We start from the raw sequence: 57,671 nt of genomic DNA, 5'->3' as shown, positions 1-57,671 counted from the left end.
TTATCGGTTTTGTTCTTTGTCTGATTATACAAATCCTCGGCATGCGCCATGGTATCGTCGTGCAGCTTCTGCGCCGCAGCCTTCGCTTCGCTCAGCTGCTGCTCGCATTTCACTGCCGTTTCCTTCTCCAGCAGCGCCGCCTTCTTTTCACTGGCGTTCTTCACCTCGTCAGCAGTTTCCTGCGCCACAGCCAGCGTGCTCTGCATGGTCGCCTCCATCTGCTGATAATATTCCAGCTTGGAGCTGACACGCTCGATAGTTTCCTTCTGCTCCAGGTTATCCAGATAAAGGTATTCGTATTCCTTAATCAGCTTGGCAAGAAACTTGTCTACCTCTTCTACCTCATAGCCACGAAAACCCTTGGTAAAAGTTTTTTTCTTTAAATCCTCCGGATTAAGCATGGTTTATCCTCCTAGATATAACGCTTCAGCGTTACGCTGATGCGTCCTTTTTTAGTAGTGCCGCGGATTTCCTCAATCTCTACCCTTCCACGGCCGCGGAAGGAAATTACATCGCCCTCGTTCACCGGCTGTGCCGCCTTCTTGGCCTCTTTCCAGTTTACCTTGACATTCAGGCTTTTGATTTCATCCGCCATACGGCTGCGGCTTACGCCATAGCCTGCCGCTGCCACGGCATCAAGGCGCAAATCAGCGACTGTCGCGTTAATCAGCTTAACCTTTTCTTCCTTCTGCAACAATTCCTCGCGGGGAATTTCCGTAAGCGTTACCGGCGCAGAACCGATCTGCGTCAAATTACCGGTAAGATAATTTACCAGCGATTTTTCTACTACGAACTGCGCTCCCTCGGGCACAAAAACGATATCGCCCAAGGCCTCGCGCTTGCAGCCCGTGCCCATAAACGCACCCAGGATATCGCGATGCGACAAATCATAATAGCGCTTATCCCAGGCCGCCAGAAAATAGGCCATACCGAAATCCGGCTGGCCGTAAAAATCATCGGCAACAAAGGCAGCCTTCACCCTTTCGGCATTACTGAAGCCGCCGTCGCTTTCCAGACGCACATTTTCATAGTTTGCCGCAATAATTTCCGCAACATTATAGGCATGAGGATCAAGAAACTCGCTCACACGAAACTTGCGTGATTTATTGGCGCCCTCGGCCAAGTCCAGCAGCTTGGCCGCCAGCTGTTCGTCACCGCCAGCTTTAAAGTAACGCAGAATTTTTTCTCTGTCTGCCATAAATTATTTCCCCTGTAATTCCTTATCTCTTTGCAGCACTGCCTGCACCGCATCATAAAAAGCACCGCGCACGCCATGGTTTTCCAAAGCATGGATGCCGGCAATAGTCGTGCCGCCGGGGCTTGTTACCTGGTCGCGCAGCTGTGCCGGATGCAGGCCGCTTTCTACGCACAGCTTGCCGCTGCCTGCCAATGTCTGTGCGGCCAGCTTAATAGCCAGCGCACGCGGCAGACCGGCACGCACGCCTGCGTCAGCCAGTGCATCGATAATCACAAAGCAATATCCCGGTCCGCAGCCGGAAATAGCGGTAATCGCCTGCAATGCTTTTTCATCTACAAATTCTATTTCGCCGCAGCTGCTGAAAATTGCTGCCGCAGTCTGCTTCATCGGCTCGGTTACCGCCTCATCGCAGCAGATGGCAGTCATGCCGGCGCCTGCTGCCAGCGGAGTGTTCGGCATCGTGCGAACTACCGGGAACCCCGGAGCATAGGCATGCAGCTGCTCTAGCGTAACACTGCCCATGATAGAAAGCACCCAGGCATCTTTTTTCATCGCAGCCATCAGCTCAGGCACCAGCGCCACCGGTGCCACCTGAGGCTTTACAGCAAAGATTACCAGGTCAGCATCCTTTACTGCCTCTTTATTATCCGTAGTGACATTTACGCCAAAGGCTTCATGCAGAGTGCGCGCATGTGCCTCAGTCGGCTCGCCTACGGTAATCATCTCCGGCGCAATCAGACCGCCGCCGATAATTCCCTTGATAATAGCTTTGGCCATAGCGCCGCCGCCGATAAATGCAATCTTCTTTACTGCTATTTGTCCCATGGATTATTTCCCCTCTCGTCAAGCTCGTGCTCTTCGCCCGCATCTATATCTACGTTTTTCGGGGCGCAGATAACAATATTGCGGCCCAGCTTTTTCATGCTGCCACCGATAGCATAAACAGTACCGCTGATAAAATCGGTCATACGCTTGGCAACAACATTATCTGTCTTATCGTAATTAACAACTACAGCCTGATTATCACGCAGATAATCGGCAATCTTAGGAGAATCATTGAAATCTACAGGCTCCAGCAGTACAACTGTCATAAGCTTGTCGGCAATAGGCAGGTTAATGGTTTTGCTGCCCATTTTTTCATTTTTAACCGGCTCCGGCTTTGCTGCCGAACCTTTGAAGTTCAAAATAGATTTGCGTTCACGCTTAGGCTCCTCTGCCGGTGCTGCAGCGGCAGGCTCCTTGCTGCCGAAGAAACGCTTCTTGGGTTTAGCCGGCTCCTGCTCGGTCTTGGCAGGCTTTTGCTCCACTTCTTCCTCGATGATTTCTTCCTCGTCATAAAGACTTAATGCATTCATGATTTTATCAATAATATTCATTACGTCACCAACCTTATCTATGTCTTAAAATTTCAGACTATAATCACGCTGTCCGAACAAGGCTGTGCCTACACGCACAATATTGGCACCTTCTTCTATTGCAACTGTGTAATCATTGCTCATACCCATAGACAGGATATCCGCCTGCGGATACTGCTGCTTTAAGCGTGCAAACGCACGGTAGCCTGCAGCAAATACAGGCCTTGTCTGCTCAATATCTTCGCATTTTTGGGCAATTACCATCAGCCCGCGCAGACGTACATGCTTATATTCCGGCAGCTTAGGCAGCAGCGCCAGATAATCCTCTTTATCTAAACCGGACTTCTGCTCCTCATGGGCAATGTTCAGCTGCAAAAGAATATCCTGCACCTTACCGATGCGTTCTGCCTCCTTATCAATCGTAGCCAGCAAATGCTCGCTGTCTACCGATTCAATAAGGTCAAACAAAGCAACTGCCTGACGTGCCTTATTTGTCTGCAGATGGCCGATAAGATGCCAGTAGCCGTGTTTGCCCAAGGCCTCCTGCTTATGCTTAGCCTCCTGCACGCGGTTTTCGCCTACGTTGGCAATGCCCAAGGCTTCAATATCCGTAATAATTTCGGGCGGATGGTTTTTCGTCACCGCCACCAGCATTACCTTATCTCCTGTGAGCAGGTCTTTATTTTTACGCTTGTCCAAAGCAGACGCTATCTGCTCCTGAACCTGCTTTAAATTATCAGCTAACAATGTATTTGCCCCCCAATTCTCAGCAAAATGATTTGTGGCAAAGATTCTGCTTTTTATTATGCTTTAAAAGCTCTTTATCTTTATATTTTAGCATACGTGTAAACCATTGTCACGAATAAAAACAACAAAGAGCTGCCGCACAAAAGTGCAGCAGCTCTCAATAAATTTATCTTTGTTATGATAGCTATTAGTATAACAGCTTGTTGGCAATAACCAGACGTTGAATTTGGTTGGTGCCTTCGTAGATTTGCATGATTTTAGCGTCACGCATCATCTTCTCTACAGGGTACTCTTTAGTGTAGCCGTAGCCGCCCATTACCTGAACAGCGTCGGTAGTTACCTGCATAGCGGTATCAGCAGCATAGCATTTAGCCATAGCAGCCTCTTTGGAGAATTCCATGCCCTGGTCACGCATCCAGCAAGCCTTTTGAACCATGAGGCGAGCGGTTTCAACCTTCATAGCCATGTCAGCCAGCATGCCTTGAACCATTTGGAAGGAAGCAATCGGTTGGCCGAACTGACGGCGCTCTTTAGCATATTTAACAGCGCAATCCAGAGCAGCCTGAGCGATACCTACGGAAACAGCGCCAACGAACGGACGAGCGCTGTCTAAGGTGTTCATAGCAATACGGAAGCCTTCGCCTTCGCGGCCTACGCGATAGGACTCAGGAATAACAACGTCTTGCAGAACCAGCTCGGTAGTATTGGAAGGACGGATGCCCATTTTGTTTTCTTTCTTGCCAACGGAGAAGCCCGGGGTGTCTTTCGGAACGATGAAAGCAGTCAAACCACGGATACCGCCGGTTTTACGGGTGTTAGCGAATACCAGGAAAATTTCTGCCAGGCCACCGTTGGTGATGAACATTTTGGTACCGTTCAGAGTGTAGGTACCCTCTTCCTTGTTGTGTACAGCACGGGTAGAAACACCGCCTGCATCACTGCCTGCACCGGGTTCGGTCAGAGCGAAAGCAGCCAGACCGCCGTTGTTCAGGATATCGCAATACATTTTCTTTTGCTCATCGGTGCCTGCCAGCAGAACAGGTACAGTTGCCAGGCTGTTGGCAGCCAGAGAGGTTGCAACACCTGCGCAGCCTTTGCCCAGCTCTTCATAAATGGTAGCAACAGAAATGCTGTCCAGGCCGGGGCCATCTAATTCTTCCGGAACAATAACGTTCAGCAAGCCCATTTCGTTAGCCTTGTCAATCAGGCCGTCACGCATATGGTTTTCTGCATCCATTTCAGCAGCATAAGGAGTAATTTCTTTTTCAACAAACTCCCTTACCATTTCCTGTAATTCTAATTGTTCCTCGTTTAATGCAAAATCCATCATATCCTCCTTGATATCAAGCGGTCTTCCGCGTCATTTCCCTTCCAAATAAACTCAGGTAAGCTCACCATTTGGCGGGTATCTCTTTAAATCTGTCGACGACAAACATTGTTGTTAAAATCGTCCCAATTAAATTCTTTTTGCTGTCAGTCATTTCAGCCTCAATAACCATCGTAGAATGTCCGGAATGCTTAATATGGCTTCGTACCGTTAAGGTTGTCGGCTCATGGACACCTTTGATAAAATTCATGCTGAAATTAAGAGTTGCCACTACAGCGCCCACGCTTGCACCGGTAACACCCAGAACGGAGTCTGCCAAGGCCAACATCACTCCGCCGTGACATATGTCACGATGATTAAAATGCTTCGCCGGATCAACGTCAATGCTGACTTCAGCACTGCCACACTTTATCTCACCAATATGCACACCGAATTGAGTCATAAAATTATTATCCGTGTACATCTGGCGAATATAGGCAGGAACATCCTTGACCTGCTCCACAGCTATCATCGCCTTTCTTCGGACAGCAGAAAATATTACTGTCAATATATCTTTGATATTTTACCACAAAACAGCACTTAACTCAACAGTTTCATGCAAAAAAATAAGCTGAAAGGAAAGTTTTAGGGATAATTTTTTCAATAATCGCACTTTGGTATAAGCGCGAAACAAAATGGCTGCCGCACTTTGAGTACAGCAGCCATGCAAGAAGCAGATAAATTAATCGATAATATTTTGCTTGTAATCGTGATACAGAGTCTTGAGCTCTTCCATAGTTGCTCCCATCTCAACTTTAAGCTTGGAAACAGTATCGTAATCGCCCTCGGCAACAGCTCTGCGGATAGCGGTGAAGATGCTCTTCTCTTCGAAGGAATCCTTAGCCAGCTTAGCACGCAGGTTCTGAATCTTACGCCACATTGCCAAGTCGCAGTCGGTGCAGGTTTCCTGGTTATGCAGGCGCTTCATATCGATAACAGCCTGATAGTTTTCCGGAATCAGACGAGTCAAAAGCTCGGTTTTCCAGCGAATCAGCGCACCCTGCATGAAGGAGTCGATATATTCCTTCTTCAGGATATTGCCTTGAGTGAGCACGGCAACTTTTTCCGGATATTTTTCGAAAGCGCAGAGATTTTCCCAAACGGTAGCAGGCGGTTCACCGAACAGCTTGCTGCGTTCTTCAGCACTGAAATCTTCAAACACATCTTCCTCAGTACGGTATTGACGGTCGGTATCCAAATAGAAGCCCTCTTCGCCGGCCTTCTTGGAAATCTCCTTTTCCAAAGCCTTCAGGTCCTTGCCGGATTCTACGCAAGCCTTGATACCGTCGAGGCAGGACAGGTAGAAGGCTGCAATGGCGATGTAGGTATTGGTGTACGGGTTCGGAGAACGCATTTCGATACGGGTAGCTTTATCGTTGTCCAGATCGCGGATCAGGCCTGCAAGAATGGTTCTGTTACGGGACGGGTTATCCGGGCTCAGGCCAAGGCTGGTAACGATGCAGACAGGAGCTTCAAAGCCGGGTTTCAGACGGTTCAGAGAGTCAATTGTGCAGGAGATAAACGGATTGGTTACCTCGTAGTTTTTCAAAAGGCCCATGAGAGCGCCGTAGCCGATAGCGGACAGGAAGTCCTCATGCATATCCTTCGGCGAGAACAGGTTGACAATCTTGCCGTTTTTCATTTTTGCGGCAATGCCCACATGCGTATGCTCACCGCTGCCTGCAACACCGGGAATCGGTTTAGCCTGGAAGGAAACCTCAAGACCGTTCATACGGAAAATCTCTTTAACGATGATACGCGCCAGCAGCTCGTTATCTGCAGTCTGTACGCCGCTGCTGAATTTCCAGTCAACCTCCAGCTGCTCCATAACGTGAGTCATATGGCCTGCGCCGTCAATCTGACCTTTAACGCCGCCACATTCCTTATGGCCCATTTCAGGCTCCAGGCCGTACAGCTCCAAAGTCTGAATAGTCTGCTCCAATGCAGTACGCACGTTGCCGCGGGTACGCTGCCAATATTGCTCCTGCATTACCTGAGAAGAGCTCAGAGCCTCCAGCGGTGCGTCTTCACGCGGAGTTTTTACCCAAAATTCCAGCTCGGTAGCACTGGTGAAGAGCAGCTTTTCAATCTCAGCAGGATTTACATGCTCCAGGCCGGCAATTACCGGATGCTTAGCAAACAAATCCATGATTTCTTTTTCTACATAAGCCAGAGTATCATTCAAAATAGAACGGGAATCAACATGATTGCCGTTGTGAATCAGATAGCAGGGAATGCGCAGAGTGCCGATCATGCGACCGCTTTCTGCGTCAAAATGCTCATAGTTATAATCAACAAACCAGTTAACGGTTTTATCAACCTTCATATCAACGCGGGCATCGTTCAGAGTAGCGATACCGGTCAGCACAACGGAGGAGCCGTCAGTCTGTGCTGCGCTGCCTGCCAAAAAGCCTTCGATATCCTCAAGGAAAATCTTCATCGGAATTTTTTCATCGGTATCATTGCCGGCAAAATCCACACCCATCAGAGATACGAACTGAATCTCCGGATGCAGAGTCAGAAGCTCACGCAGAGTGCTTTCGTTTTGTTCTTCAGGTTTAATTACATACAGTAAATCTTTGTTGTTCATGATCAGTGCAGCCATAAGGCTGCCTCCTTTCTCAATACTCCCTAATTATCATGCTGCAGAAAAATGCTCCCTACATATTTTCTGCAAGATAAACGAAAAAGGACCTTTTTAAGCATGGACACACTACTTCCTTACTCAAAAAAGTCCTCGTTGACTGTCTTACTATTATAGCAGATATTAAGTGCTTTTGTCCAGCTTTAATTTCTGAGGATAAGATATCATGCAAGCAGGCGGACAAGAATTTCCTCCAGCTTTTCGTAGCCACGTCCGCCCTGACGCAGTTTGATATTCATATCAGATAGTCCCAGCAAAGCTTCCGTCAGACGTTTTTCATCAAAGCGCCTGCTGTCGCGCTCCAAAAATCTGTAGGCGTATGGGCTGCGCATCCCCAGCTCATCCATAATGCCCTTCTGGTCGTAGCCTCTGCGCTTCAGCTCCAGATAATGCAGCACCTGACGCAGCTTGAATGCTACTGTTGCGCTCAAAGGCAGGATATAGGTTCCGTGCTTGCGTTCGCTCGCCAACAGCTCCAGACATTGCTTCAGCTTGCCTGCCATAATATAGTTGGTCAGTGCAAAAGATGAAGCGTTTGGCAGCAGTGCAAAAACATTCAGCACATCCTCTTCCGTCCATTCTCTGCGTCCTGCGGCATAAATCGCCAGCTTGCCGATTTCCTGCTGCAGTAAATCCAAAGGAATTTCTTCCTTCACGGGCTCAATATATTCGCTGATAGCCGCCAACGCATCTCTGGTGAAATGCGCGCCGTATACTGCTGCCTGCGCATACAGCCAGTCATCAAGATCTCTTTCCTTAATGCGCTCGCACGGACAAATCAGCGCACTTGCTTTAAGCTGCTTATACAGCTTGGTCCGCTTATCCATTTTCTTACTGCTGATTACAAGCAGGCAATAATCCGGTACGTCGCTGACAATCGCCGCCAGCTGCTCCATTTTCTTGGAATCGGTATCATCCTGCGCATCTGCAGCACTATTTGCTTTGGCAGGCTTTGCTGCCCAAAGTTTTTCGTCCTTCAGGAAAATCAGCGATTTGCCACAGAAGAAGGGATAGCTATTGACGGCTGCCTGCAATCCGGACAGGTTGGTGTCCTTGTCAAAAACCGTTATTTCGCGGTCAGCCTCCGGCGTATCGCCAAAAACATATTCCGGCAGCGCGGCAATAATGCTGTTACGGTAATAATCCTCTTCACCGCACAAAAGCAGTACCTGCGCCTGCGGCAGCGGCTTATGCTGTTGTAATTTGGCAAGCAATTCTTCTGCTTTAATGTCCATGAGTATATTCGCACTCCTAAAAAACATTTTTATGATATACATAACTATAGCATTTTATTCCCTCTGCGTCAAAAACAACTTTGATGCACCCCAGCTCATCCGTTCTGACAACATTGCTGCCTATGGCCTGCAAACGCTCCAGCGTTTCCTGATGCGGATGGCCGTAGCGGTTGCCGCGCCCGCAGGAAATCACCGTCAGCTTAGGCTGCACCTGCTCCAGAAATTCCATACTGCTGCTGTAATGCGAACCGTGGTGTCCTGCCTTCAGCACAGCGTACTGCTGCAGCTGCAGCCCTCGCTCGCGTTCTTCCCCCATGTCGCCTGTAAACAGCACGCTGCCTTGCGCGCTGTGCAGCGCCACCAGCGTGCTGGCTTCGTTTCCCGGCACAGCCTGCTGCGGCACATCAACCAAAACAAGCTCTGCAGCAGCGTCCAACGCATATCGTTCACCGCTCTGCACAACATGCGCCTGCGTCCTGCCGGCCTGCGCCAAAATTTCCTGCTGCACCCTTTGGCTTTCCTCTGTAAGTGCTTCATTGGGCAGGAGCAGCTTTTTTACCCGCAGCTGTCGCAATAAATCCGCCGCAGCACCCACATGGTCAAAATCATAATGGCTTAAAAGCAGGATATCCGCTTCACGCTTGCCAAGATAGCGCAGAAATGGTGTTATCACGCGCGTTGCTGTCGATATATTTTTCAAGCCGCCAGTATCAATAATTGCCACCCGCTGCGACGGCGTGACGATAACAGCGCAGTCCCCCTGCCCAACGTCCAGAAAATAGCAGGCTAACGGCAGCATGCAATACTGCTGATAAGCAAGCGTCCCGGCAAGCAGCAAGGCATGCAAAAGCAAGATGCAGCGACGCTCCCTATTACTCCAAAATTGCAGCCAGGGAAAATCTGCCCACACAAAGAGCGCTACATAATAGATTACAAAGCAATAAGCAGGCAGCTTGCCGATAATTACAGTGCTGTACGGCAGTTCGGCAAAAAAGTGTGCCTGCGTCAGCACCTGCGCCGTCAGCCAAGCAGCAAGCTGCAACAGATAATCACCGCAGGCAGGCAACAGTGCGCCCACGAGTGCCATCTGCGCGGCAATTTCCAACACCGGCACCAGCACGATATTGCTTACCAGGGCAATCAGCGAAATTTGGTGAAAATAATAAACCTCCAGCGGCAGTACAGCCAGCTGTGCTGCCAGTGAAACTGCTGCCGCCTCGCCTATCGGCGCAGGCAAAGCCTGCGGCAGCAGCCTTTGGCATGCAGGCAACAGCCACAAAAGACCGGCCGCCGCCCCGAAGGATAACTGAAAACCGATATCGGCCAGCCATAACGGCTGCAGGCACAACAGCAGTGCCGCCACCAGGCACAGCAAGCGCCCGCGCTCCGCACCGCTGCCGCCAAGCAGCAGAACACTGCTCATAGCCAGTGCTCGCAGCACCGGAGGACGCAAGCCGCAGAGCAAAGCATAGGCAGCCAGCAAAATGATAACTATAACCTTACGCCAGGGCAGCGGTACCCACTGCAGCAAAGCAAGCAGCAGGCCTGTGAGCAGCACAATATGCGTGCCCGAAACAGAAAGAAGATGTGCCAGCCCGTTATCCGTAAACAGCTCGCGTGTTTCTTCATCCAGCCTGCCGCTGCCGCCAAGCACCATGCCGCTCAGCAGTGCTCCATGTTCAGCGCCGGCTGCTGCCTCTATGCGCTCGCTCAGCTTTTTGTTCCACAAAGCAAAACGCTGCCACTACAAAACCTGCTGTTCTATCTTTAGCAGCTGCGCCTTGCGCAACCGTCCGCCCAGCTCCTGCACTCTGTTGTAGCTTGCAGCATCAAAGCCTCCGGGGTTACGCAGGCTGTCCAGCTGCTCCAGCGTCCCCTTAAGCACCACGCAGCCTACCTGCGGCAGCTCGCCCTTCACGCTCACGCGCAAACGACCGCTGTAAGCAAGCTCCGTATCGCTATAAACCTTTTGACAACGTAGAATCGCACTGCTAAAACCTTCCTGCCGGTGCACGCTCAAAGGTTCCACCGCACCCTGCACAACCAGCTGCCGCCCGAAGCAGGCAGCAAGCTGCTGCTCGGCGGACGGTAGCACGGTAAGCAGACGAAAGAATAATATACAAAGCAGCATGAACGGTAAAAATAATCGTAGATAACGTGTTTTCTGCAGCACTAATCTACCTCCACATAATTACGCAGCTTTGCCAGCTTGGCCTTGCCGATTCCCGGCACACGCAGCAAATCCTCCGCGCTGGTAAAACGCCCGCTGTTTCTTGTTTCCACAATACGTTGCGCCAACGCAGGACCAATACCCGGCAGCTGCTGCAGCTCACCGGCGCTCGCGCTGTTGATGCGCACGTTCTGCATCATGCTGTTGTTTCTGCCTGAGCCTGCTTTAGCACTGCCGTACTTTTTATACGCACTTTCACCTAAACCGGACTTTGCCTGAGCCTTTTTCCTCTGCGTTCTGCTTGTCCGTGTAGCCTTCTGCACCGGCACTCTTATCTGCATACCGTCGCGCACCTTACGCACCAGGTTTACGCGTTCACTGTCGGCATTTTCCGTCAGACCGCCGGCAGCAGCAATGGCCTCTTCCACTCTGCAGCTGGCAGGCACATCGTAAATTCCCGGCTCCAGCACGGCGCCGCTCACCTGTACGCGCACTGTTTTTGTCTGCGCAGATTTAGACACAGCCGCAGTCTGTGAGGACTGCAGCATGCTGCCCATGGGCAAAGACTTTTCCTTATTATCGGTACTGATAAAACCGGTGATAATACAGCCAACGATAAGGACGGCGATAAAGATGATTTTTTTTGCTTTTGCTTGCATTGGTATACCTCCGTATTTTTGAAAATTGTTTACTATACCTCTCTGTCGCCTTCGGCGACATCTCCCCTTACAGGGGAGACTTTTTCGAAATACTATCTATGCATTTCTCTAATCTTTCATTAATATTTTTTTCTATTTCGTTGCATACATAATCAAAATGATAATCAACGTCACTGTTCATAAACCGTAAAACATAAATGCCTTCCTGTTGCAAAGCCAAGGTTCTAACATTATCACAATACAAATTATTTTTTTGCAAGTGCTGTCCTCCATCTATTTCAATAACCAGTTTTAATTTACTACAATAAAAATCGACTATATAGCTACCTATAATCCTTTGCCTATACCACTTTAACCTATGCTTAGATAAAAAATCATACCACAAATGCTTTTCCTGCTTAGTCATATTCTTTCGTAGATATTTGGCATAAGGTAATAAATCTCGATTTTGTTCAATAAATCCCATAACAATCCTCCTAGAAATAAAGTAAAAATTGCACGTCGAATTCGCTCTCCCTATAAGGGAGAGGTGCCGAACGCAGTGAGGCGGAGAGGGTACTCCCCCAAAAACAAAAAGAGTCCCCAAGAATAACAATTACGTTATTCTCAGAGACTCTGAAAATGTAAGCGTTATTTAGTACTACTAAATAATGTCATTGCTGACATGCACTGCTTATTTTTTTGTCCGCGCTACAGTCTGCGGAAACTGCCTGCTGCAGGACAGCTGTAACTGCGGTGGTCGCGGTTAGTTATTAGTGGTTAGTGGCCAGTAATACTAAAGCTCGCGACAGATTTTATTTGGCTACGATGTTAACCAGACGGCCGGGTACGCAGATAACCTTGCGTACGGTTGCATCGCCGATGTGAGCCTGAACGTTAGCGTCAGCCATAGCAATCTTCTCCAGCTCTTCTTTGGTAGCTTCAGCCGGAACAGTCAGACGGCCGCGAACCTTGCCGTTAACCTGCAGAACGATTTCTACATTGTCAACCTTCAGTGCTTCTTCATCGCACTCAGGCCAGCTCTGTTCATGTACGCTGCTGTTGGCATCAATAGCACCGCGCCACAGCTCTTCGGTGATATGCGGAACAAACGGGCTCATCATCTTGATGAGGTCGGAAATTGCTTCGTAAATCAGACCTGCATTCGGCTCTTTGGCAGCTTCTTTATAAGCATACAGAGCGTTAACCAGTTCCATCATAGTGGAAATAGCGGTGTTGAAGTTGAAGCGGGTTTCGATATCGTTGGTAACCTTCTTAATGCTGCTATGCAGTACACGGCGCAGGTCCTTATCTGCTTCGCTCAGGTTGCTGTGATCGTATTCGGTAACCTTTTGTGCCAGAACAGCTTCAAATGCTTGTACGATACGCCAGATACGATTCAGGAAGCGGAAGGAGCCTTCAACGCCCTGGTCGCTCCACTCCAGCTCTCTTTCAGGTGGAGCAGCAAAGAGGATGAACAGACGCGCGGTATCTGCACCGTATTTGGAAAGGATTTCTTCAGGAGAAACAACGTTACCCAGAGATTTACTCATCTTAGCACCGTCTTTGATTACCATGCCCTGAGTCAGCAGGTTGCTGAACGGTTCATCATAATCAACCAGGCCTGCGTCACGCAGAACCTTTACAAAGAAGCGGGAATACAGCAGATGCAGAATAGCATGCTCAATACCGCCGATATATTGGTCTACAGGACCCCAATAGTTATTGAGTTCCTTGTCAAACGGCATCTTGTCGTTGTGTGCGTCGGTATAACGCAGATAGTACCAGGAGGAGCACAGGAAGGTGTCCATGGTATCGGTTTCACGGGTTGCGTCAGCACCGCATTTCGGGCATTTGCAGTGAACGAATTCTTCGGAGGTTGCCAGCGGAGATTTAGCACCGGCAGTAAAGCTTACGTCCTCAGGCAGGCGAACCGGCAGCTGGTCTTCCGGAACCAGAACCTCGCCGCAGTGCGGGCAGTAAACGATAGGAATCGGAGCGCCCCAATAACGCTGACGGCTGATCAGCCAATCGCGTAAACGATAGTTTACACGGCGTTTACCAAAGCCTTCAGCTTCAGCCTTGTCCATGATAGCGCTCATAGCCTTGTGCATTTCCATGCCGGTGAATTCGCCGGAGTTAACCAGCATGCCTTCTTTTTCTTCGTAAGCGCAGGTCATTTCTTCCAGCTTCAGCTCTTTGCCAACCGGGCAGATGGTAACAATCTTTTCAATACCGTATTTGTCGGCAAACATCCAGTCACGTTGGTCACCGGTAGGAACGCCCATAACAGCGCCGGTACCGTAATCATACAGTACATAGTTGGTTACCCAGATTTCTACCTTGCGGCCGGTGAACGGGTTAATGCAGTATACGCCGGTGAATACGCCCTCTTTTTCGGATTCGCTGGAGGTACGTTCAATTTCGGACTGATTACGAACACGCTCGCAGAAAGCGTTGATTTCGTCAGCCTTCGGATTGTTTTCGCAAATCTTTTTAATCAGTGGATGCTCAGCAGCCAGAGCCATGAAGGTTACGCCGTAAGCAGTATCCGGACGGGTGGTGTAAACAGCAACAGTATCGTTCAGTGCCGGGATTTCAAAGGAGAATTCCAAGCCTTCGCTGCGGCCGATCCAGTTGTGCTGCATGGTTTTTACGCGCTCGGGCCAGCCCGGCAGCAGGTCAAGATCCTTCAGCAGCTCATCAGCATAATCGGTGATTTTGAAGAACCATTGGCTCAAATCCTTTTTAACAACCTCATGGTCGCAGCGCCAGCATTTGCCGTCGATAACCTGCTCATTAGCCAATACGGTGTTACAGGTGTCACACCAGTTTACGGCAGATTCCTTTTTAACTGCCAGACCGCGTTTGTAGAACAGCTCAAAGAACCATTGAGTCCATTTGTAATAATCTTCCTTACAGGTGGTAACCTCGCGGTTCCAATCGTAGGACAGACCGAGAGCCTTCAGCTGACGAGTCATGTTGGCGATGTTTTCCAGAGTCCATTTTTTAGGCGGAATATTGTGTTTGATAGCAGCGTTTTCAGCAGGCATACCAAAGGAGTCCCAGCCCATCGGATGCAGAACATTAAAGCCTTTCATGGTGCGGAAACGTGCGATTACGTCGCCGATGGAGTAGTTACGAACGTGGCCCATGTGCAGGTTGCCGGACGGATAGGGGAACATTTCCAGAACGTAGGATTTAGGCTTATCCTTATCCATCTCTACTTTAAAGGTTTTGTTTTCTTCCCAGTATTTTTGCCATTTAGCTTCAATATCATGGGGAGCATACTTTTCTTGAATCATTTCATTACCTCCCAGGTATTATTGTTGGTCGAAAATAAAAAATCCCCGACCTTAAAGAAGGTCAGGGACGAAAAATTCGCGGTACCACCCTGATTGCGGCTACAGCCGCCACTCAATTAGCCTTAACGCAGCATCACGTCCGCACATTTCCTTGCGGCTTCTTCACGGTGAGTTCATCTGCCCTAACTGCCGGCTCGCATCAACCGCCGACTTTCTGAAAGATACTGCAGACTACTGCTCCGCTTCACAGAATTTGAATAAAAATATCTTGTATATTATATAACGCAAAGCAGGAAAAGTCAAACTTCTGCGTCAGCGTTTATTTTTTCTTTTTCTTCGGCACCAGCTTCTGTCCCATCTGTCCTTTGACAATAATCAGCTGGTCACGCAGCTCGGCCGCCGCCTCGAAATCCAGCGCCTTGGCCGCCTCCTGCATCCGTCTTTCCAGCTCGCGGGCCAGCGTGTTCAGCTCCTTAGTTGATTTCTGCTTCAGCTTCTTGCTGCTGCCATAGGATGTTGCCTCCTCGGTGTCTGCCACCTTCGTCAGCTTAATCAGCTGGCGCTGCTCCTTGTAAATCGTCTTAGGAGTAATGTGATGCTCCTCGTTGTACGCCTGCTGCTTTTCACGGCGGCGGTTTGTTTCATCAATCGCCCGCTGCATGCTGTCGGTGAGACGGTCGGCATACATAATAACGCGACCATGCGCATTACGCGCAGCACGTCCGATGGTCTGAATCATCGCCGTATCACTGCGCAAAAAGCCTTCCTTGTCCGCATCTAGAATCGCAATCAGCGATACCTCCGGCAAATCAAGGCCTTCGCGCAGCAGGTTGATGCCTACCAGCACATCAAACTTACCGGCACGCAAACTGTCGATGATCTCCGCTCTTTCAATCGTGGCGATTTCCGAATGCAAGTAGCGCACACGCACACCTGCCTGCTTCAGATATTCCGTCAGGTCCTCTGCCATGCGCTTCGTCAGCGTAGTGACCAATACACGCTCACCTGCGGCAGCAACCTTGTTGATTTCGCCCAGCAGATCGTCAATCTGTCCCTTAATCGGGCGGATTTCAATCTGCGGGTCCAGCAGTCCAGTCGGACGGATAATCTGCTCGACAACATTATCCGCCTGCTCCAGCTCATACTTCGCCGGCGTAGCCGAAACATAAATCGCCTGCTTAATCTGCGCCTGAAACTCGTCAAAGGTCAGCGGTCTGTTATCATAGGCCGACGGCAGACGGAAGCCATGCTCCACCAGCATCTCCTTACGCGAACGGTCACCGGCATACATAGCACGAATCTGCGGCAGCGTTACATGCGACTCATCCACAACCAGCAAAAAATCCTTGGGAAAATAATTTACCAGCGTAAACGGCGGCTCACCGGCCTTGCGTCCCGCCAGATGGCGCGAATAGTTTTCGATGCCGGAGCAGTAGCCCATCTCCTGCATCATCTCCAAATCGTAATTCGTGCGCTGCTCCAGACGCTGTGCCTCCAGCAGCCTGCCATGCTTATTCAGCTCATCAAGACGTTCGTCCAGCTCCTCGCGAATATCATTCATAGCGCGTTCAAGATTCTCACGACTCGTAACATAGTGGCTCGCCGGGAAAATTGCCACATGATTGCGCTGCGCCAGAATCTCACCCGTCAGCACATCAAATTCCACAATGCGATCAACCTCGTCATCGAACATTTCAATGCGCACAGCCTTCTCGCCGTACGCCGCCGGAATAACCTCAATCACATCACCGCGCACACGGAAGGTGCCACGCTTGAAATCAATATCATTACGATTATATTGAATCTCCACCAGTTTATGCAAAATCTTTTGGCGGTCGATAATCTGCCCCAAGCGCAACGACAGCACCATATCATAATATTCCTGCGGCGCGCCTAAGCCGTAAATGCAGGAAACACTGGCTACGATAATTACATCTTTACGCTCAAACAAAGCACTGGTCGCACTATGGCGCAGCTTATCAATCTCGTCGTTAATCGAAGCATCCTTCTCAATATACGTATCCGACTGGGGAATATAGGCCTCCGGCTGATAATAATCGTAATACGAAACAAAATATTCCACTGCATTCTCCGGGAAGAAGGCCTTCAGCTCACTCGCCAGCTGTGCCGCCAGCGTCTTATTATGCGCAATCACCAAAGTCGGCTTGCGCACCTTATTGATTACCTGCGCAATCGTATACGTCTTGCCCGTACCTGTTGCGCCCAGCAGCACCTGCGTGCGCAGGCCCTGCTCTACGCCCTCCGCCAGCTTGGCAATCGCCTGCGGCTGGTCGCCGGCAGGCTCAAACGGAGCCTGAATTTTAAAATCCATACTAATCACCAACTGTAAAACACTAAAAATATAACTGCACAAATCTAAACAGCAAACGAGCAATTGCTATATCGTGGAATGAATAGCAATTTTAGCAAATGAGTGTCTGGAACCACCGAAGTGTCGCAACTGTTTGAGCGCTATGCTGACTAATATCGCAAAATCTTTCAGCTTCGCGCGAGTTTTGCGGCACTTCGTCTTGGTTCCACACGAAATTTGCGTTAAGAAATTGCTCTGATTGAAACGATATACAATTGCGACGCCAGAAATTCACACATCCAGCTCAACACTTACCGGACAATGGTCGCTGCCGAAAACCTCGTTGTGAATCTCCGCACTCTGCAGCTTATCCGCAATTCTGTCCGACACCACAAAATAATCAATACGCCAACCGGCATTCTTCTCACGCGCCTTAAAGCGATAGCTCCACCAGCTGTACTTAACCTCCTCCGGATGCAGATAACGGAAGCTGTCCGTAAAGCCCGCAGCCTTCAGCTCACGGAACTTAGCGCGCTCCTCATCCGTAAAGCCTGCATTCTTGCGGTTAGTCTTAGGATTCTTCAAATCAATCTCCTCAGCCGCCACATTCAGATCACCGCAAACAACAACAGGCTTCTTCGCATCCAGCTCCTGCAGATAAGCACGGAACACATCCTCCCACACCATGCGGTAATCAAGACGTGCCAGGCCATCCTTGGAATTAGGCGTATACACCGTCACCAGATAAAAGCTCTCAAACTCCAGCGTAATCACACGCCCTTCCTTATCGTGCTCCTCCTGTCCCAGTCCATAGGTAACAGCCAAAGGCTTAACCTTCGTAAAAACAGCAGTACCGCTGTAGCCCTTACGCTCCGCACTGTTCCAATACTCCTCGTAGCCGTGGAATACAAAATCCGCCTGCTCGCGCTGCATCTTCGTTTCCTGCAGACAAATAATATCCGGTGCTGCCTCCTGCAAAAATTCGGCAAAGCCCTTCGTCATGCAGGCACGTAAACCGTTAACATTCCAGGAATATAATTTCATAAGTTCAACCTCTTTTCCGTAAATTTATCTGACACCGCAGCGGCAAAATCACCGTGCGGTTTTTATACTCTATTTGATTATTGTAACATTCCACGCAAAAAAATAAAAGAGCCGCCCGCAGCGCAGCCTCGTCATCAGCGATGACAAAATGCGCATGGCAGCTCTTAAAATTAAAATTTAATTTGCGACGGCTCGTAATCAACCGTTGTCTTGATGAAAGCAATCTCATTACAGTACGGATACTGCGGACAATACACGCATTCCTTCCATACCTTCTGCGGCAGCTTATCCTTCGCCGTTTCAATATAATCACACTTGGCAAAAAATCCCGGCTGATAGGTCAGAGTGAAAAACATCGTCACTCCGCGCTCAATGCCCTCCTTTTCCAAATGCTCCACCAGCTGACGGCCTATGCCTGTTTTCTGCAGGCTCGGTTCCACCGCCAGCGAGCGGATTTCCGCAAAGCGGTCCCAGACAAAATGCAACGCTCCGCAGCCCAACAGACGGTTATTTTCCACCGCTAAAATATAATCGCGCAGATTCTCGTAAATAGAGTTGCGCGCACGCGGCAGCATCAAGCCTTCCTTTGCATAATAATTCAGCAATTTGTGTATATGTTCTACATCGCCGAAAGTTGCCGGTCTAAAAACAATCATTTTTCAAACCCCCTCATTTATATTACCTATATCAGTTTATCGAACGTAACTGATTTTCTATATATTATCACGTATTACAGCAGAGTACAAGTATAAAAATGCAGAAAAAGGAATTAATCAGTGTAATTAAATACTGATTAATTCCTTTATAAAACAGGGTTACATTCTTTCCTTCAGCATGTCTGCCGCAGCACACAAAGCCACAATAATCGCAGCCGGTCGCGGCGGGCATCCGGGCACGGCAATATCAACCGGCACAACGTCAGCTGCACGTCCCACAACAGCATAAGTGCTGCCATAGGTTTCGCCGCCGCAGGCACAGGCACCGCAGGCCATCACCATTTTCGGCTCAGGCATTGCGTCATAGGTCATACGCAGCGCCTGCTCCAGATTGCGCGTAACAACGCCGGTCACCATCAGCATATCCGCATGACGCGGAGAAGCAACGAAGGCGATACCGTAACGGTGCAAATCATAAACAGGGTTACTCATCGCACCCAGCTCAAAATCGCAGGCATTGCAGCTGCCAGCGTCAAGATGACGTACATGCAGAGAGCGTCCCAGCTTTGCTGTGACTGCCTCACTTACCTCAACGGCACTGTCAGCCAGAATCTGCGCCAAAGCATCATGGTTCGTGTGCACCAGCGCCTTACGCGCACAGGCCTCTACACAGCGGCCGCAGAAAACGCACTTACTGTAATCTATTTTTGCTTTACCGTCAGCCACGCTCACAGCTCCTACCGGGCAGGCAGCGGCACAGGCACCGCAGCCGTCGCAGCTGCCGTCGCACTGCAGCTGACCGCGCAGACGCTTGTGGCCCGTAGTATCAATATTTTCGGTAGCAATCTTTCCGTGAAGAATTGCCTCCAGCATTTTTAACATCTTGCCACCTCCTTAGCGGTCTATGCAGGCATAGCATAACTCAAAGCTCTTATTTATTAACGGGAAGTCCGGAATGATGTCGCCCTGTACTGCCACAGTCAGTGCCGGCCAGTTAGGATAGGAGGCACTGCGCACAAACAGGCGGTCTATGCGGCCTTCCTTGTCCAGCAGCAGGCAATGCAGATTATCACCGCGGGCAGATTCGCTGATGCCCCAGGTAAAATGACCTTCCTCCTGCTGCAGCTCGCCCAGCTCTACTGCCAGCTGCGTTTCCGCGTTGCGGCGCAGCTTGCTGATAAGCTGACGCACCAGCTTCAGGCTTTGGGCAACCTCACCGATACGCACCTTAATACGTGCTTCAACATCACCCGCTGTTTCCGTAATAACCTCAAAATCAAGCTCATCATAAATACCGTAGCCAATATCCTTACGGCTGTCACGGGTACTGCCGCTGGCACGCGCACCCACGCCTACCATAGCCAGATCAAAGGCAGTTTCCTGACGTACTCTGCCGGTGGTACGGATACGGTTGACGAAGTTCGCCTGCTCCCACATGATATGTACCATATCGGCATAAACAGCTTCTACCTCACGCAGAACCTCTTCGATTTCCTCCAACATAGCGTCGGTAACATCGTACTGCACACCGCCGGGGATAATCAGACCGCGCAGGAAGCGGTTGCCTGCTATCATTTCGTTAAGCTGCATCAGATACTCCTTCAGACGCGTGCCCATGCTGATTACAGGCGAGAAGCCGACACCGGCGCAGATATTGCCCGTATCGCCCACATGGTTATACAAGCGCTCCATCTCCGCAGCCAGTGTACGGATTAACCACGCACGGTAAGGCACCTCTGCCTCCGAGCATTTTTCCACCGCCTGACAGAAGCTCAGCGTATTCGCTACACTGCAGGCACCGCAGATGCGTTCTACAATCGGCAGTGCCTCCATCGGTGTCAGGCCTTCGACAGCCTTTTCAATGCCGCGGTGGGTAAAGAACAGCTTGGCATCCAGCTGCAGCATAGCCTCGCCTGCCTGACTGAAACGGAAATGACCGGGCTCGATGATGCCTGCGTGAATAGGGCCTACAGGAACCTCAAAGAGGCCTTCGCCCTGCGAGGTAAGCATTTCGTATTCACGATGTCCGCGTGCATCATAATCCTTGGGATATTTTTTCAGCAGCGGATGAAAGCCTTCGGGAAAGCTCTCATGCAGCACCAGCGGACGCATATCGGGATGTCCCTGCGGCTCGAAGCCGAACATATCATGCAGCTCGCGCTCATACCAGGCAGCAGCCGGCAGCAGCGTAGTCAGTGACTGATATTCCAGCGGACCGTCCGCGGGGAACGGCGCCTTCAAAACATCTATATCACGTTTTTCAGCATTATAGAACAGGCAGTAGATGGCCAGACCGCCGCCCTGCAGGGTTTCGTCTGCACCGAACATAGCAGCCAGCGGACGCTTGCCGCTGTCGCTGCAGATATTGGCAGCACCACGCAAATTTTCCGGTTTAACTAGCATTATCTCAGCCTCCTATAATCCGCACAGCCTGGTTCAGCAGATTGTTGAGCCAGGGAATATTTTCAAAGCCTGCTCCCACTACGCAGGTCAAAAGCAGCAGCGCTGCCAACACAGGCACGTCAGTTGCTCCAAGCAAATCGCCCAAGGGCTGACGCTTGGATTTATCGCACAGCATACGCATGCCGTGGTACAAAATACCGATTAAAACGCCGGCCAGCAATATAATCAGCAGACTGCCTGCTACCCAATGTCCCTCACGGAACATAGACGCCATAATGTAAAACTTACTGAAGAAAAGTCCCATCGGCGGCAGGCCCAAAATGCCCAGCATACCGGTAAGCCAGAAGGTTGCGGTATGCGGTACATCCTTAATCATACCGTGAATACGCATCATATTGCGTGTCTGGTATTCCTGGATAATCGTGCCGGCAATATAGAACAGCACGAACTTAATCATCGCATGACTGTACATATGCAGCATCACAGCCTTCAGGGAGAAGGCGGAAAAGACGCCGATACCGGCAACCATAATGCCGATGTTTTCCATAGAGGAATACGCCAGAATACGTTTAACGTCACGCTGTACAACAACGAACGGCACGGCAATCGCCACAGTCAGCACAGCAAAAAACAGCAGCATGCTGCTCATCATCGCAGCGCCTGCTGTCGGCAGCAGGATAACCAGATTACGCAGCAATACATAAATAGCACAGCTGCAGAGCGCACCGCTCAGCATACCGCTGGTCAGTGACGGAGCCTCGGCATAGGCATCAGGCAGCCAGGTATGCATCGGCGCCATGCCTGCCTTCGTACCATAGCCGATAACGATAAACAGCAGTGCCAGCTTGGTCATCGCCGGGTTCAGGCTGTTGGCATGCTCATGCAGATACAGCCAGCTGAGCGCCTTTTCGCCGCCCAAAGCATCAAGCTGTGCATAATACAGCACCAGTGTACCTAAAAGCGCCAAGCAGATGCCGACGGTACAAACCATAATATATTTCCACGTTGCTTCCAAAGCGGCGCGGGTAAATTTGAAGGAAATAAGCAGCGCACTGATTAAGGTAGTCGCTTCGATAGCTACCCACATCAGGCCCAGATTTTTTACCAGCAGTACGATAAACATTGTCCAGCAGAAAAGCTGCATCAGCGCAAAGTAACGGCCTGTCTGCAGCTGCTCGCCCTTGAGCACGCCGCAGCGCTCCTCACGCGTAAGATAATTACGCGCAGTCCAGGTTGCTGCCAGATAAAGTGTGGTAATAATAATTATTACCCACATATTCAGCGCATCAATGTAAAAATAATCGTCTACATAGGGCACAGCAGGATTAAAGGACTTTGCCATCAGCGCCACGCACACACCTACCGCAGTTGCCGTCAGGCGGTGCAGCCAATGCAGGACATTATTGCCAAAGCCCGCAGCCAGTGCCAGCACCGCGCACAAGGGTGGCAGGCATAACAGTATCAAAATATATGTTAACATTACATCCCCTACCCTTTCAGCTTGTCCAGCACATTTGTATCCGTCGTTTTAAACGACAGACGCAGACGCGAGGTTAAAATAACAAGAATAACAACAGCAATCAGCACATCAAGGAAAATGCCCAGCTCGATAATCAGCGGCAAGCCTTCGGTCATAATCAAACCAAGCAGATAAATGCCGTTTTCCAAGGTAATCAGACCGATCATCTGCATAATGGCACGGCTGCGCATAACAATCAGCGCGAGGCCTGTCATAATCATAAACATAGAGGTCGCCAGGATATCGCGGCCCTCTGCCTGCGGCAGCAGACCGTCAATTACCATGTAGCCGAGTGCCAGACTGCAGGCTGCAAAAGCAGTAGAATAATTTACATTGATATCGCTGACAATTTCACGCTCATCGCGCAGCTGATTTACCACGCGTAAAATAGCGTATGGAATAAAGAGCACCTTAACGGCAATCGTCAGCACACCGGGCAGCCAGGCATGCAAACCGCTGCCATGGCTCATGCCTACGACGAGGCAGGCCGCCGCAATCAAAGCAGACTGCAGTGCCAGGCACAGAGTTGCACGGCGCAGCTCCACAAAGCGCGTCTGCAGGAAAACGATAAACATTAAACTTACAACCAAATATTCCATCGTTACCTCCTTACTGTGCCACTACTGCCAGCAGCAGCATCAGTCCTGCTGCGGCCAGATATACACGCACCTTGAAAAGGCGCATCTTATTGTTCAACGTTTCAACCACGCCTACAGCCACCGCACCGATAAGCACCTTAAATACAACCGGCAAGTCCAGCGGCAGATACAGCATAGCGAAAAGCACTAAGAATACCAGCAGCTTGAGCTGGCTTGCCCAATGGATGAGCGCCAGCAGACGGCCGGAATATTCCAGTGTCATGCATTCATGGATCATTGTCAGCTCCAGATGCGTATCAGGGTTATCAACAGGAATACGGCTGTTTTCTGCAAGCAATACAAGGAAGAAGGCAATGCAGGTCAGCACGCCTGCTACCGTCAGGTTGACTTCATCCGTACGCAGGCTCATGCCTGCCAGCGAAGTGCTGTTGGTGTGCAGCACGTTGGAAAGCACAGCCAGCATTACCACAGGCTCAACAAAGGCAGCCACATACACCTCACGGCTGCCGCCCATACCGCCAAAGGCGGTGGCTGCATCCATCGAGGAAACTGCCATAAAGAAGCGTCCCAAGGCCAGCAGATATACAAATACAAAAACGTCGCCAAAGCCGGCCTGACCGCCTAAAAAGCCCGGCAGCATGCAAACTGCCGCAAAGGTCGTCAGAAAATATACGCAGGGTGCCAGACGGAAGGTGATACTGGTATAAGGAGTAAGCATAGTTGGCTTGCCCCACCATTTGCGGATATCGTAATATTCCTGCCAGATGCTGCTGCCGATACGGTTCTGCATCCAGGCCTTTACCTTTTTAATAATGCCGGTAACCAGCGGAGCGCACAAAAGCAGCAAAACTGCCTGCGCCATACCGAGGGCCAGCTGTAACAATTCATTCTCTAAAATCATTTATAAAGCGCCCCCCATACCAGTACCAACATCATTGCCACCATAACATAGGCAACATATAAACGCACACTGCCCTGCTGCAAACGGCGCAGGAAATTAGAAATACTTACAAAATGCTTCTGCAGCGGCTGATAAAGCTTTTCCGTAATCATATCGGGAATTTCCAGCTTGTAGGAAAGCTGACGGCCGAAGTACGCATGCTCCTTGCGCATGTAGGTTACCTGACGCTTGGGCTTCAGCAGATAATCAAACGCACGGCGTACAGGCTTACTGAAGCCGGTTGCGGAATACTGCTGACGCTGCGTCGGATAGGTACCGCAGTTCCAGGTAACATCCTCCACAACAAAGCAATTCTTAACAGCAAGCCACAGCAATGCGCCCAGCACCAGCAGCAAAGCCAACAGTAGCAGCGGCTTGTAGCAAATAGCAGTACCAACGCCAGCCCACGCCAGATTCATACCGAAGGCATCAAGAGCCACAGGCATGCCCAGCGCCAACAGAGCGGCGCGAACGACCGGCAGCGGATAAAGACCGCAAGCAACAACTAAAACAGATGCAACGCCCATAGCAGCGAGCATAAATTTATCGGATTCGTGCGCATGCTCCACGATTTCACTGCGAGCACGGCCCAGGAAGGTGATGCCGAAGAAGCGTACAAAGCAGCCGAGAGCCAGTGCTCCGGTAAAGCCCAGCAGAATAAAGGATACCGCAGTCCACAGGCGGATATCCTGACCTGCGCAGCTTGTACCCAGGCTGATAAAGCTTTGCAGCACCAGCCATTCACCGGTAAAGCCGTTCGTCAGCGGAATAGCGGCAAGCGCCAGCGAGCCGACGAAAGCAAAGACAGCGGTATACGGCATTTTGCGTGCGAGGCCGCCGAACAGCTCCAGGTTCTTGCTGCCGGTGCCATGCATAATACTGCCGGCACACATAAACATCAGCACCTTCATGATGCTGTGGTTAAAGGCATGAACCAACGCTGCCACAAAACCAAGCATATAAAAGCTGCTGCCGGAAGCCTTCATCAGCATACTGCAGCCGAAGGCAGCAAAAATTACGCCCATATTTTCTACAGAGGAGTAAGCAAGCACGCGCTTGATATCCGTTTCCATCTGAGCATAGAGTACGCCCAAAAATGCGGATACTACGCCTGCCAGCAGTACAACAACGCACCACCAGTAATTCCAGGCAGGCAAAAAGCTGAACATAAAACGACCGAAGCCGTAAAGCGCAATCTTCAGCATAACACCGCTCATCAGCGCGGAAACGTGACTGGGTGCTGCCGGATGCGCCTTAGGCAGCCAAACATGCAGCGGCACCAGACTGGCCTTTAAAGCAAAGCCGGCAAAGGCACAGACAAAAACAAGATGCTGCCAGCTGCCCTCCAGCGTATTCTTGGCCATAGCAGCAAAGCTGAAGCCTTCGCTGGCAGAGCCTGTCAGCAAAAAGGCAATCATAATCGCCGCCGTACCAACGCTGGTCATAACCAGATACTGATAGGCAGCATTCCAGGTAGCACGCTTTTCGGATTCATGGTTAACCAGCATAAAGGAGGCTACAGCCATAATCTCCCAGAAAAGCAGGAAGCTGAAGGCATCGCCGGCCAGCAGCACCATTACCATAGACATGATGAACAGACACCACATGCCGCCCAAAAGACGCAGACGGCTGCCCTCATAGCTACGCGCATAACCGAGCGCATACAGGCTGGCAACAACACCGGCGATACCGGTCAAAAGCAGAAAGACTGCGCTCCAGCCATCGCAACCTAAAGAATACGAGCCCCAGGTCAGGGGTGCGGGGCTCACGCCGCCGAAAAGCAGCAGGCCTGCCGCATAAGCGCAGACAGCGCTGCCAAAAAGGGCAGCGCTGTTAGCAAGCCAGTGTGCAGCACGCTGCATGCCGTGGGGAAGCAGCATGGTTAATACGCCAATGCCATAGAAGCCCACAGCCACTAAAAACATTTCCATTTCATCACCTACACATAAAAATTTCAACTTCTTCACAAAAATGACATGTATCGTTAATTATAACACATTTGTTGACTGCGTAAAAGAAAATTACTGTTAAGAATACAAAAAATACACCTGGCCTGCAGAAATTTCACAGGTCCGGTGATTTATAATAAGGCTTCGGCATTAAATGAGCTTCCGGCAGATTATATTTTTCCCCTTACTCCTTCGCCCGCAGCGCCAGCTGCTTACGCAGCCTGTGACGCAGCAGCTCAATAAAGCCTGCCGGCTCCTGCACCCGCAGCAACGGTCCGAAGGATAAAATACGGATAACCATTTCCGTTTCATCACTTTTGTTATACATCAGCTGCAGCCTGTAATGCTTTTCATCCAAGCGCTCCGTTATCTTTTCCAAATGCGAAAAATGCAGCATTGCCCGCTCCAGAGCATTTCGTTCATCCGTCAGCAGGACTGTAACCGCACAGCGCTCCGGCTCCAACAGCATACAGGCTTCTTCTTCCGTCTGCTCCAGCATTTTGCAGCTTTTGATACGCCCCACATTAACGTAATGCAGATGGCGCTCATGCACCGCCTTTAAGCGGAACTTGTCGTCCTTTGACGAATATTCCAGCTGCAGCGGCAGATATTCCTTCCGCACGCTTTCGTTTTTGCCGCTGATAAAGCTTATTTCTACCCTGCGCTTTTCCGCTATCGCCTGCAGCAGCAAGCGAAAATGCTGTTTGTACTCGGGAGCATCATAATTGTCACCGTCGCTGTAACGGTCGAAATACACAAATTGCTCCTCACTGAACAGAGGCTCCACATCCTCCAGTCCGCTGCATTCCACATCAAAAAGCTGTATCCGCTTATCCGTCAGCAGGCTTTTCAGCCAGCGACGCTGCAATGTTGTCAACGGCATCGCCGGTGCATGCCGCAGCGGCGTAGTCATATCCTTCTGCAGCAGCGGCCAGCTTCCGTCCTGCAGTGCCTTAGGAATGGTCAGGCAGCTGTCGGCAAAGGCCTGCTCCCGCACCAACAACTCCAAGCTGTCCTTCGTCAGCTGCTTTTCCTGAGCCTGCCGCAGAATACTGCTCACAACATTAAAATAGGTGCCGTATATTTCGTTAAAAAAGCTGTCATTTTTCGCCATCCGCTTGCACCTCCTGCAGATAATAGGCCGCTGTCTGCTCCAGATCATCATAAAAAATGCGCTCTATTTCCTCGTTACTGCAGCTAAAAGCAGTAATACGCCCGATAAAGGTGCGTAACCACGGCAAAAGCTCACGCGCATCATACACGGCAGCACTGAAGCGATAATGCTCCGCATCCAGCTGCTGCACCGTGCCGCAACGCTTTTCACGCTCCAATCGCTGCACAATAAACTGCTCGTCAGCTGCCGCCTCCACCGTAAAGCTGATTTTCTCCAACCGGTCTGTCCTGAGCATGCCTGCGCCCCAGATGTGCGGCGCCGCCTCCTGTGCCAGCTGCAAAAACTCCTCATAGCGTCCTTCTGCGCGTTTAACCTCAATACTTTCGATATGGTCCAGACGGTTGAACAGCAGCTTTTGCGCAGCATAGCTGTAGCTCAAAAGATACTGACGTCCGGTCCTCGTACTGCAGTAAATTTTCAAAGGGCAAACATATTGCGGTATACTGCTGCCGTCCTTGTCACAGCGGTAAAGCGTTACGGACTGCCTGCTGTTCATCGCCTCCAACAGTTCGTACAGCAGCTTGCTGTCCATCGTATATAAAATAAAATGATGCTTAAAGGCAAAGGCTTCGCAGTCCTCGGCAAATTTATCCAACAGATAGGAGCCTGCCTCTCCCAAAGGCGCCGCCTCGGAAAAGAAGGCGCAGGCAAGCTGCCAACTGCGCCAGTTCACCTCATCACGCGCCAGGCAGTAAAGATTGCGCCGTCCCTGCTTCACCAGCCGCAGCATTCCCAGCGCAGTATATTCATTCAGCTTGTTGCGCACCGTCGATTCATCGGGCTGACGCAGCTGATTATCAAAGCAGTTGAAATAACGGCCGCTAAGCAGCTCCAACAGCTCTGCCGCCGAATAGGCCTTGCCGTCGGCAAGAATATCCAGCAGATAAAAATGCAGTGTAATATCCATGGACGTAAAGCTCTTGGCCTTCCAGCTTTTGTACAAGGGATTATGACTGATACTGCTGCTGTCGAAGGAAATGCGGTAGGCTCTGCCGTCCGCTTCGCTTTTGAAGCTCATGTAATCCTCCAGCCAGCTGTCCAGACGCCGGCGATTATCATCATAGCTTCTGGAGCTTTTAGCAGTAAAATCCTGCCGCTTTTCAAAGCCGTATACATAAAAGCGCCGCATAAAATTGCGGATATCACTGTAATTTTTAAAAAGCTCGCTATAAGCCATCTGCTTTTGTTCCCCTTCCGCTCTAATTTAATATTAGTATAACATAAGCAGCGTATCTCTGTAATTACAAAAACGGCGCAGCAGATTTTTGCATCTGTTACGCCGTTAATTTTATTTTTATTCAACTGTTACGCTCTTGGCGAGATTTCGCGGTTTATCAACATCACAGCCGCGAGTCAGCGCCGCATAGTAGGCCAGCAGCTGCAAGGGCAGCACTGCCATCAGCGGTGCCAGATATTTGTCCGTACGCGGGATGTAAATAACATGGTCCGCATATTTTTCCAGAGAGGTGTCGCCCTCAAAGCCGATGGCAATAACCACAGCCTCGCGCGCCTTAACCTCCTGCAGGTTGCTGACGGTTTTATCATATACGTCCATTTGCGTTGCCAGTACGATTACCGGTACACCGGAAACAATCAGCGCCAAGGTGCCGTGCTTCAGCTCGCCTGCTGCATAAGCCTCCGCATGAATGTAGGAAATCTCCTTCAGCTTCAGCGCACCCTCCAGCGCTACAGCATAATCAAGGCTGCGTCCCAAGAAGAAGGCATCCTCACTGCTGCCGTATTCACGCGCAAACACCTTAATCTGGTCCACGTTTTCCAGCATCTTGTGAATCTGCTCAGGTACAAAGGTCAGGCCCTGCACCAGCTCCTGCTCACGCTCGGCACTCATGCTGCCGCGCAGACGGCCTACATAAATTGCCAGCATCAGCATTGCCAGAAGCTGTGTAGTGTAAGCCTTGGTAGATGCCACGGCAATTTCCGGACCAGCATAGGTATAAACAACCTGGTCTGCCTCACGCGCAATAGAGCTGCCGACAACGTTGGTAACCGCCAAAGTGCGGGAGCCAAGACGCTTAGCCTCACGCAGCGCTGCCAGCGTATCGCTGGTTTCACCGCTCTGGCTGATAACAATCGTCAGACTGTTGCCATCAACAAGCGGGTCGCGGTAACGGAACTCGCTGGCAATATCCACCTCAACCGGCACACGCGCCAGCTGCTCCAGATAATATTTGCCGACGATACCTGCATGATAAGCGGTACCGCAGGCCACGATAAAGATTTTATTGATTTCGCACAGCTCCTCGGCTGTCCAGTTCAGCTCGGGGAAGCCGATGGCTTTTGCTTCCGCGTCCAAACGGCTTGTCATGGTATCGCGCAAAGCCTTAGGCTGTTCATAGATTTCCTTCAGCATGAAATGCTCAAAGCCGCCTTTTTCCGCTGCTTCCGCATTCCAGTTGACCTCAAACACCTTCTTGCTGATGGGAGTGCCGTTGATATCCTGCACCCATACACCGTCTGCCGTTACCGTGGCGATTTCGCCGTCGCTCATGATAAAGGTACGGCGCGTATGGTTGATAATTGCCGGAATATCGGAAGCAATAAAATTTTCACCCTCGCCAAGGCCGATAATCAGCGGATTATCCTTTTTGGTGCAGATGATTTTATCAGGCTCGTATTCGCACATAAACACCAGGCTGTAGGAGCCCTTGATGAGCTTCAGCACCTTTTTGACGGTTTCTTCGAAATCTCCGTCATATTGGTCCGCCATCAGATGAGCTACAACCTCGCTGTCTGTTTCAGACAGGAATTCATGTCCCTTGGAAATCAGTTCTTCCTTCAGGCCAAGATAATTTTCAATAATACCATTATGGACAACGACAAACTTACCGCTGCTGTCCGTATGGGGATGCGCGTTGCGATCCGACGGACGGCCATGTGTTGCCCAGCGTGTGTGACCGATACCTACATTGCCCACAGGCATATTGCCTGCCAATTTCTGACGCAGTGCATCCAGACGGCCTACACATTTTTCTACACGAATGCTGTTGTTTTCATAAACAGCAATGCCGGCAGAATCATAACCGCGATACTCCAGCTTGCTCATACCATCAAGCAAAAAGGGGGCTGCTTCGTGATTACCGATATAACCTACAATTCCGCACATAAGTAGTAATCCTCCTCTACGCTGCAAGGTGTAAGGCATCATCTGCTTAGTCAGGTTTTCCCGTATCTGATACCTTCTCCCTTGCGAGCATGTATTATATTCTTTGCCCTTTCTGCCACCATGCTTTTCTCTCCCCCGTTACCGGAGGGCTTTATACACGGTTTGCGGCCTGCAGCCGGCCGTGAGGCATCCGCTGACTGATCGATAACCTCATTCCTCGTCCACCGCCTAAGCGGTACATGCGCTTACATCCTTCACTGTCTGCATTTGGCAGCAAAAACAAGCCTCTGCTGATTTATGAGCAAACAGACAATGAGCCGCGCAGGCAGGCAGTCCCACGCGGCACATCCTCAGACTAATTTAATTTTACAATATGATAACTGGCAGGTCAAGAAAACATTCCTTGAACTTTTCTTGCCTGATGCTTGCCTGCAGGCGCTTCATATAGTATAATAAATATAGAAAGAGTGCTACCGATAGACGGTTGCCCTTCAAAATTAACTGTTAAAAATAACCGCTAGTGTAGGAGCTGGGCGGTTATTTTTTTGCGTTTTTCAAGAAAATATACAAAAGCAGACCATTGCATCTGAAACTGATGTAATGGTCTGCTTTTAATCTTCATTCAGCAAGGAAGTCTGCTTATGCCAGCTCCTTGGTTACAACGTCGGCAATAGCGTTGGCAATCTGCTCCAGACGCTCCTGCTTCGGTCCTTCGGCCATAATACGGATTAAAGGCTCTGTGCCGGAAGCACGTACCAGAATCTGGCCGTTTTCGCCCAGCTCCTCCTGATATTTTTTAATTACTTCCTGAATAGCAGCCTTTTCTTCCCAGCCGTTTTTATTCTTCACGCGTACATTCAGCAGAATCTGCGGGAATTTAGTCATTACGGCGCCCATCTCGGATAAAGGCTTGTTGTTGCGAACCATTGCGCACAACAGCTGTACCGCAGTCAGAATGCCGTCGCCGGTTTTAGCGAATTCGGAGAAAATGATATGACCGGATTGCTCGCCGCCGATAGAATAATTGTGCTTGAGCATTTCCTCCAGTACATAGCGGTCACCTACAGCGGTTTTGACAGTCTTGCCGCCATGAGCCTTCATAGCCTGATGCAGGCCGACGTTACTCATAACAGTGGTTACCAGCATATTGTCATGCAGCTTGTTGCGCTTCATCAGCTCCAGAGCGCAAATCAGCATAATCTGGTCGCCGTCCATAGCCTCGCCGTTTTCGTCAACTACCAGGCAACGGTCGGCGTCACCATCATTGGCGATACCTACATGAGCGCCAACCTCGACAACCTTCTTCTGCAAAGCCTCCAGATGAGTGGAGCCGCAGCCGTTGTTGATGTTGATACCGTTAGGCTCGTTGAAAATTGCCACAACCTCTGCACCGAGGCTGCGCAGGATAACCGGTGCGATTTCGCTGTTGGCACCGTTGGAGCAGTCCATAACAATCTTCAGACCATTCAGCTTAGCATAAGCAGTGCTCAGAATGTGCTTAATATACAGTGCTGACAAATCCTTTTCATGAATAATCTGGCCTACGCTGCTGCCGCTTACTGCCTGAGTGTAATCAATCGGTGCAGCAACGATAGCTGCAATTTCGTCCTCTACTGCGTCAGGCAGCTTGTAACCTGTCTGAGAGAAGAATTTGATGCCGTTGTCTTCAAACGGATTGTGAGAAGCAGAAATTACTACACCGGCGTTAGCCTTAACCTCACTGGTCAGAAAGGAAACTGCCGGAGTAGGCATAACGCCCAGAAGATGTGCATTGCCGCCGGCGCTGCAGATACCTGCTGCCAAAGCACTTTCCAACATTTGTCCGCTGCGGCGTGTATCTCTGCCGATAATAATTTTCGGGCAGGAAACCTCGCGGCCAAAGTATTTTGCGGCAGCATAGCCCAGCTTAAAGGCCAGCTCCGGAGTAAGCTCTACGTTCGCCACACCGCGAACACCATCAGTACCAAATAATCTTGCCATTTTTTGTAATAACCTCCCTAATGTTAATTCGTTTATATGTGAGTTGGGAATTGTTGAGATTTATATATACACAACCCCTCTGTCACCTACGGTGACATCTCCCCTTTCAGGGGCGATATAACAGGCTTACAAGCAGTAAACTTCGCAATTCTTAAAACCTTTATATGCTCCCTGCAAGGGAGCTGTCAAAATCACTAACGTGATTTTGACTGAGGGTTGTTTATTGCTCCAACCTAAATTACTTCACCGGCGCAAATCTTTCCATAATCGCACGCGCCACATGATAGCCGTCAAGCGCGGCGCTCATAATACCGCCGGCATAGCCTGCGCCTTCGCCGCAGGGGTAAAGCAGATCATGCGTCAGCGATACATAGCTCTGCCTGTCGCGCTCTATGCGAACCGGCGCCGAGGTGCGTGTTTCCACACCCGTCAGCAGAGCGCCGCCGTCGGCGTAACCCGCCAGCTTGCGGCCGAAGCTCGTAATGCCCTCGCGCAGAGTATCCGTAACGTAAGCAGGCAGCACCTTGTCTAAGCTGCAGGCCGCAAGTCCCGGACGATAGCTTGGCTGCACCAGACATTCCAAGGACGGCGTTACGCGCTTCAAAAAGCTGTCCAGATTCTGCGCAGGCGCATAATAGCTGCTGCCTGCCGCCGCATAAGCAAGCTGCTCATAGCGGCGCTGGAATTCTACGCCTGCCAGCGCACCCTCACCGAAATCACGGCTGTCTACATTCACTACCAGCGCGCTGTTGGCAATGCCGCTGTCACGCTTAAACATGCTCATGCCGTTGACAACCACGCCGCCGGCCTCCGAAGCGGCGGCAACCACCTGACCGCCAGGGCACATGCAGAACGAATAGGCTGTGCGTGTTTTATCCTGCGTGTGATAAACAAGCGCGTAATCCGCCGCGCCCAGCAGATGATGTCCGGCAAAGCTGCCGTACTGCGCCCTGTCAATCAGCTCCTGCGGATGCTCGATGCGCACACCGATGGCAAAGGGCTTCGCCACAATGCCAACGCCCCTGCGTGCCAGCATAGCGTAGGTATCGCGCGCGCTGTGACCGCAGGCCAGAACCACAGCTCCCGCCGCCAGTCTTTCGCCGCCGTCAAGGATTACGCCCTGCACAGCATTATTTTTGATATCCAGATCAACAACATGCGCATCGTAACGGACGCTGCCGCCCAACTCCGCAATACGGCGGCTGAGGCCCTGTACCATCGCACGCAGCTTATCCGTGCCTACGTGCGGCTTGTGCTCGTACAAAATATTTTCCGGCGCGCCTGCATCTACAAAGAGCTGCAGGATTTCGGCCATCATAGGATCGTTTACACGCGTAGTCAGCTTGCCGTCCGAAAAGGTGCCTGCACCGCCCTCGCCAAACTGTACGTTGGACGCGGGGTTAAATTCTCCCGTCTGCCAAAAGCGCTGTACATCCTGCACACGCTGCGCTACCGGCTTGCCGCGCTCCAAAAGCAGCGGCTTATAGCCATGCTCTGCCAGCTGCAGTGCCGCCAAAAGGCCTGCAGGACCGGCACCGATAACAACAGGCGGTGCACTCAGCGGCAGTGTACCAAGCTCAAGCGTCGGCTGCTGCTGTTCCTGATATTGTGTAATATCACGGTCCGCCAACAAACGCTTTGCCTGTCTGCCGCCTGTCTCAACCTCTGCCAGCACATGGTAGTTGAGACAGATATCATTTTTCTTGCGCGCATCTACAGCCTTGCGCACTATCCGCACACCGCCCAAAGCATCGCGCGGAATACCGCATTTGCGGCACACTGCCTGCTCAAGCGTCTGCTCCTGTCGCAGGCTGATACGCACATTATTTATTTTCAGCTTCATCTATAAATCAATTCTGCCTTTCTACCGATATTTTAATCTGTACCGTACGTCTTTCGGGAATAACCTTTTCCGGCAAATCCAGCTCAGCCGCAACAACGGTGCTACCGGTCAGCTTGCTTACATCCACCGGCTTGGTCTTGACATCCTTCAGCTCCTTCAGCACGGAAGGCGGTGCGGTAACGCGAACACTTGTCGGCACAATCTCTGTTTTGGTAACAATAATACCGGCAGGCAAATCACCGCTCATAACCAATTTCACAGGAATATCCAGCGAATGCATCTGGCTTACCATATTGGCCTGCACCATTACACGCTCAGGGATAATTCTCATATTAGGAATATCGTAGCCGTCGTCACTCACGGCAACCAGCTCGCTTTCCGTCTGGAAGCTGCCGCTATGGTTGCTGATATCTATCGGAGCAACCACACGGTTTACCTTGTCAATACGATGTGTTGCACCACGCAAAGTAACCTCCGCCGGAGTAATTATACTGCTGCCGATGGTCATATCTCCGTTCACAGCTCCCACGATACGCGTAGTAACGGGAACCTTTTTCTCGCTTACTGTATCCACATATACGGAAACCTCCTTAGGCGTTACGGACACAATCTCACCGCCGGAGTAGGTTACCGTAATCGGCAGGCTCTGCTGACCTTCGGTTATATTTTTTAAATTAATAGAAGCATTGATTTCGGCACTCAGATTATCGGAACTGAGTTTGGCACGCGAACCGCGCACCTTTACCAGAATTTTATCGGGAGCATTAAAAACCATCATATTTTGCGGCAGATTTCTCTGCTGCAGGCGCACCTCGATATTACGCTCGATTATCGGATTCTGGTCGGTCATTACATATACCCACAGGCCACAGGCCATGAGCAGGCAGATAATCCTTGCCAACAGGTTTTCCTTACGCGCCAGCCTTTGCAAAAATCTCATTTTTTCTCACCGCCCCACAAGCTCTTGATTTTATCAACCAAAGAATTCTTAACTGCCGCATGCGGACGGAAAATTGCCGTGCGCAAAATTTCCTTCACATCATCCACCGTCAGATAACGCATCAGCTCGCCGTTGCGGGCGATGGAAATCGTACCGGTTTCCTCGCTGACAACAAGAATCATCGCATCGGACTGCTCGGACATACCGATAGCAGCGCGATGGCGGGTACCAAGCTCCTGGCTCAGATTACGGTTTTCGGTCAGCGGCAGCAGGCAGCAGGCAGCAACGACACGGTTGCCGCGGATAATAACAGCGCCGTCATGCAGCGGGGTATCCTTAACAAAAATGTTCTGCAGCAAGCCAGAGCTCACCAGACCGTCAATCGGCACACCGGTTTCGATACGCTCTGCCAGACCGGTAGCACGCTCAAAGACCATCAGCGCACCTACCTTGTTTTTGCTCATCACCTTAGTGGCATGAGCAACGGAATCCAGCATTTCCTCCAGCTCCTGCTCGTCCAGCTCGCTGCCCTTGTGGAACAGCTTGCCGCGGCCGATTTGCTCCAAAGCACGGCGCAGCTCCGGCTGAAAGACAACAGGCAGGGCGACCATAATCACCGTCATGCTCTTTTCCAACAGCCAACTGATAACATGCAGATTCAGCCAACGGCAGATAAGCGTGAAGCCTATCAGCACCATAAGACCTTTGCCCAATGTTGCGGCACGGGTGTTTTTCAGCATCAGGAACAAACGGTAAAGAAAATAGGCAACGACGACAATATCTATAACATCCAAAAATGTGATTGTCGAAAGCAAGCCTTGCAGTTGTATCATCATAATTGCATTGCTCCTATCTATCAGACACTATCGACTAAGCGCTAAGCCTTAGTCCATTTTCAGAATCGCCATGAATGCCTCCTGCGGCAGCTCTACACTGCCAACCTGCTTCATGCGCTTTTTACCTTCCTTCTGTTTTTCCAACAGCTTACGCTTACGGCTGATATCGCCGCCGTAGCATTTCGCCAGTACATCCTTACGCATAGCGCGGACGTTTTCGCGGGCAATAACCTTGTTGCCGATTGCTGCCTGTACCGGAATTTCAAACATCTGACGCGGAATCAGGCTGCGCAGCTTTTCAACCAGCTGACGTCCGCGAACAGTAGCAAATTCCTTATGCACAATCGCAGAAAGCGCATCGACAGGCTCGCCGTTCAGCAGGATATCTACCTTCACCAGATCGGAATAACGGTAGCCTGACAGCTCGTAGTCCAGGGAAGCATAACCGCGGGTAGCGGATTTCAGACGGTCAAAATAGTCAAAGATAATCTCGCTCAGCGGTAATGCGTAGTGAATCATAACACGGGTATCATCAAGATAGGTCATGTTATCGTATTCACCGCGTTTTTCCTGGCTCAGCTCCATAACAGCGCCTACATAATCCTTCGGCACAATGATGGTTGCATTAACGAAGGGCTCCTCAACATGGTCGATAACGGTCGGGTCCGGGAAAAGGGACGGGTTATCTACCATTTCAACGTCGCCGTTGGTGCGGAACACCTCATAAATAACGTTCGGTGCGGTAGTAATCAGGCTCAAATTATATTCACGCTCCAGGCGCTCCTTGATAACGTCCATATGCAGCAGGCCCAAAAAGCCGCAGCGGAAGCCAAAGCCCAGCGCGGTAGATGTCTCCGGCTCAAATACCAGAGAAGCATCGTTCAGCTGCAGCTTTTCCAAAGCATCACGCAGGTTATCGTAATCGGAATTCTCTACCGGATACAAACCGCAGTATACCATCGGTGTAGCCTTGCGGTAACCGGGCAACGCTTTTTCGGCAGGATTATCGGCATCGGTTACGGTATCGCCTACGCGTGCATCCTTAACATTTTTGATGCTGGCAGCAAAGAAGCCTACCTGGCCCTCCTCCAACTCATCAACATTGACAATGCCGGGTTTGAAGTAACCAACCTCGGTAACATCAAATTCCGCACCGGTTGCCATCATGCGAATCTTCATGCCCTTGCGCAGACGGCCCTGCATAATGCGTATATATAAAACTACGCCCTTGTAAGCGTCAAATTTGGAGTCGAACACCAAGGCTTTCAGCGGTGCTTCCGCATCGCCCTGCGGCGCCGGCACGCGCGCTACGATTGCTTCCAGTACATCCTCGATGCCGATGCCTGTCTTGGCACTGCACAGAACTGCGTCGGAAGCATCAATACCGATAACGTCCTCTATTTCCCTTTTAACGTGCTCAGGGTCGGCACTCGGCAAATCAATTTTGTTGATAACCGGGATAATCTCCAGATCGTTATCCAGCGCCAGATACACGTTAGCCAAAGTCTGCGCTTCAATGCCCTGAGTAGCGTCGATAACCAGCAGTGCGCCCTCGCACGCTGCCAGTGCACGCGAAACCTCGTAAGTAAAGTCTACGTGGCCCGGGGTGTCGATAAAGTTCAGCATATACTCCTCGCCGTTGCGCGCCTTGTAAATGCTGCGCACAGCCTGCGCCTTGATGGTGATGCCGCGTTCACGCTCCAAATCCATGGAATCGAGAATCTGCTCCTCCATCTCACGCTTGCTCAGCGTTCCTGTATATTCAATCAATCTGTCCGCCAGGGTAGACTTGCCATGATCTATATGGGCGATAATAGAAAAGTTGCGAATGTGATTTTGTTCAATCATAAATTACTCTTCCTGCTCCTTCATTAAAATGTATTATTTCAGGCCAATATTGGCTTGAGCCTGTTTTATTAGTACTAATTATTATACCATTATACGGCAAAGCCTGTAAACTAAAAAGAGAGACAGCTCGGCGCCATCTCTCCTCGTACTGCGTTTTATTTCAGTTTAGTGTCCTCAAATTCAACGCACTTGTAGTAATTGTCAATTTTATAATTCAGCTTATCGAGCGTTTCCTGCATCTGCGCCATGCGCTCAAGCAGCTTGGCACGCTCCTCGATTAAAATTTCCTTGCGTGCGGCCCGCGTTTTGTCGCCCTGCTGAAACAGTGCCACATATTCAATCAGGCTTTCTACCGAAATGCCTGCTGTGCGCATGCATTTGGCAAAGTTTACCCAGTTGCAGTCCATTTCGGTGTAGTCGCGAATACCGCTTTCATTACGGTTGACAGCCGGAATCAAGCCGATGCGCTCATAATAACGCAACGTGTCCGCTGTAATGTCATACATTTTGCTTACTTCGTTTATTTTCATCCCGCTTACCTCCTGCCAAGATTGTTTTCCTGCTTTCTGCTTATATTTTAGCATTTGGAGTCAGCTCCAGGTCAAGCGACCGCAAAATATTTTTTACAGGAACAGGCAGGCATATTTGTGATTTTCTCTTGCATAATGCTCGCATTCGTGGTAGAATAATGCAGTACAAGAAAATTCAGGAGGTGAAATTCATTGCCGAACATTAAATCTTCCATCCGCAGTGTAAAGACCGACGCAGAACGTCGTGCTAAAAACGCTCCGATTAAAGCAGCTCTCCGTAATGCTTCCCGCAAAGTAGAGGCTCTGACTAAAACCGGCGCTAAAGAAGACGCTCAAGCTACTATGGCTACTGCTTCCGGTTTGCTCGATAAAGCAGCTCGCAAAGGCATTATCCATAAGAATGCTGCAGCTCGCAAAAAATCCAGACTTGCAAAGAGAATCAACGCTATGGCTTAATTCTTACAAGCTGACCTGCTCTGAAAAGAGCAGGTTTTTTGCATTTCAGGGATAATTTTTTGCAGGCAGGCTAATCAAGATCATAATTGATGTATGTAAAGCTCTCAATCACGTCATTATCATTCAGCGTGATAATCAACTGCTTGGCAGGTCTGTCAAAGCCATCCGCATCAAGCACAGATTTTTCCCACACGATACTGTTTGTCGGCTCCTCAATATCAACAGCAGACTCGTGCCAGCCGATTCTCCGCATCATATCGTAAAAATTATTCCGCTCTTTCTGATCAAACTGCTGTCCGACTGCGTAGCCTGCCATCTCGCCGTGAGCCTTGTTAATCACTACCTGATAGGTTTTTCCGTCAAAGGCTCTCGTGTAGAACACTCGCGGACCTACCTGCACCTTATTAAGGTCATAAGCAATATTCATATCGTCGGCATGTTCTACTCTGCCCATGCTGTAGCCGGAGCCTGCTGCATAGCCGGCGGGATCGTTAATCCAGTTTGCCTCTACCGCAGCCTGAAAGCGTCCTTCATCTGAATGAGCATATTGGCCATCAGGCAACGCACCTATAAATTGGTTATACATGTATCCTCTGCAGCCTTTTTCGGTAGTTCCGTACACCCACACATATTTACTGTCAGGTATAAACACTACCTTTCTTGCATAAAATTTATCGCCGTTTTGCAGCATGGTTACTACCTCACAGTTTGTGTTAGGCTCTGTTCTTAAGTTGACATCCGTAGCAATACATTGAGTTGCCAACGGCCAGCGCGGATGTTCATCAATAATATCCGAAAGATAACCGCCGCTGAGATGAGCAAAAGCGGTGTTGGCCAAGAGCGCCATCCCCAAGGTCATGCCCAAAAACAAATTCTTTTTCATATGTATATCCCTCCCTTGATTGCGGTGCAAAATCCCTCAATCAATAAATTTCAGACACAGGCTGCTTATTTTTTACAACAAGCATCTGTCTTTCGGTTACCCGCAGAACATATACAGAGAATTATCAACCTTATAGTTTTGCAATTGCTTCATATCTCCCCTGTAAGGGGAGGTGGCTGCGAACACCGGCGAGCAGACGGAAGGGTTGTTACCGCTTCCGAAGCAGCAAAAGCTGGGTTCCTCAGCATCATTATAGCGTAAAATAACAAAAGCATCCCCACACTTTTACTGCAAAAAGTGTAGGGATGCTTAATTTCTTTATCAGCAGCAGTCATTTCACTGCCTAAGCCTTACTCCCGGCAGACACCGCAACGACGGCAGCCGTCAAAGCACATCGGGGTAAATTTGCCGCTTTCGCTGCGCTGCAGCTCTGCCGCAAGATACTCCTGCGTCACGCCCATGTCAAGATGCTGCCACGGCAGCGGCTGGCCTACCTGCAGCTCGCGCTCTGCCAGCGCCTCGGCATCCAGGCCTTCTTCCTTCAGCACCTGCTTCAGGCTACGTCCTTCCACATGTGCCTTCAGCAGCGCTTCGCCGATACGTCTGCTGCCGCGCGCCAGCACGGACTGCACCACAGTTTCCTTCAGCGATTCGGTAATCAGCTTGATGCGCTTTTCCTTCTTCAAACCGTCGCCCAAAATTTTAAAGCGCTTCTTCAGCGTGCGCACATTGCACAGCGGCGCCCACTGGTACGGCGTAAAGGGCTTAGGCACAAAGCCGTTGACCGAAATAACCAGCTCGCCCTTGTTGCCCACAGCATCCATCTTGGCACGCACGCGTTTAATCATCTCCACCGTTTCGACGATATCCTCGTCCTCTTCTCCCGGCAGGCCGATCATATAATACAGCTTGATGTTGCGCATACCGGCAGCAGCAGCCAATTCGATAGAATTATAAACGTGCTCCTCCGTAATGCCCTTGTTGATAGCGGCGCGCATACGCTCGCTGCCTGCCTCCGGTGCTACAGTCATCGTCCGTTGGCCGCTCTGCGCCAACGCATGGGCAATCTGCTCCGTGAGCATATCGGCGCGCATGCTGGCAACGGAAAACGGTATCTTATGCTCTACCAGGTATTCCGTCAGCTCCGCCATCTGCGGATGGTCGGAAACAGCAGCGCCCATCAGGCCCACCTTTTTCGTGCGCTCGGGACGCTTGGCGATATCTGCCAGAATATTTTCCAGCTTACGCGGACGCGGCTTGCGGAAGCAATAGCCTGCCATGCAGAAGCGGCAGTGACGGCCGCAGCCGCGCGCCACCTCGACGATAAACATATCCTCAAATTCCGTTCCGCTCGTCACGATAGCAGAGGTGTGCGGATAAGCGTCGATATCACGCGCCCACTGGCGCGCTACCTTCGCAGGCGCACCTTCCTGCGGCAGCAGGGCGGTAAACTCGCCCTCGTCATCGTACTGCGCCGTATACAGGCTGGGAACATAAACGCCCGGCACCTGCGCCAACGCCGCCAAGCGCTCTTGCTTGCTTTCCTCGCGGTAGATGGTATCCAGCACGTGCTGTACTGTTTCCTCGCCCTCGCCGATGACAAAGGCGTCAGCCACAGCAGCCAAAGGCTCTGGATTAAAGGTGGCACAGGGACCGCCGATAATCACCAAAGGCTCGCGCTGATTGCGCTCCGCCGCCCGCAGACGGATATTGCCCAAATCCAGCACCGTCAGCAGATTATCATAGTCCATTTCAAAGGACAGCATGACGAAGATAACGTCAAAATCTGCCAGCGGACGCTGGTTTTCCAAGCTCAGCAGCGGTGTTTTGCTTTTGATATGCTCCTGCTGCAATCGTTTATCCGGCAAAAAGAAGCGCTCGCAGGCACTGTCGCCGCGCTCGTTAATCATCTGATACAAAATGTGCATTCCCAGGTTCGACATGCCCAGATGGTAGACGTTGGGGTAAATAAACGCTACCGGATGGCGTAAGCCCGGCGGATACACCTGCGCGCCGGTTTCGTTTTCTCTTGTTTCTTTAATATAGTTTTTAATTATCCAGGACAAAGCATTTCCTCTCCGAGTATCTATAATATATTAAGAAAATATCAGCGCAAAATTACGCTGATATCCTCTTGTATTTTACTGATTTTTTTCTGCCAGCTTACGTTCAAACAAATCGATAACTGTTTTCAAAACCTTTAAGCGGGCATAATATTTATTGTTGCCCTCAACCACGGTCCACGGTGCATACGAGGTGTCGGTGCGCACCAGCATTTCGTTGACTGCCGCTTCGTAGGCATCCCATTTATCACGGTTACGCCAATCCTCGTCCGTAATTTTCCACTGCTTGTTGGGGTCATTCTGACGGTCATTGAAGCGTCGCAGCTGCTCATCCTTGTCAATCTGCAGCCAGAATTTGGCGATGGCGATACCGTGCTCGCTCCACTGTGCCTCCATATCCTTGATTTCATCATAGGCGCGCTGCCATTCCTGCGGCTTGGCAAAGCCTTCGATACGCTCCACCATAACACGGCCGTACCAGGTGCGGTCAAAAATCGCTATAGTGCCCGGCTGCGGCAGTCTGGTCCAGAAGCGCCACTGATAATGGAACTGCTTTTCGACCACGTTCGGCGCCGCAATCGGGTGCACATGAAAGCCCAACGGGTCCAGTGCCGCCGTCAGTCTGCGGATAGCGCCGCCCTTGCCGGCAGCATCCCAGCCCTCAAAGCCTATGACTACCGGAATCTGCGCCTTGAACATTTCAATCTGCAGCTGTGTCAGCTTTTTCTGGTACTTATCGAGCTTTTCCTTATATTCTTCTTTAGTAAGCTCCTTATTGGCGTCAATCTTGCTCAGCACATCGTAGGTTGCCGCAGTGCACTTGTCGGCAGCAGGCTCAACAGGCATCTGCACAGCTTTTTCGATAGCATCGGCAATCTTAGTGAAAACCTCCAAACGCGCGCTGCGCGGATCATCGTCGGCAATCAGGTGCCAGGGAGCGTTTACCGTATCGGTGGCCTCCAGCATTCTTTCGTAATGCGGCAAAAATTTATCGTAGTTGTCGCTTTCATCAAGAGCCGGATTCAGGTCACGCCACGCCTTGCCCAGTGTTTTGGCATTCTTGGCGATATTTTTCTTTTGCTGCTCCGCTGAAAGATGCAGGAAAAATTTAAGCACAAGATAATTATCATCCGTAAGCATTTTTTCAAAGTTGTTGATATGCTCAAAGGAAACAGCAGGATACTTGGTGTTATCCTCTTTATCCGCCAGCTCGTTGGCGTTTTTCAGATAATACCAGCTGCGGTGATAAACGGCAATATGTCCCAACGCCGGCAAACGCTTCCAGAAGGCACCGAAAAACGGCTGCTCCTGCATTACTCCGCGCAAACGCACGCTGGAATAAACATTAAAGCCGCGGGCATCCATCTGCTGCATCATTTCGTTAATCAGCGCACTGCGGCGTGCACCGCGCCAGCCCTCAAACACGATGATAACCGGTCTTTTGGCGTCGCGGGCCATGCGCTGCGCCTTTCCCAGGCGTTCACCCAGCACTTCCATCTGCCTGTTGTATTCTTCCTTGGACACTTTTTTACTCAAATCCAGCTTTTCCAGCATTCTCCAACATCTCCTTACTGTTTGCGAGAATCTTTAAATCAGCGCTCCTCGTAGGGGTTAAGAGCGCGCGGTTTTCCTAATACCTCTGCCATGATAATGCCGTTGACCAGCGCCGCATGCTTCAGCTTGACGCGCTTTTTCGCTGCAGGCTGCGCCTGCGCGTAGCGCGCATTAAACGCCGCTGCGGCAGCGTTCATCTTTGCTTCATCGTAGCTATAATCACCGCGGGGGTCATAATAAACCTTGCCCTTGTCATGCACAAGGGCTTCATTTTCACGGTGAATTCTGCCGGTATGGTCATGCAGTGCTTCGCCGTCACGGTGAACTCTGCTGCCATCATCACGGCGCACACGCGTTCCGTCATGCACTACGCCTTGGCTGCTTTGACGCTTGCGTGCCTGCGCCTCCTCCGTCGTCTTTTTCAGACGGCGTTCAAACTCGGCGGCAATATCCTTAGGCTTAGCTTGTGTTTGCTGCTCTGCCTGCGTCGGCTCCGCCGTTTCCTGCGGCTGCTCTTGCGGCAGCTCCCGCTGTCTACGGCGGCGGTTGCGCCTGTCCAAAAATACGTTGGCCAGCATTACGAGGACAAAAAGCAGGGGGATTAAATCACTGTCAAATAAACCGCCCATAAGCTGCACCTCGCTTATTTGCCGCCCTCAGGCTTTTCCTCGCCCTCCGGGCTTACCTCGGCAATCGTGCGGCGCATCTGCGTATCTGCCTGAATATTGTTCAGGCGGTAGTAATCCATTACGCCCAAGCGGCCGTTGGCCAGTGCCTCTGCCATAGCTGTCGGCACCTTAGCCTGTGCTTCCACAACCTTCGCCTGCATTTCCTGCGTATAGGCCTTCATCTCCTGCTCCTTGGCAACAGCCATCGCACGGCGTTCCTCAGCGCGCGCCTGAGCAATGCGCTTGTCAGCCTCCGCCTGGTCGGTCATCAGCGCAGCGCCGATGTTACGGCCTACATCTACGTCCGCAATATCAATGGAAAGAATTTCAAAAGCAGTGCCTGCATCAAGGCCTTTATCCAAAACTGTTTTGGAAATATAATCGGGGTTTTCCAGTACCTTGCTGTGGTCGGCGCTGGAGCCTACGTTTGTTACAATGCCTTCGCCGACACGCGCAATAATCGTTGCTTCGCCGGCACCGCCTACTAAGCGGTCAATGTTGGCGCGCACTGTTACGCGTGCCTTTACCTTCAGCTCAATGCCGTCCTTGGCAACAGCGCTTACTACCGGAGTTTCGATAACCTCGGGATTAACGCTCATCTGCACAGCCTCCAGCACGTTGCGTCCCGCAAGGTCAATGGCACAGCCACGCTCAAAGCTCAGCTCAATCTGCGCTCTGTGGGCAGCAATCAAAGCATCAATAACGCGGTCAACGTTACCGCCTGCCAGATAATGCGCCTCCAGCTGGTTAACATTTACGTCAAGACCTGCCTTATTCGCCTTAATCAAAGGCAGCACAATCTGCGACGCGGGCACACGGCGCAAGCGCATACCGATGAGGTTAAAGATACCTACATTAACGCCGGCAGCAATGGCCGAAATCCACAGGCCTAACGGCACAAAGTTAAGAAAAATAGCAATACCGGCAATAGCAATGATTACTGCAAAGCCACTGCCGAAAATCATACTGAATAATAAATCCATAATGTCACTCCTTCGTCTGTTCTACAAAAATTTTGCTGCCCTCCACCCGCACAATAATCACGGGAGCAGACTTTTCGATATAATCTCCCTGACTGCTCACATCAAGACGCTTGCCGTCCACCAGAATCGTACCTGCAGGACGCAGCGTAGTCAAGGCTGTGCCTCTTTTGCCCACCAGCATGCTCCAGTTTTTGCCGCCGGTGTAGCCTTCGCTGTTTTTTTGGCGCGTCCACAGCACAAAGGGATTATACTTGCTTTCCTTGGGCAGATACACGCACAGCAGCGTAATTACCAGCACCAAAAACAGATACACTGCCAACAGCACCAGCGCCGCCCAGGCATTGCCGCCCAAAACGTAAAAGCCGCCGACTGTCAGGCACACCATGCCGCTGACACCGAAAATTCCGAAGCCCGGCACAACAAATTCTATCAGCAGCAGGACAAGGCCCGCCAGCATAAAATAATATTCCAATGGCATGACTGCACCTCCTCAACGCTTGTACATTTATAGTATAGCAGAGTAAAAGCATGAAGTAAATTTAAAGTTTATGCTGCTAAAGGCTGCGGACCATCTTCAAACAAAATCACCGGCGTGATTCGTAACATCAACTTCTTTCATAACTGAAAGAAGTTGCAAGAAAGGTTCGCACTTTTCGGAAAGCGCGGCAAAGCAAAAACTTTTTCGGGAAAAAGTTTTACCAAAAAGCTTTAAATAAGCTAAATCGCTTTGCTGTAAATAGCTATTTTTTCGTAGTTCTGCCGAACGGTATAAGCGGTAGTGTTTACAAATCTGTGGTTAGCTTATGCCCAGACTGGCGTGACTAAGGTTGGGGTTAACTGTAAGCCGGAATGCCTAAGGTTTGCATGAGCAGCTATGGGATATCCAAGTATTTCGCTGTAAGACGCTAAAAAAGACCTTAGCATCAGCTTTTGCCGCTGCCAAGGTCTTGATTGTTGTTTAACTTCAGTTTTCCGCCAGCACCTGCCGCAGCAGCTCCAGCGCGCTCGCTTCGCTCGCTTTATTCGTGCCCAGCTCACCGCGGAAGGCACATGCGAGGATGGATTTCTTCATCAGGTCGATGCTTGCCAGCGCCTGCTCCGCAGCCTGCTGTGCTTTGCGCTCGCGCGCCAGCAGGTCGTCGATGAGGCGCACGATTTCGTGCTGTTCTGAAAGGGTAGGGAGAGGAATCTCAAACTCTCCTATTTTTTTTGCATTTATATTAGACTGACTGACCCCATCAGTTTTAACTTGCATATAATACTCTTTTGCTTTAGAAGAATTAAGATAGTAATTTAAATAGTCGCCAACAACTATATTTTTTTCATAATCTAACTTAATCAAGTACCCAGCATATATTGCAGGCATTTCACCTCTATATATTGAAGTTTTTCCTACAAGTTCAGGACTATTAGTTCTATTGAACAATACGTCACCTGATTTTAATAAATATTTTTTTATATCTTCTTCATCACTTGTATAAGCTAGATTGCTCCAATCTATTTCTCCATTTTGCAAATTTCCCATTCGCAAAACTACAACTTCTCCATCATCGCTAGATTTTTTAGAAGTTCCATATTTCAGCGAACTGCAAATCTCACCAATAGTTTTCTCTTCCCAACTTTCATCGCTCACGCCATTTTCACAGCGCCACTGCTTTGTCAGCTCGCCCGTAAATGCCTTGTGCAAAATTGCTGCCTTGCGCACGGCAAAGCTGTCGGCAACCTCCTGCAGTCTTTCCTTCGCTTCATCAAGCTTCGCAAAAAGCTCTTCGATGCGCTCGACTATGCGTTGCTGTTCGGAGAGCGGAGGGAGAGGGAAAGCACAGCTTTCCATTTTACTCTTATTAACAATAGCTATAGTAGTTGCAGAAGCCATCGAAAGCAAATTCTGAACAAAATTCTCCGTACAAAGATAATAATACATGCATAAGCTGTTAATTTTAGGTATAGCAGAATTTATTTGTTGATTGGTAGTGCCTTCACACATCAAATAACCACACTTACCAATACTGCCAATACAACAGACTGCTGTTGAGTTTTTAGGTATGATTCGAGAAACTTTTTTGCCTTCTTCACTTAAATACTCAGAAGCATCATATGTTAATCTTCCTTGATCTAAATCACTAGGTTTATAAAAAGGAAAGTTTCCACCATAATACTCAGGGTGCTTTTTGCTAGGAGTTCCACCAGTAACAATTTCAGCTATTGCTCCAAGCCTTACCCACACCCAATTCTCCGGCACCTCATAAGGCTGTTCCTCCGCAGGCACCAGCGCCTGCTGCAAGCGTTCTTCTATTGTCAATGCTGTCTTTTTCTTTGGCATTGCCAGCTCTCCTTTATAAGCAAACATGTTATTGCTTTAATCTATAATTTATGATAAAATGTTTTTGACAACCGTGTTGCAGGGTGGTGTTGCCTTCATTCTCTACGAATGGAGGTGATGTCTATGGTATATTTCAGCTTTCAGGATTTAATGTCCTTTGGAATTTTTATCGTAGCATTACTTACGTTCATTTTTAAGAACAAAAAGTAAAAAAGTTACGGACATAGAAAAACCGCCCCAAGACTTTGACGAGTACGGAGCGGATTTTTCTTAACCTACTAGGCAACCCACCTCTGTGGGCGGTCGTCTTTTCTATATCTAATATACCACATAATCCATAGCTTTGCAAGTTTTGAATTGTGCGCAACAAAAAGAAAACCACTCCTACACTTTGCGGGGTAAGAAGTGGCTTTCTAAAACTTTTTGTCTTTTATATGTCTAATATACCACAGAACCTTTATCTTTGCAAGCTTCTCAGCTCCTGCGCCACGCTCTGCAGCAAATCCACGGCCTCCGCCAGCTTTTCCGCAGCCTCCTCAGCACTTTCCGCCGGGTCCGGCAAATCCTCGTAATCCAGCACGCTGTCATCCTTAATCAGGCCAAGGTCCAGACTGTTGCCCTTTTGCGCAATTTCCTCACGCGTAAAGCACTGCCAGCGCTCGTCCTCTACCTTGCTTCTGTCCTCTGCCGTGTAGGCCGCCTCAAAGCCGGCAAAGTCACTCGCCTTCAGCGGGTTCGTCTTGCCGAAGGACGGCATATTGGTGCGCAAATCATAAAACCACACGGCCTTGGTGCTGTCCTTATCTGTTTTTTCGCGCGTAAAGAAGAGTACGTTGGTCTTGACACCCTGCGCGTAAAAAATACCTGTCGGCAAGCGCAGAATAGTGTGCAGATTGCACTTATCCATTAAGTCGACACGAATCCTTTCGCCGTCACCGTCGGCAAAAAGCACATTATCCGGCAGCACTACGGCAGCGCGCGCCTTGCCGTCAGCCTTCAAACTGCGGTAGATATGCTGCAGGAAGTTCAGCTGCTTGTTGCTCGTGGGATAAGTAAAGTCGTCACGCGTTGCGCGCTCGCCGCCTTTTTTCGTACCGAAGGGCGGATTGGTCAGCACCACGTCATAGCCCTGCATCTCCTTGCCCACGTTGGAAAGCGTATCGCCCAAAATAATTTTGCTCTGGATGTCGTGCAGCATGGCATTCATCAGCGCCAAGCGGTGTGTAGCATGCACCAGCTCGCAGCCGGTGAAGGCCTGCGTATATTCAAACTCGGCCGTTTCCTCATCCAAATCAAAGAAATCGTCCGTCTGCTCACGCACAAAATTGCTGGCAGCAATCATAAAGCCGAAGGTACCGCAGGCAGGATCGTTGGGAGACTATCATTAATACAATGTAACGAATTTAATTCCTATACTCCGAAACGACGAACCCGCACATGTCCAGAAAATGAACACCATCGTAACGACACTAGGTGCATCGTTACGATGGTGTAGTTACCTTCGCCGGAAATTTCTCTATGAAGTTTTTATTTCTAGGCAATTGGCTCGCGTAATTTATCTAGCATATGCTGAGTAGCAATCAGGCTACTTAAATCTGATATTGCCTCATCGTAACCGTCCCTCAGTGCCTCCACCAACCAGTATCTGGCGGTTTCGTAATAGTAATAAATTGAATCAATCGACCGTCCTTCATCTTTTAGCGTTTTTAGTGCTTCTTCCGGAGACTCATCTTGTAACCAATAACACCAAGTATCCCATGCTCTTTTGCTAAAAGCCCCATAACAGGCCTTGGCTTCAATAATACCATGTTCAGCTGCGCATTTATAATACTGGCAGTCAAGTGAGTCCAAACTTCCACTGCTGTAGCCAAAATGAAAACGCTCCCAAAGCCATATAGCGGCCACATTGTTTTTGCAAACATCATTGTAGTATACCGGCACGGCATTTTCATAAAAGCCCTCGGTGTTCAACTCGGACATTACACTCTGCCATATGGTATTTTCTTGCTTCTCCCTCTCAATATAAGCACTTAAATAGGCACCGCTACTGTTATTATTACGAGTAGTTTCTATCGCGGCTCCTAACCAATAGCAAGCTTCCCACTTGCCGTTTTGAGCGGCCTTGCTTAGCCAATATACGCCCAACAGAAGCGCATTATCGCCTTCATACTTTTCATCAACAAACTTTAAGTACGAATAATGCTTTCCCAACTTAAGCATGGATTCCGGATTTCCATTCCTGGCTGAATCAAGCACCCTGCTAAGATTTCTTCTTATTGGCTTTATTTCCAGTCTTGATTTTTTCATAACTTATAGCGCCTCGTAATATTCACGAATCTTTTCCGCCATCAGTTCGCGGCGCTTTGCCAGAAATTCAGTGTAGTTGTTGATATCCATAAACTCAAAGCCTTCTGGGATACAGTTCTGCTGTAAGTTTTCCTTGAGTTTGTCTAAATCGGTAATTCCTCCATATATCGGCTTCCCTGTCTTGCACTGCTCTATAACAGTTGCCATATACTCACGAGGCGCTGCATCGCTGATTTTTATATTGATTTCCTGCTGCAAATACACATAGTTTGCGACCTGATTGTACTGTCCTTTAGGCAAATCATTTTTAGTCAGATAATTCTTAGGGAAGAGATGATGAATATCACCCCTGTTTTCCAACATGCTTTCTACACTAATCTGCTCAGATAAAAAGCCTTTATCGTGAGCCTTAACTTGCGCGATAAGGAACATATTGAAATACGGACTGCTGGTGACAGATGTATCGAGCCTTTGTACGAGATTGACCTTCCAATACGCATCAGAAAGATCGCCAGCCTCTGTGAGTTTCAAATAGGCCATAGGATCATCCGAAGAAAAGAACCGTTTAATATCATAGTCAAACGTCGATTCCGGAGAACCAGAATAACGTCCGGTCAAAATGGAGAGAACCAGCCACCGACGTACAATCTTTTCAATGATAGAACTGTCAACTTTTCTCTCATGCAACGCCAAGTACAACGCATAGGCAAAGTTCAAAACATTTTGCGAGCGAATCAGACTCCCCCTAACAATGCCGGCAGACTCAACAATCATCAGAAAGCGTTCGTAGTTTGTTTTATTTACGGTCTGTAATACTGCTTCATGCAGTTTTCTAAAAGAATCCTCTTCTATTTCTATTTTGAATTCGCGCGTTTCAAAATCACGTCCAGAAAGCATGCTTACCAAATCAGACAGTTTCCCGCGCTTGAACTTATAAGTAAATGCTACACGCAAAATATCGGTATAAGATGTTTTATATATAGGTGACACCTTTTCTGCCGCCCATCTTATAGCAGAGAAATCTGGCAATGATGCGAATTCTTTGTCGTTGGTCTGAATGTCTTTCAAATCAGCTGGAGATTCCAGCAAATGACAAAAATAATCGATAGTCTTTCTGGTTATGTTTCCTCCATACTCAGTATTCGAGGAAATTTTCGACATGACAAAGTCAGCCTGTGACAGTACCACGCCCTTAGAGTTGATGCGGATAAAAATATCCGTAACGCTATCAATATCCAAATCGTCCGCCAAGGTAATAACACCAAGGCTATTATTCTGAATTGCCTTCAATCTGTTAATGATATCATTGATTTTCGATGCCTGATCTGTTATTTCATTCTTCTGGCAAAACTGGTTGACGAAATTAAACGAGTCAAACGTCGTCTTGAATACTTCAGAAATATCTGATATCCATTTACTTGAACGCTGGTTAGCGGAATTGGCTACTTCAAAAGTCTCATCAATGGGATTAAAAGCGATTTTTATCGTCTTCCACTTGTAGTGATCATCTAAGACTTCTTGCCCGACAATCGCCGCAGTCAGTGCCGTGATACGTTGCTGCCCATCAATCAATACTTTTTTGCCGGCAGCGGTTGTTCCATCCTTAAGTTTCACCTTAGGATTTTGCCAGACAATAATATACCCAACAGGAAACCCTTTATATAAAGAATCCAGCAAATCACGAACTTGGGAAGCATCCCACACGAAGGGACGCTGCATTTCTGGTATTGCAATTTCCTTGGACTTAATGCTTGCCAGTAGTGCTTCTACGGTATAATTATTTACATTGTATCGAGCCATCTTTTGGAGAACCTCCTAACGGTATCTTTTTCTGTAATTATATCACGAAAATTATTCCTATAAAAATATCTCCTGATTGTAAGCAGCGTTGCCCTCCGCAGTATTTTCCTGCAGCATTTCTTTCAAGCCTAGGGAAGAAGGCCAGCCTGCCATAGCGCGCGGTATATTGCCGCTTTGGCGCAAATCCGCAAACCAGATGCCGGATTTTGTTTACAAGTGTATCCTTCATCTGATAAGGCATTGATATATTGTCAAAATCAAACATTTTATTAACGATATCTTCGCACAGCAGGCCTAGCTTAAAAAGGCAGGAGTTGGAATCGCTGTACAGATAGCGCTCCGCGAACTCGCCTGTTTTTTCCAGACCGGGAAATTGTGTGCGTAAAAAGCTGAAGCCAGATGCCATAAAAACGGCCTCCTTTGAGCTGTAAAAATGATAATAATATATTTATATTCGCCTTGAAATAAAATTTACCTGCTGAATATGTTTTCGCAAAACAGCGGATATTTCCTGCACAGATGCCGCAATAAAAAAGCTGTATACTTTCCCGCGCAGGAAAAGCATACAGTTCTCTCACCCATAATCCCTATAAAGTAAAATAACCGCGCCAAGATTTCTCTTAGCACGGTTATCAGTTGTTATTTGAGCAATTCACGAACCATAACGTTAATACGTTTGCCATCTGCACGGCCTTTGGTTTTTGCCATAACTGCCGGCATTACCTTGCCCATATCCTTGGGACTTGTAGCACCAACAGCAGCAATAACTTCTGCCACGATAGCCTTCAGCTCGTCATCGCTGAGAGCTTCCGGAAGATATTTTTTCAGTATAGCAATTTCTTCCTTAGCTTGGGCAACCAATTCGTCACGACCTGCTTTTTGGAATTCCTCAACAGAATCCTGACGCATTTTGACCTCTTTCATCAAGACAGCCAGAACCTCATCATCTGTAAGTTCCTTTTTGTCATTGATTTCAACATTTTTAATATTAGCACGCACCATGCGGATAACAGACAAACGCAGTTTACCTGCTTCTCTGTCCTTCATGGCCTGCTTCATATCAGCAGTCAATTGGTCTTTTATAGACATACAGCCCGCCTCCAATTATCTGGTTTTACGTTTTCTGGCTGCTTCGGATTTTTTCTTACGTGCAACGCTCGGCTTTTCATAGTGCTCGCGTTTTCTTACCTCAGAAAGAATGCCTGCCTTTTGGGTTGCTCTTTTAAATCTGCGCAGTGCGCTGTCTAAAGTTTCATTCTTGCCAACTTTAATTTCTGCCATCTGTTCTCCCTCCCTCCACACACTTAGGGAAGTGTATATGCAAATTAAGTTTTCAGCTGTTGCCAGCTAAAAACACTTACTGATTAATTATACAAGAAAAGACAAGCATTGTCAAGGTTTAGCACGGGGGCCAACCCAAAGCTTTGCCGCCAATTACGTGAATGTGTAAATGTTTTACCGTCTGACCGCCTTCATCGCCGGTGTTAATAACAACGCGGAAGCCTTTTTCGGCAATTCCGGTCTTTTCAGCGATCATTTTAACCTTGCCAAGCATGTATGCAACCAGCTCGGGGTCCGCAGTAGTGATGTTAGCTGTGTGGTCCTTAGGCATCAGCAGCACATGAACCGGAGCAGCCGGAGCAACGTCATTGATAGCAATCATTTTATCATCTTCATACACTTTGGTAGAAGGGATATCGCCCTTAATGATTTTGCAAAAAATACAATCCTCAGCCATTTCATGTCCCTCCTCTCATTTATCGTATCTAGTTATATTCTGTATTTATTTCTTTTATCCTGCTAAAGAAATAATTTTTTCCCAAATTAATTCAATTCGCCCAGCAAAAAATCCTCTTTGATGCCGGTAATTTTTACCTTGGCAATGGTGTTGGCCAGCTCCTTGGTTCCCGGAACGACAACACGCAGATACGGACCGCAAAGGCCCTCCATATGCGCATCATCAACAGACTGCTCGAACAGCACCTCTTCCACCTTGCCGACAGTGCTCTGCAGCATCTGCTGATGCAGCTCCTCGTCCACCTTCGCCAAACGCGCCGCGCGCTCGCTCTTCACAGCCTCGTCCACCTGCTCCGGCATTTCGGCAGCAGGGGTTCCCTTGCGCTTGGAATAAGGGAAGATGTGCATTTTGGCAAAGCCGCATTGCTTGGCAAATTCCAGCGTAGTCGCAAAGTCCTCCTCGGTTTCGCCGGGGAAGCCCACGATAACGTCCGTAGTAATGGCCACATCAGGCACCTGCGCACGAATTTCGTTCACCAGCTCCGTAAAGCGTTTTGTATCGTAGGGACGGTGCATAGCGCGCAAAATCTTGTCGCAGCCGCTTTGCAACGGCAGATGCAGGTGACGCTGCAGGCGTGGTTCCTCTGCCATCAGCTGCAGCAGGCGCGGCTCCACCTCCACGGATTCCAAAGAACCGAGGCGCACACGCTGCACGCCCTCAACGCTCAGTGCTGCCTTTACTGCGTCATACAAAGTAACGTGCTTGCCTTCCTTCGCCAGCTCCTTGCCGTAGCAGCCAAGGTGAATGCCGATGAGCACAACCTCTTTGTAGCCTGCGGCAACCAGCTTGCCAACCTCCTCACGGATGCTTTCCAGGCTGCGGCTGCGCAGCGGACCGCGCGCAAACGGAATAATGCAGTAGGTGCAGTATTGGTTGCAGCCCTCCTGAATTTTGAGGAAGGCGCGGGTTTTATCGGTTTCCGTGCCAACGCCCAGCTCTTCAAATTTAGTGTCTACAGTCATCTGCTGTACATTGTCCAAAATCTCCGTGCGCTTGTGCTCCAGAGCCTCCTCGACCAGCTCCACAATGCGGCCGCGCTCCTGATTGCCGATGATTACATCAACACCCTCGATAGCACGCACCTCCTCCGGCGCAGTCTGCGGATAGCAGCCGGTGACAACCACCAAGGACAGCGGATTGTGACGCACAGCGCGGTTGATAATCTGACGCGATTTGCGCTGACCGGTATTGGTAACAACGCAGGTATTAACTAAATAAACGTCTGCCGGTTCACCGAAAGGCACAACCTCATAGCCTGACGCACGGAAAATCCCCTCCATGCTGGCAGTATCAGCCTGGTTAACCTTACAGCCCAGCGTATAAAATGCAATTTTTCTCATCTATGTTTAATCTCCTAAATCTCCGGTTTCATAAAAAATCGCTGAAATAGCGACAAGTCCTGCCGTTTCCGCACGCAGAATGCGTCTTCCCAGCGATACGGGCACAGCGCCTGCTGCGCGTGCCGCATCCAGCTCCGCTTCGCTAATGCCGCCCTCAGGACCGATAATCAGCAGCAAATCTGTCAGCGCGCCCTTCGCCTGCGCCTCCTTCAGTGCCGCCTTCAGGCTCTTTTTATCCTCGCACTCGTAAGCGATAATCTTCGTAGCGCAGTCATTTGCCGCCAGCATCTGTGACATGGTCTGCACAGGCTGCACCTCGGGAATAATATCGCGCTTGCTCTGCTTGGCAGCGGATTCAGCAATCTTCTGCCAGCGCTCCACCTTCTTGGCAGCCTTAGCACCGTCAAGGCGTACTACGGAATGCTCCATAGCCACAGGCACCACGCTGTAAGCGCCCATCTCCACAGCCTTCTGGATGATGAACTCCATCTTCTCGCCCTTCGCAAGACCCTGCGCCAAAATCAGGCGCACCGCAGGTTCATGGCTTTCCGCCAGCTTCTCTAAGCAATGCACAGTCACGCACTCGCTGTCAATAGCTGTAATCTCTGCCAGCGCACTCACGCCGTCGTCACTCACAAGCTGCAGCTGCGCACCCGGCTGCATGCGCAGCACCTTACTGATATGACGTGCATCCACGCCCTCAATAGTCATTGTTTCGTTATATAATTGCGGTACAAAAAAACGATGCATATAGGTTTCCCCTTACTTCTTCTTTATCTGCATAACAACCCAGCCGCCGCGATGGTCAACCGCGTCAACATAAAGGCCCTGCGCCTGCGCCGCAGCCTCCACATCAGGCATACGCTCCTCAATAATACCGCTCGCCAAAAGCACACCGTCATCATCCAGCTTCTGCGGAATATCCTGCAGCAGCATAATAACAATATCTGCAATAATATTAGCGATAATAACATCAGCCTTGCCCTCAGTGCCATGCAGCAAATCGCCCTCGCGCACCTCAATCTGGTCGCTCAAGCCATTATCCGCCACATTCTCCTTCGCCACGCGCACTGCCACAGCGTCAATATCCACAGCCTTAACAGACTTAGCACCCAGCATTGCCGCAGCAATCGCCAGAATGCCACTGCCGGTACCAACGTCAAACACGGTAGAATCAGGTGTAATAACCTTCTCCAGGCGCTCCATCATCATATTGGTAGTGTGATGCGTGCCGGTACCGAAGGCCATACCCGGATCAATTTCAATAACATGCTCGCCGGCCTTAGGAGCATATTTCTCCCAGCTCGGCTTAATAACAAGGCTCTTGCCCACATGGGTAACATGGAAATACTGCTTCCATTCGTTAGCCCAATCCTGCTCGCTCACCTTGCGGAAGCGGGTATTGCCGAAACGGTACTTGCCGATGCGCTCCTCAATCAGCGCCAGCTGCTCGTCAATCTCCGCCAAGCGTTTTTCCAGCTTCTCGTCATCAGGATAATAAGCGCTGACAGTAACAACCTCGGTATTCTCCTGCTCCGGAATATCGCACAGCTCCCAGGTACCGCTGTTTCTCAAATCATTAATCAGCTGCGGGTCCTCAATCGCAACTCCCTTAGAACCGATGCTCGTCAGCATATCCGCTACGGCCTCTACTGCTTCATGCGTTACCGCTACATTAACTTCTATCCACTGCATTGTATGCACTCCTTTGAAAATTATTCATTATATTATTATACACTATCATAGCAGGAAATGTACACAATCACTTGACGCAATGCGCTAATCAATTTATACTTGATGTAGTATTTTATACTATAATAATTAAGGGAAAGAAAAGAAGGTAACCAAATGCTCTCATTAGACAAAATTTATCATGCAGCCTTCATCCTTAAAAGCGTAGCACGTAAAACAGATTTAATAGCTGCTCCGCATTTAAGCGAAGGCAACAACCTGTATCTGAAAACAGAAAACCTGCAGGTAACCGGCAGCTTTAAGGTACGCGGTGCCTACTACAAAATCAGCCAGCTGACACCGGAAGAAGCCAGCAAAGGCGTGATTGCCTGCAGCGCCGGCAACCACGCCCAGGGCGTAGCACTTGCTGCAACCAGCATGGGCATCAAAAGCGTCATCTGCATGCCGGACGGCGCCCCGATTATGAAGGTAGAGAACACCAAGCGCCTGGGCGCGCATGTAGAGCTTGTTCCCGGTGCCTACGACGAAGCACATGACCGCGCCGTACAGCTGCAGGAAGAAACAGGCATGACCTTTATTCATCCGTATGACGACGAGCTTGTCATTGCCGGTCAGGGCAGCATCGGTCTGGAAATTTTGGACCAGCTGCCGGACGTCGAAGCAGTAATCGTACCGATTGGCGGCGGTGGCCTTATCAGCGGCGTAGCCTTCGCTATCAAAAGCCTGCGTCCGGAGGTTAAGGTTTACGGCGTACAGGCAGCAGGCGCAGCCAGCATGTACAACGCCTTCCATGACCATAAATACGAAACACTGGAGCACGTCAGCACCTTTGCCGACGGCATTGCTGTAAAAACTCCGGGTGAAAACACCTACGAGCTCATCAGCAAATATGTTGACGATATCGTTACCGTCAGCGAGGACGAAATCGCAACCGCTATTTTAACCCTGATTGAAAAGCAGAAGCTGATTGCCGAAGGTGCAGGCGCAACTCCGGTAGCAGCAGCGCTGTTCGATAAGCTGCCGATTAAGGGCAAGAAAACAGTCTGCGTTGTATCCGGCGGTAACATCGACGTTAATATTCTTTCACGCGTCATCACCCGCGGTCAGGTTACCAGCGGCCGCAGAGTCAACCTTGTTATCATGCTAGAGGACCGTCCGGGCCAGCTGCTCAAGGTCAGCGAGATTATCAGTCAATGCGGCGCCAACGTTGTCGGCGTACACCACAACCGCAGTGATGCCAACATGGCCATCACCGGCTGCTTCCTCAAACTAGAGCTGGAAACACGTGATGCCGCCCAAATCAAAGAAATCGAAGACAAACTGACGGCAGCAGGCTTCAAGCTGGTCAGCGACCAAACCGCAGCACAGCATTAACAACAAAAAAATTACCACAGCCTTGAACCGACCCCCTAAAGTTAGACCTAAAAATCTAATTTTAGGAGGTCGGTTT

The 57,671-nt window shown here is 49.8% G+C and carries 51 protein-coding genes, 1 pseudogene and 1 other annotated feature (1 of these 53 running past the window's edge); of the genes and pseudogenes, 3 read left to right on the top strand and 49 right to left on the bottom strand.

The genetic code is table 11. The features are described 5' to 3' along the window. The 32 genes from Q7Q81_RS06150 to Q7Q81_RS05995 form a co-directional block, all read right to left on the bottom strand. Nucleotides 1-401 carry the 5' end (the start) of a DivIVA domain-containing protein gene (locus Q7Q81_RS06150; protein WP_210684097.1) on the bottom strand. The gene continues 418 nt to the left of window position 1, outside the view, so 401 of the gene's 819 nt are visible here — the first part of the coding sequence; the start codon lies at nt 399-401; its stop codon lies off the left edge, out of view. Nucleotides 402-412: 11 nt separating this feature from the next. Further along, nucleotides 413-1,198 (bottom strand): RNA-binding protein, encoded by a 786-nt coding sequence (locus Q7Q81_RS06145; RefSeq protein ID WP_021720901.1) that lies wholly within the window; start codon nt 1,196-1,198, stop codon nt 413-415. Nucleotides 1,199-1,201: 3 nt separating this feature from the next. Further along, nucleotides 1,202-2,023, bottom strand: coding sequence for a pyrroline-5-carboxylate reductase (gene proC / locus Q7Q81_RS06140; RefSeq protein ID WP_304274459.1), 822 nt, complete (start codon nt 2,021-2,023; stop codon nt 1,202-1,204). Beyond that, the gene (locus tag Q7Q81_RS06135; protein ID WP_293390113.1) at nt 2,011-2,574 is read right to left on the bottom strand and encodes a cell division protein SepF; all 564 of its coding nucleotides are present in this window, start codon (nt 2,572-2,574) and stop codon (nt 2,011-2,013) included. The genes proC and Q7Q81_RS06135 overlap by 13 nt, the downstream gene beginning before the upstream one ends. A gap of 24 nt (nt 2,575-2,598) precedes the next feature. Further along, the gene (locus Q7Q81_RS06130; protein WP_304274457.1) at nt 2,599-3,300 is read right to left on the bottom strand and encodes a YggS family pyridoxal phosphate-dependent enzyme; all 702 of its coding nucleotides are present in this window, start codon (nt 3,298-3,300) and stop codon (nt 2,599-2,601) included. A gap of 187 nt (nt 3,301-3,487) precedes the next feature. Next, nucleotides 3,488-4,627 carry an acyl-CoA dehydrogenase family protein gene (locus Q7Q81_RS06125; RefSeq protein ID WP_040564471.1) on the bottom strand — a complete coding sequence of 380 codons (1,140 nt, stop codon included), beginning with the start codon at nt 4,625-4,627 and terminating at the stop codon, nt 3,488-3,490. Between the two features lie 64 nt (nt 4,628-4,691). After that, complete coding sequence (locus tag Q7Q81_RS06120; protein WP_009144463.1) at nt 4,692-5,138, bottom strand: PaaI family thioesterase; 447 nt, start codon at nt 5,136-5,138, stop codon at nt 4,692-4,694. Between the two features lie 210 nt (nt 5,139-5,348). Next, nucleotides 5,349-7,271, bottom strand: coding sequence for a glutamine synthetase (locus tag Q7Q81_RS06115; RefSeq protein WP_304274454.1), 1,923 nt, complete (start codon nt 7,269-7,271; stop codon nt 5,349-5,351). 203 nt (nt 7,272-7,474) lie between these two features. Further along, nucleotides 7,475-8,545 carry a DNA polymerase III subunit delta gene (gene holA / locus Q7Q81_RS06110; RefSeq protein WP_304274450.1) on the bottom strand — a complete coding sequence of 357 codons (1,071 nt, stop codon included), beginning with the start codon at nt 8,543-8,545 and terminating at the stop codon, nt 7,475-7,477. A 16-nt stretch (nt 8,546-8,561) separates the two neighbouring features. Further along, nucleotides 8,562-10,274: a DNA internalization-related competence protein ComEC/Rec2 gene (locus Q7Q81_RS06105; RefSeq protein WP_304274448.1), complete on the bottom strand. Its 1,713-nt coding sequence runs from the start codon at nt 10,272-10,274 to the stop codon at nt 8,562-8,564. A 15-nt stretch (nt 10,275-10,289) separates the two neighbouring features. After that, nucleotides 10,290-10,718, bottom strand: coding sequence for a DUF4131 domain-containing protein (locus Q7Q81_RS06100; protein WP_304274445.1), 429 nt, complete (start codon nt 10,716-10,718; stop codon nt 10,290-10,292). After that, entirely contained in the window at nt 10,718-11,374 is a 657-nt protein-coding gene (locus Q7Q81_RS06095; protein ID WP_304274442.1) for a helix-hairpin-helix domain-containing protein, read from the bottom strand. The genes Q7Q81_RS06100 and Q7Q81_RS06095 overlap by 1 nt, the downstream gene beginning before the upstream one ends. A gap of 67 nt (nt 11,375-11,441) precedes the next feature. Then, a complete protein-coding gene (locus tag Q7Q81_RS06090) occupies nt 11,442-11,840 on the bottom strand; it encodes an endonuclease domain-containing protein (protein WP_304274439.1) in 399 nt (132 codons plus the stop codon). Between the two features lie 328 nt (nt 11,841-12,168). Beyond that, nucleotides 12,169-14,658 carry a leucine--tRNA ligase gene (leuS, locus tag Q7Q81_RS06085; protein WP_304274436.1) on the bottom strand — a complete coding sequence of 830 codons (2,490 nt, stop codon included), beginning with the start codon at nt 14,656-14,658 and terminating at the stop codon, nt 12,169-12,171. Between the two features lie 60 nt (nt 14,659-14,718). Continuing rightward, nucleotides 14,719-14,915: a binding site (T-box leader), on the bottom strand. A gap of 62 nt (nt 14,916-14,977) precedes the next feature. Continuing rightward, nucleotides 14,978-16,990, bottom strand: a complete 2,013-nt coding sequence (gene uvrB / locus Q7Q81_RS06080; RefSeq protein WP_304274432.1) for an excinuclease ABC subunit UvrB — start codon at nt 16,988-16,990, stop codon at nt 14,978-14,980. Nucleotides 16,991-17,260: 270 nt separating this feature from the next. Further along, nucleotides 17,261-18,013 carry an exodeoxyribonuclease III gene (locus Q7Q81_RS06075; RefSeq protein WP_304274428.1) on the bottom strand — a complete coding sequence of 251 codons (753 nt, stop codon included), beginning with the start codon at nt 18,011-18,013 and terminating at the stop codon, nt 17,261-17,263. Between the two features lie 170 nt (nt 18,014-18,183). Beyond that, nucleotides 18,184-18,666 carry an N-acetyltransferase gene (locus Q7Q81_RS06070; protein ID WP_363186529.1) on the bottom strand — a complete coding sequence of 161 codons (483 nt, stop codon included), beginning with the start codon at nt 18,664-18,666 and terminating at the stop codon, nt 18,184-18,186. Nucleotides 18,667-18,828: 162 nt separating this feature from the next. Continuing rightward, entirely contained in the window at nt 18,829-19,551 is a 723-nt protein-coding gene (nuoB, locus tag Q7Q81_RS06065; protein ID WP_293693024.1) for an NADH-quinone oxidoreductase subunit NuoB, read from the bottom strand. Nucleotides 19,552-19,563: 12 nt separating this feature from the next. Then, complete coding sequence (locus Q7Q81_RS06060; protein WP_304229138.1) at nt 19,564-21,072, bottom strand: hydrogenase large subunit; 1,509 nt, start codon at nt 21,070-21,072, stop codon at nt 19,564-19,566. Between the two features lie 4 nt (nt 21,073-21,076). Further along, a complete protein-coding gene (locus Q7Q81_RS06055) occupies nt 21,077-22,552 on the bottom strand; it encodes a proton-conducting transporter transmembrane domain-containing protein (protein WP_304274424.1) in 1,476 nt (491 codons plus the stop codon). A gap of 8 nt (nt 22,553-22,560) precedes the next feature. Next, nucleotides 22,561-23,190, bottom strand: coding sequence for a hypothetical protein (locus Q7Q81_RS06050; RefSeq protein ID WP_021720884.1), 630 nt, complete (start codon nt 23,188-23,190; stop codon nt 22,561-22,563). Between the two features lie 10 nt (nt 23,191-23,200). Next, complete coding sequence (locus tag Q7Q81_RS06045) at nt 23,201-24,091, bottom strand: respiratory chain complex I subunit 1 family protein (RefSeq protein ID WP_304274422.1); 891 nt, start codon at nt 24,089-24,091, stop codon at nt 23,201-23,203. Continuing rightward, on the bottom strand, nt 24,088-26,061 hold the full coding sequence (locus tag Q7Q81_RS06040; protein WP_304274420.1) for a proton-conducting transporter transmembrane domain-containing protein: 1,974 nt from the start codon (nt 26,059-26,061) through the stop codon (nt 24,088-24,090). The genes Q7Q81_RS06045 and Q7Q81_RS06040 overlap by 4 nt, the downstream gene beginning before the upstream one ends. A gap of 202 nt (nt 26,062-26,263) precedes the next feature. After that, entirely contained in the window at nt 26,264-27,193 is a 930-nt protein-coding gene (locus Q7Q81_RS06035; RefSeq protein ID WP_304274415.1) for a WYL domain-containing protein, read from the bottom strand. After that, the gene (locus Q7Q81_RS06030; protein ID WP_304274411.1) at nt 27,180-28,430 is read right to left on the bottom strand and encodes a WYL domain-containing protein; all 1,251 of its coding nucleotides are present in this window, start codon (nt 28,428-28,430) and stop codon (nt 27,180-27,182) included. Before Q7Q81_RS06030 ends, Q7Q81_RS06035 begins: the two co-directional genes overlap by 14 nt. Nucleotides 28,431-28,547: 117 nt before the next feature. After that, nucleotides 28,548-30,377, bottom strand: coding sequence for a glutamine--fructose-6-phosphate transaminase (isomerizing) (gene glmS, locus Q7Q81_RS06025; protein WP_304274408.1), 1,830 nt, complete (start codon nt 30,375-30,377; stop codon nt 28,548-28,550). 639 nt (nt 30,378-31,016) lie between these two features. Then, nucleotides 31,017-32,357 carry a phosphoglucosamine mutase gene (glmM, locus tag Q7Q81_RS06020; protein ID WP_304229157.1) on the bottom strand — a complete coding sequence of 447 codons (1,341 nt, stop codon included), beginning with the start codon at nt 32,355-32,357 and terminating at the stop codon, nt 31,017-31,019. 238 nt (nt 32,358-32,595) lie between these two features. After that, nucleotides 32,596-34,200, bottom strand: coding sequence for an NAD(P)/FAD-dependent oxidoreductase (locus tag Q7Q81_RS06015; protein WP_304274405.1), 1,605 nt, complete (start codon nt 34,198-34,200; stop codon nt 32,596-32,598). 7 nt (nt 34,201-34,207) lie between these two features. Continuing rightward, entirely contained in the window at nt 34,208-35,140 is a 933-nt protein-coding gene (locus Q7Q81_RS06010) for a CdaR family protein (protein ID WP_293808199.1), read from the bottom strand. Continuing rightward, a complete protein-coding gene (cdaA, locus tag Q7Q81_RS06005) occupies nt 35,137-35,976 on the bottom strand; it encodes a diadenylate cyclase CdaA (RefSeq protein WP_293811114.1) in 840 nt (279 codons plus the stop codon). The genes Q7Q81_RS06010 and cdaA overlap by 4 nt, the downstream gene beginning before the upstream one ends. A gap of 48 nt (nt 35,977-36,024) precedes the next feature. After that, nucleotides 36,025-37,824 carry a translation elongation factor 4 gene (lepA, locus tag Q7Q81_RS06000; RefSeq protein WP_293388450.1) on the bottom strand — a complete coding sequence of 600 codons (1,800 nt, stop codon included), beginning with the start codon at nt 37,822-37,824 and terminating at the stop codon, nt 36,025-36,027. Between the two features lie 155 nt (nt 37,825-37,979). Then, the gene (locus Q7Q81_RS05995) at nt 37,980-38,354 is read right to left on the bottom strand and encodes a MerR family transcriptional regulator (RefSeq protein WP_304274402.1); all 375 of its coding nucleotides are present in this window, start codon (nt 38,352-38,354) and stop codon (nt 37,980-37,982) included. 192 nt (nt 38,355-38,546) lie between these two features. Here Q7Q81_RS05995 and rpsT point away from each other — a divergent pair, with 192 nt between their 5' ends. Continuing rightward, nucleotides 38,547-38,810 carry a 30S ribosomal protein S20 gene (gene rpsT / locus Q7Q81_RS05990; protein WP_021720869.1) on the top strand — a complete coding sequence of 88 codons (264 nt, stop codon included), beginning with the start codon at nt 38,547-38,549 and terminating at the stop codon, nt 38,808-38,810. A 70-nt stretch (nt 38,811-38,880) separates the two neighbouring features. On the opposite strand, the gene Q7Q81_RS05985 is transcribed toward rpsT, so the two are convergent. The 7 genes from Q7Q81_RS05985 to Q7Q81_RS05955 form a co-directional block, all read right to left on the bottom strand. Then, nucleotides 38,881-39,693 (bottom strand): SH3 domain-containing protein, encoded by an 813-nt coding sequence (locus tag Q7Q81_RS05985; RefSeq protein ID WP_304274400.1) that lies wholly within the window; start codon nt 39,691-39,693, stop codon nt 38,881-38,883. A gap of 350 nt (nt 39,694-40,043) precedes the next feature. Further along, the gene (locus Q7Q81_RS05980; protein WP_304274397.1) at nt 40,044-41,759 is read right to left on the bottom strand and encodes a radical SAM protein; all 1,716 of its coding nucleotides are present in this window, start codon (nt 41,757-41,759) and stop codon (nt 40,044-40,046) included. Nucleotides 41,760-41,834: 75 nt separating this feature from the next. Further along, nucleotides 41,835-43,310, bottom strand: a complete 1,476-nt coding sequence (gene pap, locus Q7Q81_RS05975; protein ID WP_304274394.1) for a polyphosphate:AMP phosphotransferase — start codon at nt 43,308-43,310, stop codon at nt 41,835-41,837. Nucleotides 43,311-43,348: 38 nt separating this feature from the next. Next, nucleotides 43,349-43,939 (bottom strand): hypothetical protein, encoded by a 591-nt coding sequence (locus tag Q7Q81_RS05970; protein WP_304223299.1) that lies wholly within the window; start codon nt 43,937-43,939, stop codon nt 43,349-43,351. Nucleotides 43,940-43,953: 14 nt separating this feature from the next. Beyond that, nucleotides 43,954-44,961, bottom strand: coding sequence for a flotillin-like protein FloA (floA, locus tag Q7Q81_RS05965; RefSeq protein WP_009145883.1), 1,008 nt, complete (start codon nt 44,959-44,961; stop codon nt 43,954-43,956). Between the two features lie 4 nt (nt 44,962-44,965). Then, nucleotides 44,966-45,439: an NfeD family protein gene (locus Q7Q81_RS05960; protein WP_210684062.1), complete on the bottom strand. Its 474-nt coding sequence runs from the start codon at nt 45,437-45,439 to the stop codon at nt 44,966-44,968. Nucleotides 45,440-45,925: 486 nt separating this feature from the next. Further along, nucleotides 45,926-47,284 (bottom strand): restriction endonuclease subunit S, encoded by a 1,359-nt coding sequence (locus Q7Q81_RS05955; RefSeq protein WP_304274391.1) that lies wholly within the window; start codon nt 47,282-47,284, stop codon nt 45,926-45,928. A 108-nt stretch (nt 47,285-47,392) separates the two neighbouring features. Here Q7Q81_RS05955 and Q7Q81_RS11075 point away from each other — a divergent pair, with 108 nt between their 5' ends. Further along, a complete protein-coding gene (locus tag Q7Q81_RS11075; RefSeq protein ID WP_365688217.1) occupies nt 47,393-47,494 on the top strand; it encodes a putative holin-like toxin in 102 nt (33 codons plus the stop codon). 247 nt (nt 47,495-47,741) lie between these two features. On the opposite strand, the pseudogene Q7Q81_RS05950 reads toward Q7Q81_RS11075, so the two are convergent. The 10 genes and pseudogenes from Q7Q81_RS05950 to prmA form a co-directional block, all read right to left on the bottom strand. Beyond that, a pseudogene (locus Q7Q81_RS05950) lies at nt 47,742-48,656 on the bottom strand (HsdM family class I SAM-dependent methyltransferase); the annotation flags it as partial. Between the two features lie 161 nt (nt 48,657-48,817). Then, the gene (locus Q7Q81_RS05945) at nt 48,818-49,591 is read right to left on the bottom strand and encodes a hypothetical protein (protein ID WP_304274389.1); all 774 of its coding nucleotides are present in this window, start codon (nt 49,589-49,591) and stop codon (nt 48,818-48,820) included. Between the two features lie 3 nt (nt 49,592-49,594). Next, on the bottom strand, nt 49,595-51,391 hold the full coding sequence (locus Q7Q81_RS05940) for a GmrSD restriction endonuclease domain-containing protein (RefSeq protein WP_304274386.1): 1,797 nt from the start codon (nt 51,389-51,391) through the stop codon (nt 49,595-49,597). Nucleotides 51,392-51,428: 37 nt separating this feature from the next. Then, nucleotides 51,429-51,797: a hypothetical protein gene (locus Q7Q81_RS05935; RefSeq protein WP_304274384.1), complete on the bottom strand. Its 369-nt coding sequence runs from the start codon at nt 51,795-51,797 to the stop codon at nt 51,429-51,431. A 233-nt stretch (nt 51,798-52,030) separates the two neighbouring features. Further along, a complete protein-coding gene (locus tag Q7Q81_RS05930) occupies nt 52,031-52,480 on the bottom strand; it encodes a GatB/YqeY domain-containing protein (RefSeq protein WP_009145888.1) in 450 nt (149 codons plus the stop codon). Between the two features lie 15 nt (nt 52,481-52,495). Next, the gene (gene rpsU / locus Q7Q81_RS05925; RefSeq protein WP_021720854.1) at nt 52,496-52,672 is read right to left on the bottom strand and encodes a 30S ribosomal protein S21; all 177 of its coding nucleotides are present in this window, start codon (nt 52,670-52,672) and stop codon (nt 52,496-52,498) included. 118 nt (nt 52,673-52,790) lie between these two features. Next, nucleotides 52,791-53,129: a histidine triad nucleotide-binding protein gene (locus Q7Q81_RS05920; RefSeq protein WP_009145890.1), complete on the bottom strand. Its 339-nt coding sequence runs from the start codon at nt 53,127-53,129 to the stop codon at nt 52,791-52,793. Between the two features lie 86 nt (nt 53,130-53,215). After that, nucleotides 53,216-54,529, bottom strand: coding sequence for a tRNA (N(6)-L-threonylcarbamoyladenosine(37)-C(2))-methylthiotransferase MtaB (gene mtaB / locus Q7Q81_RS05915; RefSeq protein ID WP_304274381.1), 1,314 nt, complete (start codon nt 54,527-54,529; stop codon nt 53,216-53,218). 6 nt (nt 54,530-54,535) lie between these two features. Next, a complete protein-coding gene (locus Q7Q81_RS05910; protein WP_304274378.1) occupies nt 54,536-55,279 on the bottom strand; it encodes a 16S rRNA (uracil(1498)-N(3))-methyltransferase in 744 nt (247 codons plus the stop codon). A 12-nt stretch (nt 55,280-55,291) separates the two neighbouring features. Further along, nucleotides 55,292-56,224, bottom strand: a complete 933-nt coding sequence (prmA, locus tag Q7Q81_RS05905) for a 50S ribosomal protein L11 methyltransferase (protein ID WP_304274375.1) — start codon at nt 56,222-56,224, stop codon at nt 55,292-55,294. Between the two features lie 153 nt (nt 56,225-56,377). Between prmA and ilvA the strand changes: the two genes are divergently transcribed. Then, a complete protein-coding gene (gene ilvA / locus Q7Q81_RS05900; protein ID WP_304274371.1) occupies nt 56,378-57,595 on the top strand; it encodes a threonine ammonia-lyase in 1,218 nt (405 codons plus the stop codon). Nucleotides 57,596-57,671: the final 76 nt, after the last annotated feature.

The organism is Phascolarctobacterium succinatutens (genome assembly GCF_958453765.1).
In the GTDB taxonomy this organism is placed as follows: domain Bacteria; phylum Bacillota; class Negativicutes; order Acidaminococcales; family Acidaminococcaceae; genus Phascolarctobacterium_A; species Phascolarctobacterium_A succinatutens_B.
This window is presented reverse-complemented; position numbering and strand designations above follow the sequence as displayed.

Excerpts from the sequence above, each read along its gene's own strand:
- Q7Q81_RS06045 (WP_304274422.1), bottom strand. The coding sequence starts at position 24,091 with ATGATTTTAGAGAATGAATTGTTACAGCTGGCCCTCGGTATGGCGCAG.
- Q7Q81_RS06010 (WP_293808199.1), bottom strand. The coding sequence starts at position 35,140 with ATGAGATTTTTGCAAAGGCTGGCGCGTAAGGAAAACCTGTTGGCAAGG.
- glmM (WP_304229157.1), bottom strand. The coding sequence starts at position 32,357 with ATGGCAAGATTATTTGGTACTGATGGTGTTCGCGGTGTGGCGAACGTA.
- Q7Q81_RS06040 (WP_304274420.1), bottom strand. The coding sequence starts at position 26,061 with ATGGAAATGTTTTTAGTGGCTGTGGGCTTCTATGGCATTGGCGTATTA.
- Q7Q81_RS05940 (WP_304274386.1), bottom strand. The coding sequence starts at position 51,391 with ATGGCTCGATACAATGTAAATAATTATACCGTAGAAGCACTACTGGCA.
- Q7Q81_RS06015 (WP_304274405.1), bottom strand. The coding sequence starts at position 34,200 with ATGAAGCTGAAAATAAATAATGTGCGTATCAGCCTGCGACAGGAGCAG.
- Q7Q81_RS06075 (WP_304274428.1), bottom strand. The coding sequence starts at position 18,013 with ATGAAATTATATTCCTGGAATGTTAACGGTTTACGTGCCTGCATGACG.
- Q7Q81_RS05930 (WP_009145888.1), bottom strand. The coding sequence starts at position 52,480 with ATGTCTATAAAAGACCAATTGACTGCTGATATGAAGCAGGCCATGAAG.
- cdaA (WP_293811114.1), bottom strand. The coding sequence starts at position 35,976 with ATGATGATACAACTGCAAGGCTTGCTTTCGACAATCACATTTTTGGAT.
- prmA (WP_304274375.1), bottom strand. The coding sequence starts at position 56,224 with ATGCAGTGGATAGAAGTTAATGTAGCGGTAACGCATGAAGCAGTAGAG.
- Q7Q81_RS06115 (WP_304274454.1), bottom strand. The coding sequence starts at position 7,271 with ATGGCTGCACTGATCATGAACAACAAAGATTTACTGTATGTAATTAAA.
- Q7Q81_RS06055 (WP_304274424.1), bottom strand. The coding sequence starts at position 22,552 with ATGTTAACATATATTTTGATACTGTTATGCCTGCCACCCTTGTGCGCG.
- Q7Q81_RS06090 (WP_304274439.1), bottom strand. The coding sequence starts at position 11,840 with ATGGGATTTATTGAACAAAATCGAGATTTATTACCTTATGCCAAATAT.
- Q7Q81_RS05970 (WP_304223299.1), bottom strand. The coding sequence starts at position 43,939 with ATGGGCGGTTTATTTGACAGTGATTTAATCCCCCTGCTTTTTGTCCTC.
- Q7Q81_RS05960 (WP_210684062.1), bottom strand. The coding sequence starts at position 45,439 with ATGCCATTGGAATATTATTTTATGCTGGCGGGCCTTGTCCTGCTGCTG.
- Q7Q81_RS06125 (WP_040564471.1), bottom strand. The coding sequence starts at position 4,627 with ATGGATTTTGCATTAAACGAGGAACAATTAGAATTACAGGAAATGGTA.
- Q7Q81_RS05995 (WP_304274402.1), bottom strand. The coding sequence starts at position 38,354 with ATGAAAATAAACGAAGTAAGCAAAATGTATGACATTACAGCGGACACG.
- Q7Q81_RS05985 (WP_304274400.1), bottom strand. The coding sequence starts at position 39,693 with ATGAAAAAGAATTTGTTTTTGGGCATGACCTTGGGGATGGCGCTCTTG.
- Q7Q81_RS05945 (WP_304274389.1), bottom strand. The coding sequence starts at position 49,591 with ATGAAAAAATCAAGACTGGAAATAAAGCCAATAAGAAGAAATCTTAGC.
- Q7Q81_RS05920 (WP_009145890.1), bottom strand. The coding sequence starts at position 53,129 with ATGGCTGAGGATTGTATTTTTTGCAAAATCATTAAGGGCGATATCCCT.
- lepA (WP_293388450.1), bottom strand. The coding sequence starts at position 37,824 with ATGATTGAACAAAATCACATTCGCAACTTTTCTATTATCGCCCATATA.
- holA (WP_304274450.1), bottom strand. The coding sequence starts at position 8,545 with ATGGACATTAAAGCAGAAGAATTGCTTGCCAAATTACAACAGCATAAG.
- Q7Q81_RS05935 (WP_304274384.1), bottom strand. The coding sequence starts at position 51,797 with ATGGCATCTGGCTTCAGCTTTTTACGCACACAATTTCCCGGTCTGGAA.
- Q7Q81_RS06030 (WP_304274411.1), bottom strand. The coding sequence starts at position 28,430 with ATGGCTTATAGCGAGCTTTTTAAAAATTACAGTGATATCCGCAATTTT.
- Q7Q81_RS05910 (WP_304274378.1), bottom strand. The coding sequence starts at position 55,279 with ATGCATCGTTTTTTTGTACCGCAATTATATAACGAAACAATGACTATT.
- glmS (WP_304274408.1), bottom strand. The coding sequence starts at position 30,377 with ATGTGCGGAATTGTAGGTTATATCGGTAATCACGAAGCAGCCCCCTTT.
- uvrB (WP_304274432.1), bottom strand. The coding sequence starts at position 16,990 with ATGGATTTTAAAATTCAGGCTCCGTTTGAGCCTGCCGGCGACCAGCCG.
- Q7Q81_RS06145 (WP_021720901.1), bottom strand. The coding sequence starts at position 1,198 with ATGGCAGACAGAGAAAAAATTCTGCGTTACTTTAAAGCTGGCGGTGAC.
- Q7Q81_RS06095 (WP_304274442.1), bottom strand. The coding sequence starts at position 11,374 with ATGCAAGCAAAAGCAAAAAAAATCATCTTTATCGCCGTCCTTATCGTT.
- mtaB (WP_304274381.1), bottom strand. The coding sequence starts at position 54,529 with ATGAGAAAAATTGCATTTTATACGCTGGGCTGTAAGGTTAACCAGGCT.
- Q7Q81_RS06060 (WP_304229138.1), bottom strand. The coding sequence starts at position 21,072 with ATGCTAGTTAAACCGGAAAATTTGCGTGGTGCTGCCAATATCTGCAGC.
- floA (WP_009145883.1), bottom strand. The coding sequence starts at position 44,961 with ATGGATTTATTATTCAGTATGATTTTCGGCAGTGGCTTTGCAGTAATC.
- proC (WP_304274459.1), bottom strand. The coding sequence starts at position 2,023 with ATGGGACAAATAGCAGTAAAGAAGATTGCATTTATCGGCGGCGGCGCT.
- Q7Q81_RS06135 (WP_293390113.1), bottom strand. The coding sequence starts at position 2,574 with ATGAATATTATTGATAAAATCATGAATGCATTAAGTCTTTATGACGAG.
- Q7Q81_RS06120 (WP_009144463.1), bottom strand. The coding sequence starts at position 5,138 with ATGATAGCTGTGGAGCAGGTCAAGGATGTTCCTGCCTATATTCGCCAG.
- Q7Q81_RS06050 (WP_021720884.1), bottom strand. The coding sequence starts at position 23,190 with ATGGAATATTTGGTTGTAAGTTTAATGTTTATCGTTTTCCTGCAGACG.
- rpsU (WP_021720854.1), bottom strand. The coding sequence starts at position 52,672 with ATGGCAGAAATTAAAGTTGGCAAGAATGAAACTTTAGACAGCGCACTG.
- Q7Q81_RS06035 (WP_304274415.1), bottom strand. The coding sequence starts at position 27,193 with ATGGCGAAAAATGACAGCTTTTTTAACGAAATATACGGCACCTATTTT.
- ilvA (WP_304274371.1), top strand. The coding sequence starts at position 56,378 with ATGCTCTCATTAGACAAAATTTATCATGCAGCCTTCATCCTTAAAAGC.
- nuoB (WP_293693024.1), bottom strand. The coding sequence starts at position 19,551 with ATGTTAAAAATGCTGGAGGCAATTCTTCACGGAAAGATTGCTACCGAA.
- Q7Q81_RS11075 (WP_365688217.1), top strand. The coding sequence starts at position 47,393 with ATGGAGGTGATGTCTATGGTATATTTCAGCTTTCAGGATTTAATGTCC.
- leuS (WP_304274436.1), bottom strand. The coding sequence starts at position 14,658 with ATGATTCAAGAAAAGTATGCTCCCCATGATATTGAAGCTAAATGGCAA.
- Q7Q81_RS05955 (WP_304274391.1), bottom strand. The coding sequence starts at position 47,284 with ATGCCAAAGAAAAAGACAGCATTGACAATAGAAGAACGCTTGCAGCAG.
- pap (WP_304274394.1), bottom strand. The coding sequence starts at position 43,310 with ATGCTGGAAAAGCTGGATTTGAGTAAAAAAGTGTCCAAGGAAGAATAC.